The 56,051-nt window shown below is 59.8% G+C and carries 52 protein-coding genes and 2 tRNA genes (1 of these 54 running past the window's edge); 20 read left to right on the top strand and 34 right to left on the bottom strand.

Annotation, left to right across the window (positions count from 1 at the left end):
* Positions 1 to 527 carry the 3' portion of a squalene/phytoene synthase family protein gene (locus phaeop14_RS07700; RefSeq protein ID WP_096789194.1) on the top strand. Its footprint begins 253 nt before the window's first position, so the window shows 527 of its 780 coding nt (coding positions 254–780); its start codon lies beyond the left edge, outside the window; its stop codon occupies positions 525 to 527.
* 90 nt (positions 528 to 617) lie between these two features.
* On the opposite strand, the gene phaeop14_RS07695 is transcribed toward phaeop14_RS07700, so the two are convergent.
* Positions 618 to 1,844, bottom strand: a complete 1,227-nt coding sequence (locus tag phaeop14_RS07695; protein ID WP_096789193.1) for an MFS transporter — start codon at positions 1,842 to 1,844, stop codon at positions 618 to 620.
* 92 nt (positions 1,845 to 1,936) lie between these two features.
* Between phaeop14_RS07695 and phaeop14_RS07690 the strand changes: the two genes are divergently transcribed.
* Both phaeop14_RS07690 and phaeop14_RS07685 read left to right on the top strand, forming a co-directional pair.
* The gene (locus phaeop14_RS07690; RefSeq protein WP_096789192.1) at positions 1,937 to 2,605 is read left to right on the top strand and encodes a DNA-3-methyladenine glycosylase family protein; all 669 of its coding nucleotides are present in this window, start codon (positions 1,937 to 1,939) and stop codon (positions 2,603 to 2,605) included.
* Positions 2,602 to 3,267, top strand: coding sequence for an alpha/beta hydrolase (locus tag phaeop14_RS07685; RefSeq protein ID WP_040169209.1), 666 nt, complete (start codon positions 2,602 to 2,604; stop codon positions 3,265 to 3,267). Before phaeop14_RS07690 ends, phaeop14_RS07685 begins: the two co-directional genes overlap by 4 nt.
* 40 nt (positions 3,268 to 3,307) lie before the next feature.
* Here phaeop14_RS07685 and phaeop14_RS07680 read toward each other — a convergent pair whose 3' ends face one another.
* On the bottom strand, positions 3,308 to 4,006 hold the full coding sequence (locus phaeop14_RS07680; protein ID WP_040178562.1) for a pseudouridine synthase: 699 nt from the start codon (positions 4,004 to 4,006) through the stop codon (positions 3,308 to 3,310).
* A 601-nt stretch (positions 4,007 to 4,607) separates the two neighbouring features.
* Here phaeop14_RS07680 and phaeop14_RS07675 point away from each other — a divergent pair.
* On the top strand, positions 4,608 to 5,174 hold the full coding sequence (locus tag phaeop14_RS07675) for an HNH endonuclease (RefSeq protein ID WP_040169205.1): 567 nt from the start codon (positions 4,608 to 4,610) through the stop codon (positions 5,172 to 5,174).
* A gap of 78 nt (positions 5,175 to 5,252) precedes the next feature.
* Here the strand turns inward: phaeop14_RS07675 and phaeop14_RS07670 are convergent, their stop codons facing one another.
* The 3 genes from phaeop14_RS07670 to rocF are packed head-to-tail and all read right to left on the bottom strand — an operon-like array spanning position 5,253 to position 8,148.
* Complete coding sequence (locus phaeop14_RS07670; RefSeq protein ID WP_096789191.1) at positions 5,253 to 6,299, bottom strand: ornithine cyclodeaminase; 1,047 nt, start codon at positions 6,297 to 6,299, stop codon at positions 5,253 to 5,255.
* Positions 6,296 to 7,225, bottom strand: a complete 930-nt coding sequence (ctlX, locus tag phaeop14_RS07665) for a citrulline utilization hydrolase CtlX (protein WP_096789190.1) — start codon at positions 7,223 to 7,225, stop codon at positions 6,296 to 6,298. The genes phaeop14_RS07670 and ctlX overlap by 4 nt, the downstream gene beginning before the upstream one ends.
* Positions 7,222 to 8,148, bottom strand: a complete 927-nt coding sequence (gene rocF / locus phaeop14_RS07660; RefSeq protein WP_096789189.1) for an arginase — start codon at positions 8,146 to 8,148, stop codon at positions 7,222 to 7,224. Before rocF ends, ctlX begins: the two co-directional genes overlap by 4 nt.
* Before the next feature lie 112 nt (positions 8,149 to 8,260).
* On the opposite strand from rocF, the gene phaeop14_RS07655 reads away from it, so the two are divergent.
* Positions 8,261 to 8,686 carry an Lrp/AsnC family transcriptional regulator gene (locus phaeop14_RS07655; protein ID WP_040169608.1) on the top strand — a complete coding sequence of 142 codons (426 nt, stop codon included), beginning with the start codon at positions 8,261 to 8,263 and terminating at the stop codon, positions 8,684 to 8,686.
* Between the two features lie 34 nt (positions 8,687 to 8,720).
* Here phaeop14_RS07655 and phaeop14_RS07650 read toward each other — a convergent pair whose 3' ends face one another.
* Together phaeop14_RS07650 and phaeop14_RS07645 are read right to left on the bottom strand one after the other, a co-directional pair.
* A complete protein-coding gene (locus phaeop14_RS07650; RefSeq protein ID WP_096789188.1) occupies positions 8,721 to 9,191 on the bottom strand; it encodes a disulfide bond formation protein B in 471 nt (156 codons plus the stop codon).
* A gap of 2 nt (positions 9,192 to 9,193) precedes the next feature.
* Entirely contained in the window at positions 9,194 to 9,772 is a 579-nt protein-coding gene (locus phaeop14_RS07645) for a YqaA family protein (RefSeq protein ID WP_040169199.1), read from the bottom strand.
* 176 nt (positions 9,773 to 9,948) lie between these two features.
* On the opposite strand from phaeop14_RS07645, the gene phaeop14_RS07640 reads away from it, so the two are divergent.
* Positions 9,949 to 10,034 (top strand) — tRNA-Leu (locus phaeop14_RS07640).
* 171 nt (positions 10,035 to 10,205) lie between these two features.
* Here the strand turns inward: phaeop14_RS07640 and phaeop14_RS07635 are convergent.
* The 13 genes from phaeop14_RS07635 to phaeop14_RS07575 all read right to left on the bottom strand — a co-directional run bounded on the left by phaeop14_RS07635 (position 10,206) and on the right by phaeop14_RS07575 (position 24,184).
* Positions 10,206 to 11,684: an HD-GYP domain-containing protein gene (locus phaeop14_RS07635; RefSeq protein WP_096790256.1), complete on the bottom strand. Its 1,479-nt coding sequence runs from the start codon at positions 11,682 to 11,684 to the stop codon at positions 10,206 to 10,208.
* Between the two features lie 146 nt (positions 11,685 to 11,830).
* Positions 11,831 to 12,586 (bottom strand): ABC transporter ATP-binding protein, encoded by a 756-nt coding sequence (locus phaeop14_RS07630; protein ID WP_096790255.1) that lies wholly within the window; start codon positions 12,584 to 12,586, stop codon positions 11,831 to 11,833.
* Positions 12,586 to 13,440, bottom strand: coding sequence for an ABC transporter ATP-binding protein (locus phaeop14_RS07625; protein ID WP_040169198.1), 855 nt, complete (start codon positions 13,438 to 13,440; stop codon positions 12,586 to 12,588). Before phaeop14_RS07625 ends, phaeop14_RS07630 begins: the two co-directional genes overlap by 1 nt.
* Positions 13,437 to 14,372: a nickel transporter permease gene (gene nikC, locus phaeop14_RS07620; RefSeq protein WP_040169197.1), complete on the bottom strand. Its 936-nt coding sequence runs from the start codon at positions 14,370 to 14,372 to the stop codon at positions 13,437 to 13,439. Before nikC ends, phaeop14_RS07625 begins: the two co-directional genes overlap by 4 nt.
* Positions 14,369 to 15,427, bottom strand: coding sequence for an ABC transporter permease (locus phaeop14_RS07615; RefSeq protein ID WP_096789187.1), 1,059 nt, complete (start codon positions 15,425 to 15,427; stop codon positions 14,369 to 14,371). Before phaeop14_RS07615 ends, nikC begins: the two co-directional genes overlap by 4 nt.
* 1 nt (position 15,428) lies before the next feature.
* The gene (locus phaeop14_RS07610) at positions 15,429 to 17,024 is read right to left on the bottom strand and encodes an ABC transporter substrate-binding protein (RefSeq protein WP_040178546.1); all 1,596 of its coding nucleotides are present in this window, start codon (positions 17,022 to 17,024) and stop codon (positions 15,429 to 15,431) included.
* A gap of 84 nt (positions 17,025 to 17,108) precedes the next feature.
* Complete coding sequence (locus phaeop14_RS07605; protein ID WP_096789186.1) at positions 17,109 to 18,179, bottom strand: dipeptidase; 1,071 nt, start codon at positions 18,177 to 18,179, stop codon at positions 17,109 to 17,111.
* A gap of 204 nt (positions 18,180 to 18,383) precedes the next feature.
* Positions 18,384 to 19,055 carry a class II aldolase/adducin family protein gene (locus phaeop14_RS07600; protein WP_096789185.1) on the bottom strand — a complete coding sequence of 224 codons (672 nt, stop codon included), beginning with the start codon at positions 19,053 to 19,055 and terminating at the stop codon, positions 18,384 to 18,386.
* A 6-nt stretch (positions 19,056 to 19,061) separates the two neighbouring features.
* Positions 19,062 to 20,165: an S-methyl-5-thioribose-1-phosphate isomerase gene (gene mtnA, locus phaeop14_RS07595; protein WP_040169188.1), complete on the bottom strand. Its 1,104-nt coding sequence runs from the start codon at positions 20,163 to 20,165 to the stop codon at positions 19,062 to 19,064.
* A gap of 103 nt (positions 20,166 to 20,268) precedes the next feature.
* Positions 20,269 to 20,559: a MoaD/ThiS family protein gene (locus tag phaeop14_RS07590; RefSeq protein WP_096789184.1), complete on the bottom strand. Its 291-nt coding sequence runs from the start codon at positions 20,557 to 20,559 to the stop codon at positions 20,269 to 20,271.
* Between the two features lie 9 nt (positions 20,560 to 20,568).
* The gene (locus phaeop14_RS07585; RefSeq protein WP_040178537.1) at positions 20,569 to 22,839 is read right to left on the bottom strand and encodes a xanthine dehydrogenase family protein molybdopterin-binding subunit; all 2,271 of its coding nucleotides are present in this window, start codon (positions 22,837 to 22,839) and stop codon (positions 20,569 to 20,571) included.
* Positions 22,839 to 23,321: a (2Fe-2S)-binding protein gene (locus tag phaeop14_RS07580; protein ID WP_040169184.1), complete on the bottom strand. Its 483-nt coding sequence runs from the start codon at positions 23,319 to 23,321 to the stop codon at positions 22,839 to 22,841. Before phaeop14_RS07580 ends, phaeop14_RS07585 begins: the two co-directional genes overlap by 1 nt.
* Entirely contained in the window at positions 23,318 to 24,184 is an 867-nt protein-coding gene (locus tag phaeop14_RS07575; RefSeq protein ID WP_096789183.1) for an FAD binding domain-containing protein, read from the bottom strand. The genes phaeop14_RS07580 and phaeop14_RS07575 overlap by 4 nt, the downstream gene beginning before the upstream one ends.
* A gap of 719 nt (positions 24,185 to 24,903) precedes the next feature.
* Here phaeop14_RS07575 and phaeop14_RS07570 point away from each other — a divergent pair.
* The 3 genes from phaeop14_RS07570 (at position 24,904) to phaeop14_RS07560 (ending at position 29,083) form a co-directional block, all read left to right on the top strand.
* Positions 24,904 to 25,869: a TAXI family TRAP transporter solute-binding subunit gene (locus tag phaeop14_RS07570; RefSeq protein ID WP_096789182.1), complete on the top strand. Its 966-nt coding sequence runs from the start codon at positions 24,904 to 24,906 to the stop codon at positions 25,867 to 25,869.
* A 176-nt stretch (positions 25,870 to 26,045) separates the two neighbouring features.
* Entirely contained in the window at positions 26,046 to 28,655 is a 2,610-nt protein-coding gene (locus tag phaeop14_RS07565) for a TRAP transporter permease (protein WP_096789181.1), read from the top strand.
* On the top strand, positions 28,652 to 29,083 hold the full coding sequence (locus phaeop14_RS07560) for a universal stress protein (RefSeq protein WP_040169180.1): 432 nt from the start codon (positions 28,652 to 28,654) through the stop codon (positions 29,081 to 29,083). The genes phaeop14_RS07565 and phaeop14_RS07560 overlap by 4 nt, the downstream gene beginning before the upstream one ends.
* A gap of 93 nt (positions 29,084 to 29,176) precedes the next feature.
* Here the strand turns inward: phaeop14_RS07560 and phaeop14_RS07555 are convergent, their stop codons facing one another.
* From phaeop14_RS07555 to phaeop14_RS07545, 3 genes are read right to left on the bottom strand one after another with little or no spacing between them, the layout of a single operon-like run.
* A complete protein-coding gene (locus phaeop14_RS07555; protein WP_096789180.1) occupies positions 29,177 to 30,283 on the bottom strand; it encodes a lipocalin-like domain-containing protein in 1,107 nt (368 codons plus the stop codon).
* Positions 30,273 to 32,732 (bottom strand): FtsX-like permease family protein, encoded by a 2,460-nt coding sequence (locus phaeop14_RS07550; RefSeq protein WP_096790254.1) that lies wholly within the window; start codon positions 32,730 to 32,732, stop codon positions 30,273 to 30,275. The genes phaeop14_RS07555 and phaeop14_RS07550 overlap by 11 nt, the downstream gene beginning before the upstream one ends.
* Positions 32,729 to 33,427, bottom strand: coding sequence for an ABC transporter ATP-binding protein (locus tag phaeop14_RS07545; RefSeq protein ID WP_096789179.1), 699 nt, complete (start codon positions 33,425 to 33,427; stop codon positions 32,729 to 32,731). Before phaeop14_RS07545 ends, phaeop14_RS07550 begins: the two co-directional genes overlap by 4 nt.
* A gap of 187 nt (positions 33,428 to 33,614) precedes the next feature.
* On the opposite strand from phaeop14_RS07545, the gene phaeop14_RS07540 reads away from it, so the two are divergent.
* The gene (locus tag phaeop14_RS07540) at positions 33,615 to 33,995 is read left to right on the top strand and encodes a hypothetical protein (RefSeq protein ID WP_040178528.1); all 381 of its coding nucleotides are present in this window, start codon (positions 33,615 to 33,617) and stop codon (positions 33,993 to 33,995) included.
* A gap of 96 nt (positions 33,996 to 34,091) precedes the next feature.
* A complete protein-coding gene (locus tag phaeop14_RS07535; RefSeq protein WP_040169171.1) occupies positions 34,092 to 34,541 on the top strand; it encodes a potassium channel family protein in 450 nt (149 codons plus the stop codon).
* A 17-nt stretch (positions 34,542 to 34,558) separates the two neighbouring features.
* Here the strand turns inward: phaeop14_RS07535 and cls are convergent, their stop codons facing one another.
* Positions 34,559 to 35,977: a cardiolipin synthase gene (gene cls, locus phaeop14_RS07530; protein ID WP_096789178.1), complete on the bottom strand. Its 1,419-nt coding sequence runs from the start codon at positions 35,975 to 35,977 to the stop codon at positions 34,559 to 34,561.
* 113 nt (positions 35,978 to 36,090) lie between these two features.
* On the opposite strand from cls, the gene phaeop14_RS07525 reads away from it, so the two are divergent.
* Positions 36,091 to 36,942, top strand: coding sequence for a YihY/virulence factor BrkB family protein (locus tag phaeop14_RS07525; protein WP_040169166.1), 852 nt, complete (start codon positions 36,091 to 36,093; stop codon positions 36,940 to 36,942).
* A 420-nt stretch (positions 36,943 to 37,362) separates the two neighbouring features.
* Here phaeop14_RS07525 and phaeop14_RS07515 read toward each other — a convergent pair whose 3' ends face one another.
* Both phaeop14_RS07515 and phaeop14_RS07510 read right to left on the bottom strand, forming a co-directional pair.
* The gene (locus phaeop14_RS07515) at positions 37,363 to 38,118 is read right to left on the bottom strand and encodes an RlmE family RNA methyltransferase (protein WP_040169161.1); all 756 of its coding nucleotides are present in this window, start codon (positions 38,116 to 38,118) and stop codon (positions 37,363 to 37,365) included.
* A 68-nt stretch (positions 38,119 to 38,186) separates the two neighbouring features.
* Positions 38,187 to 39,299 (bottom strand): Ppx/GppA phosphatase family protein, encoded by a 1,113-nt coding sequence (locus phaeop14_RS07510; protein ID WP_014874712.1) that lies wholly within the window; start codon positions 39,297 to 39,299, stop codon positions 38,187 to 38,189.
* Between the two features lie 324 nt (positions 39,300 to 39,623).
* Here phaeop14_RS07510 and phaeop14_RS07505 point away from each other — a divergent pair, with 324 nt between their 5' ends.
* From phaeop14_RS07505 to phaeop14_RS07495, 3 genes are read left to right on the top strand one after another with little or no spacing between them, the layout of a single operon-like run.
* Positions 39,624 to 39,920: a virulence factor gene (locus phaeop14_RS07505; protein WP_096789176.1), complete on the top strand. Its 297-nt coding sequence runs from the start codon at positions 39,624 to 39,626 to the stop codon at positions 39,918 to 39,920.
* A gap of 26 nt (positions 39,921 to 39,946) precedes the next feature.
* A complete protein-coding gene (locus phaeop14_RS07500; RefSeq protein ID WP_096789175.1) occupies positions 39,947 to 40,879 on the top strand; it encodes a methylenetetrahydrofolate reductase in 933 nt (310 codons plus the stop codon).
* Between the two features lie 3 nt (positions 40,880 to 40,882).
* The gene (locus tag phaeop14_RS07495; protein ID WP_040169156.1) at positions 40,883 to 41,944 is read left to right on the top strand and encodes a methyltetrahydrofolate cobalamin methyltransferase; all 1,062 of its coding nucleotides are present in this window, start codon (positions 40,883 to 40,885) and stop codon (positions 41,942 to 41,944) included.
* A gap of 337 nt (positions 41,945 to 42,281) precedes the next feature.
* On the opposite strand, the gene phaeop14_RS07490 is transcribed toward phaeop14_RS07495, so the two are convergent.
* Together phaeop14_RS07490 and mepK are read right to left on the bottom strand one after the other, a co-directional pair.
* Positions 42,282 to 42,358 (bottom strand) — tRNA-Arg (locus phaeop14_RS07490).
* A gap of 241 nt (positions 42,359 to 42,599) precedes the next feature.
* Positions 42,600 to 43,175: a peptidoglycan L,D-endopeptidase MepK gene (mepK, locus tag phaeop14_RS07485; RefSeq protein ID WP_040169153.1), complete on the bottom strand. Its 576-nt coding sequence runs from the start codon at positions 43,173 to 43,175 to the stop codon at positions 42,600 to 42,602.
* Between the two features lie 368 nt (positions 43,176 to 43,543).
* Between mepK and phaeop14_RS07480 the strand changes: the two genes are divergently transcribed.
* From phaeop14_RS07480 to phaeop14_RS07465, 4 genes are read left to right on the top strand one after another with little or no spacing between them, the layout of a single operon-like run.
* Positions 43,544 to 45,178 carry a L,D-transpeptidase family protein gene (locus phaeop14_RS07480; protein WP_096789174.1) on the top strand — a complete coding sequence of 545 codons (1,635 nt, stop codon included), beginning with the start codon at positions 43,544 to 43,546 and terminating at the stop codon, positions 45,176 to 45,178.
* Positions 45,179 to 45,216: 38 nt separating this feature from the next.
* A complete protein-coding gene (lpxD, locus tag phaeop14_RS07475) occupies positions 45,217 to 46,290 on the top strand; it encodes a UDP-3-O-(3-hydroxymyristoyl)glucosamine N-acyltransferase (RefSeq protein WP_096789173.1) in 1,074 nt (357 codons plus the stop codon).
* Between the two features lie 48 nt (positions 46,291 to 46,338).
* Positions 46,339 to 46,593: an acyl carrier protein gene (locus phaeop14_RS07470; RefSeq protein ID WP_024097235.1), complete on the top strand. Its 255-nt coding sequence runs from the start codon at positions 46,339 to 46,341 to the stop codon at positions 46,591 to 46,593.
* A gap of 28 nt (positions 46,594 to 46,621) precedes the next feature.
* Positions 46,622 to 47,830: a beta-ketoacyl-[acyl-carrier-protein] synthase family protein gene (locus phaeop14_RS07465; RefSeq protein WP_040178524.1), complete on the top strand. Its 1,209-nt coding sequence runs from the start codon at positions 46,622 to 46,624 to the stop codon at positions 47,828 to 47,830.
* A 98-nt stretch (positions 47,831 to 47,928) separates the two neighbouring features.
* Here phaeop14_RS07465 and phaeop14_RS07460 read toward each other — a convergent pair whose 3' ends face one another.
* On the bottom strand, positions 47,929 to 48,570 hold the full coding sequence (locus phaeop14_RS07460) for an invasion associated locus B family protein (protein WP_040169150.1): 642 nt from the start codon (positions 48,568 to 48,570) through the stop codon (positions 47,929 to 47,931).
* Positions 48,571 to 49,113: 543 nt separating this feature from the next.
* Between phaeop14_RS07460 and phaeop14_RS07455 the strand changes: the two genes are divergently transcribed.
* Positions 49,114 to 50,658: a helicase HerA-like domain-containing protein gene (locus tag phaeop14_RS07455; protein ID WP_096790253.1), complete on the top strand. Its 1,545-nt coding sequence runs from the start codon at positions 49,114 to 49,116 to the stop codon at positions 50,656 to 50,658.
* Between the two features lie 95 nt (positions 50,659 to 50,753).
* On the opposite strand, the gene phaeop14_RS07450 is transcribed toward phaeop14_RS07455, so the two are convergent.
* The 5 genes from phaeop14_RS07450 to phaeop14_RS07430 all read right to left on the bottom strand — a co-directional run bounded on the left by phaeop14_RS07450 (position 50,754) and on the right by phaeop14_RS07430 (position 55,995).
* Positions 50,754 to 52,076, bottom strand: coding sequence for a branched-chain amino acid ABC transporter permease (locus tag phaeop14_RS07450; RefSeq protein ID WP_040169149.1), 1,323 nt, complete (start codon positions 52,074 to 52,076; stop codon positions 50,754 to 50,756).
* Positions 52,073 to 53,083 carry a branched-chain amino acid ABC transporter permease gene (locus tag phaeop14_RS07445; protein ID WP_040169148.1) on the bottom strand — a complete coding sequence of 337 codons (1,011 nt, stop codon included), beginning with the start codon at positions 53,081 to 53,083 and terminating at the stop codon, positions 52,073 to 52,075. Before phaeop14_RS07445 ends, phaeop14_RS07450 begins: the two co-directional genes overlap by 4 nt.
* Before the next feature lie 3 nt (positions 53,084 to 53,086).
* The gene (locus phaeop14_RS07440) at positions 53,087 to 53,917 is read right to left on the bottom strand and encodes an ABC transporter ATP-binding protein (protein WP_082035283.1); all 831 of its coding nucleotides are present in this window, start codon (positions 53,915 to 53,917) and stop codon (positions 53,087 to 53,089) included.
* A complete protein-coding gene (locus phaeop14_RS07435; RefSeq protein WP_040169146.1) occupies positions 53,914 to 54,702 on the bottom strand; it encodes an ABC transporter ATP-binding protein in 789 nt (262 codons plus the stop codon). Before phaeop14_RS07435 ends, phaeop14_RS07440 begins: the two co-directional genes overlap by 4 nt.
* Before the next feature lie 99 nt (positions 54,703 to 54,801).
* A complete protein-coding gene (locus phaeop14_RS07430) occupies positions 54,802 to 55,995 on the bottom strand; it encodes an ABC transporter substrate-binding protein (RefSeq protein WP_040169144.1) in 1,194 nt (397 codons plus the stop codon).
* Positions 55,996 to 56,051: the final 56 nt, after the last annotated feature.

Here is a 56,051-nt window from a genome sequence, read left to right as displayed (position 1 = left end):
TGGCAACACCGCTGGCCAAGGTCCTGACGCCGAAGCTGGCGAGGCATATTGATGCCATGGCAGAGGCGCGCCGCTGGGATATCTACCGTGATCCGTTTGAAGATGAGGCGGCGCTGGCCGATCACATCGACAAGACGACGGGGTCGCTCATGTGGATGGCGGCCGCAACACTGGGCGCATCGGACGAGGCGCTGGTGCGCCGGTTCGCCTATGGGGTTGGGGTTGCCAATTGGCTGCGCGCGATCCCGAAACTGGTCGCCGAAAAGCGTATTCCCCTGCTGGACGGCACGCCGTCAGGCATAAGTGCACTGGCAGAAACCGGGCTGGAGGCGATAGAGGAGGCGCGCGGGCAACGCGCCAAACTCACCAAATCCGCGCTGCCGGCACTGCTTCCCGGCTGGCAGGCCGCTGCGATCCTGCGGCAGGCCGTGGAGGAACCGCAGCGCGTGGCCGAGGGTACATTGGGCACCAGCGAGTTTCGCCGCCGCGCCAGCCTGATCTACCGGGTGTCAACCGGACGCTGGTAACGGGCTCGGGCCTTCAGATGAAAAAGACGCCTGCGGTTTTCCGTCAGGCGTCTTTTTTGTCGGTTTATCATCACGAGCAAGAGTGTGCGCTCAGGCCTTGCGCAGAGTCCGCGGCTTCAGCATCAGCCACAGCAAAGCTCCGCCCGCCAGCACCAGGAAGGGCGCCATGGCCATGTTCACAGCGGTCCAGCCTTCGACCGGACTGCCGCCGGAACAGTTCATCAGACCACCAGAGGCGAGCGAGGCGAAGGTCACGCCGCCAAACACCAAGAGGTCGTTCAACCCCTGCATCCGGCCGCGCTCATAGCTCTCATGTGCGCCCGCCAACATGGTTGTCGCCCCGATGAAGCCAAAGTTCCAGCCAATGCCCAGCAGGACCAGCGCGACAAAGAAATTCTCCAGATCAACGCCTTGCAGCGCGACAGCCCCGGCTGCGGCAAGGATCACAAGGCCAGCGCCGACAATCTTTTCCACGCCAAACCGCGCGATCAGATGACCGGTAAAGAAGGACGGCACATACATTGCCAACACGTGGGCGGTCACTACATCGGCGGCGCTGCCTTCACTAAAGCCACAGCCAACAACCGCCAGCGGGGTTGAGGTCATCACCAGGTTCATCAGCGCGTAGGACACCATGGCGCAGATCACCGCCACGGCGATGGTGGGCGTGCGCAGCAGCTCCAGACGGCTGCGCCCCTTGGGGGCGTCTTCGCTGGGGACAGGGGGTTTGGGGATTTTGAGGAACAAGAACAGGATTGCGCCCAGGACGTTCACTGCAACCACAGCCATATAAGTGCCGAGGAAGGGGATCACAAAGGCCTGGCTGGTCGCCTTGACGATTTGCGGGCCAATGATGGCCGAGAGCAACCCGCCCGCCATCACATAAGAAATCGCCTTGGGCCGAAACGCATCGGACGCCGTGTCCGTTGCGGCAAAGCGGTAAAAGCCCTGCGCGCTCATATAGATACCGGTGAGGAAGCTGCCCAGCAGGAAGATGGGGAAAGAGCCAAGGTAAAGCCCATATGCCCCAATGACACCGCCAAGTGTGCCGCCAGCGGCGCCCACAAAGAAGCCCGCCTTGCGCCCGTACCGCTGCATGATCGCAGAGATCGGCGTTGCTGCCAGCATGGAACCGGCGACGATCAGAGAAATCGGCAGCGTCGCGAAACAGGCATTGCTGGCAAGCGATTGACCTGCGAGACCACCAATGGTGAAAATCATCGGCATCTGCGCACCCAGAAAGGCCTGCGCAAGCACGAGAATGACAACATTGCGTTTGGCGATGCGGTCGTCGGGGAGGGGGAGGCTGTCAGTCATGACAGATGCGTATCCCTGAATATCCGACAGGGCAAGATTGATGCTGCATCAGTGCGCTATGCGCGCGAAAAAGACGCAAGGAGAGGTCACATATGACAGGATCGAAAAATCCGGATGCGGTGGGGGTGGCCAAAGTCGGGCGGATCATCACCAGTGACGCCTGCGTACGCGAAGGCGCCGCGTGGCTGGCCGATCAGGATCCACGGTTTGCTGCCGCAATCGACCTCTGCGGACCGTTGCCCCTGCGCCGCAAACCCGAGGGATTTGGTGAACTGCTGAGCGCGATTGTCAGCCAGCAGGTCAGCGTGGCTTCGGCCAATGCGATCTGGGGGCGGATGGTTGAGGCCGGGCTGGATACAGCACCGCAGGTAGCAGCGGCCAGCGAGGAGGAGTTGCGCAGTGTCGGTCTCAGCCGTCAGAAAATTCGTTACGCCCATGCGTTGGCCGCGGCCGGCATTGATTTTGACGCCCTGCGCCAGCTCCCGGATGCGGAGGTGATTGCGACCCTGACGCAAGTGTCGGGCATTGGCACCTGGACGGCGGAAATCTACGCGATGTTCTCGCTCGGGCGGGCCGATGTCTTTGCCCATGGCGATCTGGCGCTGCAAGAAGGGGCCCGGATCCTGCTGGATCTGCCGGAGCGGCCGAAACCCGCCGCGATGCGCCGCATCGCTGAGGCCTGGTCGCCATGGCGGTCGGTTGCGGCGCGCGTGCTCTGGGCCTATTACCGGGTGGCAAAGGACAGGGAAGGGATCCGATGACACGAGTTTTGAAAGCCGAGCGTAAGGCGCCTTTGTCGGGGCAGACCCGATCCGTGGTGGTGTTCCTGCATGGCTATGGGGCCAATGGGGCCGATCTGCTGGGGCTGGCTGACCCCTTGGCCGAACATCTGCCCGACACCTTGTTTGTGGCACCGGATGCCCCGGAAAGCTGTGCAGGTGCGCCTTTTGGTTTCCAGTGGTTTCCGATCCCCTGGATCGACGGCTCCTCGGAAGAGGAATCCATGCGCGGGATGATGGCCTCCATCGAGGATCTGAACGCCTTTCTGGATGCGCTGATGGTGGATGAGGACGTGCTGCCCGAGCAGGTGGTGCTGTTTGGATTCTCGCAAGGCACAATGATGAGCCTGCATGTGGCCCCCCGCCGCGAGGATGCGGTGGCCGGGATCGTTGCATTCTCCGGACGGCTGCTCTCGCCGGAGACGCTAAAGGATGAGGTCGTCTCAAAAATGCCGGTGCTGCTGGTGCATGGCGACGCTGACGATGTGGTGCCGCCACAATCGCTGCCCGAGGCTGCCGAGGCGTTGGGAGAGGCCGGGTTCCAGGATGTCTTTGCTCATATCATGAAGGGCACAGGCCACGGCATTGCTCCCGATGGGTTGAGCGTGGCGCTGGCCTTCATGCGGGACAAGCTGAGCCTCTGAGCGCTGAAAGCCGTAGATGAAGCGCAAAGCCGCGTAAGGATCAGCCCTTGCGCGGCTTTCTTGGTTTTCGCGGCTTTGCTCTCGCGTTCGGTTCCGGGCGAGCGGGCGTTGACGCGGCAGCCTTGCGCCGGGCGATGGCCTGTCGATTTGGCGCGGGTTTGGGCTTGGGCGGTCCGGGAATAGACGGCACCTCCAGATCCTCCCAATTGCCGGGGGACAAGCCATCAAGCGTCCAGATCCCAATCGCAGCACGGATCAGGCGCAATGTCGGGTGACCCACAGCAGCCGTCATCCGCCGCACCTGACGATTACGGCCCTCGCGGATGGTCAGCGCGATCCAGCTATCAGGGACGGATTTGCGCACCCTGATTGGCGGATTGCGTGCCCAGATCCCGTCGGGTTCATCCATCAATGCTGCTTTCGCCGGGCGGGTCAGCCCGTCCTTTAGTTCCACGCCGTCGGCCAGCGCCTGAATAGCCGCAGCGTCCGGCGTGCCCTCAACCTGCACCCAATAGGTTTTCGGCATTTTATGCTGCGGATCGGAAATCCACGCCTGCAAGCGCCCGTGATCGGTCAGCAGCATCAGCCCCTCGCTGTCACGATCCAGCCGTCCCGCAGGGTAAACTCCCGGCAGATCAATCCAGTCGCTCAGCGTTGCGCGCGGACTGCTTTCGCTGCCACGGTCTGTGAACTGCGGCAAGACGTCATAGGGTTTGTTGAAGCGGATCAATCGGGTCATATGCCTGCAATAGGCAGCACTCCGCTGAGTGGCAAGGGGCAGGCGCGCCTCCAGCGTGGTTTGTCCCGACGCCTTTCAGCGACTGGTCGTCATGCGGCTGTCACGGAAACATCCTAGAGGTTGATCTGAGAGCTGGTCTGAGACCTTGTCATTATCATTGATAATGGGGGCTTGCCAGTTGCAGGCCACGATATATAGTTAATTCAAAGCAGGGGCGGGTTCCCCGCTCTGGTGTCGGAACACAGGCAGACAGGGCGGTAGAGCCGTTGCAGAACATGCAGATCCAACAGCAACAGATTTCAGCAGATAGTGGGTATCGCCGTGCAGCCGTTGCCCATGGCCAGCCTGCGATCAGCGGCAGCAAGGGAATGCGCCCGCTGATTGGTCTGCGAATACCTGTCTGGCCGCATCGAAGCCCGCTGTCGGTTCGCCCGCAGACTGCTGACATTTATATGACTGATCTAAACAAAAGCGCGTGCACTCCACGCGCTTTTGTTTTGTCTGAAACCACTGCTGTGTCGGCCCGTGCGCGGGGGCAGGACAGTGGTCAGTGGCCGGGACCTTGGCGCAGGTCCGGGCCATTGAAACGAGGAGGTGCAGTATGACCGTCGCCGTTGGTAATCTCAGAACTTTGATTCTGAACGCAGATATGCAGCCGCTCAGCTGGGCGCCGCTGTCTGTCTGCAATTGGCAGGATGCGTTTGTTGCCGTCCATCAGGAACGGGTCATACAGGTCAAGACCTATGACGATGTCGCGGTGCATTCGGCCTCGGACACCTTCGAAGTGCCCGCTGTTGTTGCGCTCAAACGCTATCGCAAGCGCAAGAAGGTGGCCTTCACCCGGTACAATGTGTTTCTGCGTGATGAGTTCTGCTGCCAGTATTGCGGCAAGCGGTTTGCCGCCAAGGATCTGACATTTGATCATGTGATCCCCCGCAGCAAAGGTGGTGCATCCTCCTGGACCAATATCGTCGCCTGTTGCAGTGCTGATAATCTGCGTAAGGGCAATCTGAAACCACAGCAGGTGGGGTTGAAGCTCCGTCGTCAACCCTTCGCCCCAAGCCCACATGAACTGGACGCGATTGCCCGGCGCCTGCCACGCCCCAAACCGGAACTGCACCAGACTTGGATGGATTTCCTCTATTGGGATAGCGAATTGGACAGCTGATCGCACCCTGAAAGAGCTATGAAAAAGGCCCCGATCAGCAGCGCTGTCGGGGCCTTTTGGTATCTACCTTCGGGGGGATCAGCCTTTGGCGCGTTGCACCATGCCAAAGAGATCGCGCGGATCGTCAGGGTCGGCCAACATATCCAGTTCGAGGAAGAAATCGGTGTCCTTGATCCGATCACGGATGTAGCGCAGAGCCGAGAAATCCTCGATCGCGAAACCGACGCTGTCGAACAGGGTGATCTGCTTGTCATCGCGGCGACCGGGTTTCTGACCCAAGATCACCTGCCACAGTTCGGTGACTTCAAAGTCCTCAGGCATCTGCTGGATTTCCCCTTCGACCCGGGTCTGGGGCGGGAATTCCACAAATACGTCAGAGCGGGACAGGATACCTGGTGCAAGCTCCGTCTTGCCTGGGCAGTCGCCGCCGATGGCGTTGATGTGCACGCCGCTGCCGACCATGTTGTCGGTCAGGATCGTGGCATATTGCTTGTCTGCGGTGCAGGTGGTCAGGATCTGCGCGCCCTCAATCGCCTCTTCCGGCGTCTCGCAAGCCACAACCTCAAGCCCGCTGTTTTTCAGGTTTGCCGCGCATTTCGCGGTGGCGGCCGGATCAACATCATAGAGACGCACGGATTTTAGCCCGCAGATCGCCTGCATGGCGAGCGATTGAAACTCCGACTGGGCGCCGTTACCGATCATGGCCATGGTCGTCGCGCCTTTGGGCGCAAGGTGTTTTGCCACCATGGCGGAGGTCGCGGCCGTGCGCAGCGCGGTCAGAATGGTCATTTCGGTCAACAGTACGGGATAGCCAGTATAAACATCCGCAAGCAGGCCAAAGGCAGTGACAGTTTGCAGCCCCTCAGAGGTGTTCTTCGGATGGCCGTTCACATATTTGAAGCCGTAAGCCTCACCGTCGGAGGTGGGCATCAGTTCGATCACACCGACGTCGGAATGGCTGGCCACGCGCGGTGTCTTGTCAAACAGCTCCCAGCGTTTGAAATCCTCTTCGATATAGGCGGCGAGATCCTTCATCACCGTGTCGATCCCGACATGATGAATGAGGCGCATCATATTGTCGACGCTGACAAAAGGCACAAGCGCCTTGTCCGAGGGTTGGGTCATGACTGGGTCCTTTCACGGGGGCTGAGGTGGATGGCTGCCAGCATGCAGCGCACCGACCCGCCAGCGGTTTCGATAGTGGGAATGGAGAGCGGCAGCAGGGTCGCGCTGCGCTCAATTACAGCGATTTGGTCGGGGCGCAGCACATCGACGGCACGCGACGACAGCGCCAGCAAGCGGCTGTGCCCGGTCAGCTCCAGCGCGTTGCCGGCAAATCCGGCAATCTGCTCGGGCGTAAGATCAATCACCCGGCGTCCGGTTTCCTCCAGCCGCGCGGCAACCTCGGCGCGACGCGTTGGATTGGTGATCATATCAAGACAGATCAGCGCATAGTCCGTGCCAATACCCATCAGCACGTTGGTGTGATAGACATCGCGCCCCTGCGCATCCCGTGCTTCAAACACCATAGGTTCAAAGTTGAAATGGGTGCAGAAACGTTCCAGCAGCACCGGATCGGCACGGTTGGATTTCACGGTGTAGGCAATGCGCCCGATATGATCGAGCACCATGGCACCGGTACCTTCCAGCGCCAGCCCGTCCTGTTCCAACCCGGAATAGTCGATCACATCCTGAACGCGGTAATCCCGCTTTAGCAGTTCAATCACATCCCAGCGGCGTTCCTTGCGCCGGTTCGCCGCATACATGGGGTAGACCGCGACATGGCCGCCGGCATGGGTCGAGAACCAGTTGTTCGGAAACACGCTGTCCGGGGTTTCCGTGCCAGTGTCGTCAAACACATGGACGTTTACACCCGCACCGCGCAGCGCCGAAACTGCTCCGTCGAATTCGGCCAGCGCCTGCGCAGAGGTCACATCCGCCGTGTCATCCGCAAGGGTTTGAAACGCATTGTCGTCGCGCGTCTCCGGGTTGGAGCAAAAATGGTGCGGACGGATCATCACCACCGCACCGGGGGCCTGAAGCTGGCTCATTGATAGCTCCGTGTCGGGCGGTCAAAGACACGACGCCCAAGGGCCGAGGCGCAGAGATCCACCATCAGATGGGCCGTGCGGCCGCGCTCATCCAGAAACGGGTTCAGCTCTACCAGATCCAAAGAGGTCATCAGCCCGGAATCATGCAGCATTTCGCACACCAGATGCCCCTCGCGCACTGTGGCGCCGCCGGGCACGGTGGTGCCGACCGCAGGGGCCACAGACGGGTCCAGAAAATCAACATCCAGCGAAACATGCAGCATTCCATTGGCGTCCTTGACCCGCTGAAGGAAGGCAGAAAGCGGGCCGGCAATGCCATTTTCGTCGATATCACGCATGTCGTGACGGTGAATATCGCTGGCCTCAAGCGCGAGGCGTTCCGGGGTATCAACCGAGCGCAGGCCGATCATGCAGACATTTTCCTGCGGGACCGGATTGGCCACCTCGGGAAAGCCTGCAAAATCCGGACGCCCGGTGAAATAGCCCACTGGTGTGCCGTGCAGGTTGCCGCTGTCGGAGGTTGCCGGGGTGTGAAAATCGGTATGCGCATCGAGCCACAGCACAAATTGCGGGCGGCCTTCTTTGGCGGCGTGGTTGGCCACGCCAACAACCGAGCCCAGGGACAGTGAATGGTCGCCACCAAGAAAGATCGGCAGCCCCTCTGTCATCGCTTCTTCGGCGGCGCGGATCAGGCGATTGGTCCAGCCGATGGTTTCATTGCGGGCAAAGACCAGACCGTCGTTGGTATCGCGTTCATGGGTCGCAGGCCGCAGATTGCCCTGATCGATCACCTTGTGACCCAGACTTTCGATTGCGCGCCCCAGACCGGCGGTGCGATAGGCATCCGGCCCCATCAGGCATCCGGCGCGCCGCTTGCCGCTGTCCACCGGGGCGCCGATCAGAATACAGGTCTTGGATGTCACGCGTATATCTCCTCTGCGAACTGTGCTTACCCTTAGAAACCTCCGATTTGAGGTGGATTCCAGCGATCAAATCGCCCATATAGTAGGGCAAATCATCAAGACGGAGGTAAAATTGGACAAAACGGATGAGCGCCTGATTGCTGCGCTACGTCATAATGCACGCGCCTCCCTGTCGGATCTGGCGTTGCAGCTGAACCTGTCGCGGACCACGGTGCGGGCCCGGATCGAACGCTTGCAGAGCAAGGGGGATATCCTTGGGTTTTCAGTTGTTCTGAAGGAGGATGTGCTGCGCGATCCGGTCCGCGGTCTGATGATGATCGGCATTGAGGGACGGGGCACCAGCCGCATCACGCGGCAGCTTCAGGGCCTGCCGGAAGTGCGGGCGATCCACACCACGAACGGGCGCTGGGATCTGATTGTGGAACTGGGCACCGAAACGCTGGAGACGCTGGATGCCGCTCTTGCCAAAATCCGCACATTCGAAGGGGTGGTGAGCAGCGAAACCAACCTCCTTCTTGCCACGAAAAAGGACAGCTGAGCCGAGCGGTGACAGGCCCGGCCCGATGCAGGCGTCAGATCCGGTTCTTGCGCATGTGATTGGCCGCAGCAACCCAGAGCACGGCCAGAAAGAGCGATGCAATCGCATTCCAGCTGGCCATTGAGAGGCTGAACAACTCCCACGGGACGTCGTCACAGCGCACCAGCGGTGCAGACATGATCTGCTGCATCAGATCTTCGGAGCTGAGGTTGCCAATCGGGCCGGAGGTGCAGGAATTCGGGCCTTCCCACCAGCCACGCTCAACCCCGGTGTGATAAGCGCCGATCGCCGCCGTGGTCAGCGCAGCCAGCGCACCGAGATAGGGCAGCATCACCATTGGCACCATCAGCGCTAACATGCCGATCACCACAGCTGCGCCATGCGGATACCGTTGCCAGATGCACAGCTTACACGGTGCCATCTCACCAAGGTACTGAAACCCAAAGGCCCCAAGCAGCAGCGCAGCTGAACCGGCGGTGGCAATAAGGATGAGAAATCGGCTCATGTTTACAAGACCTTCAGTGCGAAAAATCCGCCAAACAACAACACGACAAACACCGTAAAGACAAGCCCCAGACGCCGCTCGATGAAGTTGCGGATGGGCGCGCCGAATTGCCACAAAAGCCCCGCAACCACGAAAAACCGCAGCGCACGGGCCAGAATGGAGGTCGCAACAAAGGTTGCAAGCGGCATGCCGGTCCAGCCTGACATTATCGTGATGACCTTATAGGGGAAGGGGGTGATGCCTGCGATCAGCACCGCCCAGAACCCAAAGTCGTTGAACCGTGTGTTGAAGTCCGCCATCGCGTCGGCTTTGCCCATGGCTGCGAGCACCGGCTGGCCGATACTGTCGTAGAAAAACGCGCCAATGGCGTAGCCTAGCAGGCCACCGGCGACTGAAGCGACCAGCGCGACCAACGCAATCAGCCAAGCCCGCGATGGGCGTGCGAGGATCATCGGGATCATCAGAACATCGGGCGGGATCGGAAAAACCGAGCTTTCGACGAAGGCGACGCCAGCCAGCCACCACAGGGCCTTAGGATGATCGGCCAGAGCCATGGTTCGGTCATACAGCGCGCGCAACATCCTCGGGGTTCTCCTTGGCAATCCGATGAGAGCGGTGCCACGTGGGAGCGGGCGGGTCAACCGCCATGGCCCCTCGGGCCCCAAACCCCGCTCAGACCACGGGTGCATTTTTCACCCCTGTGAAGGCGATTTGCCTATGGACCTCCGCGACCGCCTTGGGTAGGAACAAGCCAGAGGCCCAAGTGGCGGAATGGTAGACGCAGGGGATTCAAAATCCCCCGCCTTTGCGGGCGTGCCGGTTCGAGTCCGGCCTTGGGTACCAAGGGTTTCAAGGGGCTGTGCGATGGTATCGCACGGCCCCATATTTTTGGACATCCGCGTGCGAAGAACCGAAGCGGCGACATTGCCTGCTTGCCAGCCAACGTCATTGAATTTCGGGCAAGATGTCATCGTTCGCCCGGGGGGAACACCTTTTTGCACAATCGCGCGGCCGTCAGTAGTTGGGCGAGAAGGGCCGCGCTTCGCGGGCGGGCCATGGGCTGGCGGCTATGGCCTCTTTCAGGGCGCGGTGGATCTCAGGGTCGATGGCCGTACCCTGCATCTCGTCCATAGTGGCGAATGCCTTCTCCAGCGGCAAGGCCGACTGATAGGGGCGATCCGCAGTCATCGCGTCGAAAATATCGGCAACGGTTAGGATACGCATTTCGACTGTCAGATCCGCAGCCCCAAGACCGTAGGGATAGCCCTTTCCATCCAACCGTTCATGGTGCGCTACCACCACGTCAGCAATGTCTTGGAAGACAGAAATGCGCCTTAATACCTCATACCCAAATTCAGGATGCAGTTTCATCTGTTTCATTTCCTGATCGCTGAGACGGCCAGGTTTGTCCAGGATCGCGTTGGAGACACCGAGCTTGCCCAGATCATGCAGAAGCCCTGCGCGAACCATCCATCGCCGATGAGGGAGCTCAAATCCGAGCGTCTCACAGATCATATCAGTGTAATGCGCCACCCTTTCAGAGTGACCATACGTAAAGGGACTCTTGGCGTCGATCACCTTGGAGAAAGCATAGGAAATATCGTCCATATAGGTGTCATCGACGCCCAAGGTTGCTCGTGCCGCAGGATCAGAGAAAACGCTGGTCTCTAGTCTGTCGCTGGTCAAGGTATCATAGAAACCAGGGGTGCGAATCACTCGGGTAAAGACGGGCACAAGCTCAGGATCAAACCAGCTGCCTGCGCGACTTTCCAACTCGTCCGCTGCGGCGCCAGAGCCATACTGAAGTGCGAAGACATCTGTCACCTGCGCCATAAGCGCAATACGGGAAAACAGCGGAATATCCTTCCTGCTGATCCCCGCCGGATGGCCACCGCCATTCCAATGTTCATCCAGTGCGGCAATCCCACCGGCAATCCGTTCAGAAAAACGCATCAGCCGTGCAATCTTTGCCCCGCGATCACAACGGGTCTGGATCAGCTCGGTGGCAATACTGTCGCTGCGGGCGATCACGCCAGTTACGGTTTTCAGCCGCTTGAACCCGCTATCACCCTGACCTGTGTGCTGCAGCAAGAAATCAAGTTTTTTCCGGGTCGTATCGTCGACAAATTTGAAGTTGCGTTTGAAGGAGAGATCATCTGTGCGGTAGAGCGTGCTAATTCGCGCAGCGTTTGAGCTGCATCCCAAATCTTTGAGCAACAGCGTAAAGTACAGGTCCGATCGATCCTGCCGCGATAGGTGCAGATAATCGGCTACTTGCATACCAATCCAACAGCAGCGGACACAATGCCCTCTTGGCTGGCCTTCGGTGAGATCGAGCGCATGGCTGAGCGCGCCCAGGAGTTCGCCCAGCTGAATGGTCTGGCCGCCCACCCGAGGGTAGGTCACATCGTGCAGCACGCCCGTGGAGGCGGCCGCAAAACCGGGGCCCGGATCCGGTCCGGGCAGCGAATAGGGGGTCGGAGTGGCCACCATGGCGCGCATCCTTCTTCAAACGCGCACTCAGCCTACTATCACGGCCTTAATCTCAGGTTACTGCGGCGCCCGGCCGTCCAGCGGACATCGGCCTCGGCCTCGGTATCGGCCCAGGCGCCGACACCGGCACCGGCACCGGCACCGAGTCAGGTGACACGGTTTGCCGAGGCCTCAAGCAGCGTCTGGGTATAGGGATGCTGTGTTTCACCGCTGCGCATCGCGTCGATGCTGAGAACCTCGACGATCTCGCCATGCTGCATCACGGCTGCCTGATCGCACATATGCGCCACCACCGCGAGATCATGAGAAACCATCACAAAGGTCAGCCCATGCTCGGAACGCAAATCGCTGAGAAGGTTCAGGATTTCCGCCTGAACTGACACATCCAGCGCCGAGGTCGGCTCATCCAGCAGCAAGATATCCGGCTGTGGCGCCAAGGCGCGGGCAATGGCGACGCGCTGGCGTTGGCCGCCCGACAGCTGATGCGGATAACGAAAGCGGAAGGCGGGGCCAAGTCCGACGTCTTTCAACAGTTGATCGACCCGATCGTCGATATCGCGAAACCCGTGCAGGTGCAGCGTTTCTGACAGCACCTGATCCACCGACTGGCGCGGATGGAGCGAGGCATAGGGATCCTGAAACACCATCTGCACGGTTTTGTAGAACTCCCGGTCGCGGGTGGGGCCAAGCCGTGCGCCCTCGACGGAAATCTCGCCGTTCCATTGCGGCGCCAATCCGGTGATGGCTTTTAAGATAGTGGATTTTCCTGATCCACTCTCCCCGACAAGCCCAAAACTGGCGCCGGTTTCAACGCTGAGAGAGGCTGCTTTGACGGCATGAACCAGCGCGTGGCGTTCGCCGAAATAGACGTTGAGATTGTTGATGTCCAACGCGGTTGTCATCATCGTCCCTCCACACTGGGGGCGTCACGCCAGGCGGGATCGCGTTGCAGCACCTCCAGCCGGGGGCGCGGCGCGTCAAACCGGGGCAGGCTGCCCAATAGCCCCTTGGTATAGGGGTGTTGCGCCTCATGCAGGCGATTGGCGTCACAGACCTCGACGATGCGGCCCGCGTACATGATCAGCACCCGGTCGCAGAACTGGGACACAAGATTGAGATCATGGCTGATGAAGATCAGCCCCATGCCGCGTTCCTTCACTAACCGGTCCATGATCGACAACACCTGACCCTGCACCGAGACATCCAGCGCAGAAGTGGGTTCATCCGCAATCAGGATCTCTGGGTTCGGGATCAGCATCATGGCAATCATGATGCGCTGGCCCATGCCGCCCGACATCTCGTGCGGATAGGCGCCCATCACCCGTTCGGGATCCCGGATCGAGACCGCCTCCAGCATCTCAAGCGCTTTCTGGCGGGACTCGGCCTTGCTGGCCTTGGCGTGCAGGCGATGTGCCTCGATCAGCTGATCACCGATTGTCATCACCGGGTTGAGCGAGAATTTCGGATCCTGCATCACCATGGAGATCTGCTCGCCGCGCACTTTGCGCATCTCGCGTTCAGATTTGGCCAGAAGGTTCTCTCCGTGGAGGGTGATGTGATCGGCCTCAACCATCCCCGGTTTGCGGATCAGTTGCAGGATGGCGCGGCCAGTCATGGATTTACCCGAGCCGCTTTCGCCAACAATCCCAAGCCGTTCCCGTCCGAGCGAGAAGGACACACCGCGCACCGCATCAAAGATGCCATTGCGCGTGGGGAACCGCACCCAGAGGTTTTCGACATCCAGAAGCATACTCATGACGCGCTATCCTTCGGGTCCAGAACATCGCGCAAACCATCACCCAGCAGGTTGAAAGCCAGCGAAACAGCAAAGATTGCGAGACCCGGCATGGTGGCAACCCACCAGTGATCCAGAATAAACCGGCGCCCCTCTGAGATCATCGCGCCCCATTCCGGGCTGGGGGGTTGCGCGCCAAGGCCAAGGAAGCCTAGCCCAGCGGCGGCCAGAATGATCCCGGCCATATCCAGTGTCACCCGCACGATCAGCGAGGACACACAGAGCGGCCAGATATGTTTGATAATGATCCGCAGCGGACCTGCGCCTTGCAGTCGGATCGCGCTGATATAGTCAGAGGACCGGATGGTCAGTGTCTCTGCCCGCGCCATCCGCGCATAAGGTGGCCATGCGGTGAGCGAGATCGCCAGCACCGCGTTTTCTATCCCGGCGCCAAGGGCGGCAACAAAGGCCAGCGCCAGAACCAGCCTTGGAAAGGCGAGGAAGATATCGGTGATGCGCATCAGGATGATATCGGCCCAGCCCCCCACATAGCCAGAAACCGTGCCCACCAGCAGCCCGGCAACGGGCGCAATCAGCGCCACCAGGGCAACGATATAAAGCGTGATGCGGGCGCCATAGATCAGGCGGCTGAGGATGTCGCGGCCAAGGGAGTCGGTGCCCAGAATATGCCCTTCGCTGCCTAGGGGCTGCAGGCGGTTGGCAAGGTTCTGCACAAACGGGTCATGGGGGGCCAACAGCGGTGCCAGCAGTGCAATGGAGATCAGCAGGATCAAGATGGCAAGCCCCACCATCGCCATATGGTTCTGACGCAGCGACAGCCAACCCTGATAAAGGGCGGCCAGCCGCGCCTGACGCCGCGATGTGGGGGTATCGGTCAACAGCCAGGCCCGCAGGCCCTGCTTTGGGGCCGGGGTTTGCGACGACATGCTCATTTCGACCTCGGATCAAAAACTTTGTAGAGAAGGTCGGAGAAGATGTTGAGGCAGATGAACACCAGACCAACAACAACTGTGCCGCCCAGCACCGCATTCATATCCGCCGACAGCAGAGCGGTGGTGATATAGCTGCCAATTCCCGGCCAGGAAAAGATAATCTCGGTCAGGACCGATCCCTCAAGCAGGTTGGCATAGCTCAGCGCGATCACAGTGATCAACTGGACGCGGATGTTGCGGAACGCATGGGTCCAGATCACCGCCCACTCGCTCATGCCTTTCACGCGGGCCGTGGTGACATATTCTGCGGAGAGTTGTTCCAGCATGAACGACCGTGTCATGCGGCTGATATAGGCAAGACTGTAGTATCCAAGCAGAGAGGCGGGCAGCACGATATGTGAAAACGCATCGCGAAAGGCCCCCCAATCCCCGGCAATCAGCGAGTCGATCAGGATCATCCCTGTGACAGAGGGGATCATGTCCTCGTAGAAGATCCCCTGCCGGCCTGGTCCGCCAACCCAACCCAGAATTCCGTAAAACAGCAACAACCCCATCAGGCCCAGCCAGAAGATGGGCATGGAATAGCCAACCAGCGCGATGACGCGGGCAATCTGGTCAATCCAGCTGCCGCGACGCACCGCAGCGATGACCCCCAGTGGCACGCCAAGTATGCAGCCAAAGAGGATGCCGATAGTGGCCAGTTCAAACGTCGCCGGAAACACGCGCGCAATATCGGTCGAGACATCCCGCGCCGTCAGCAGCGAGGTTCCGAAATCGCCCCGCAGGACATCGGTGACATAGTAGAAAAACTGCACCGCAAGCGAGCGATCAAGACCCAGCTCACGGTAGACGGCATTATACTGCTCCTCGGTGGCGCGCTCGCCGACGATGGCCAGCACCGGATCGATGGGCATCACCCGACCGATCAGGAAGGTCACAAACAAGAGGCCCAGCATCGTGACCGCGATGGACGACAGCGTCACCAGCGTGCCGCGCGCCCAAGGGGGGAGGGGCAGCCAAGGCCGCCGCTCCGTTTCTGTTGCGAAATTCGCCATCTTACTTGGTCACATCCCAGTAGGCGACCGAGGTGATGGCGCCGCCAAGGCTCAGCCCTTCGACGTTATCGGCCATGCCCGCCTGCTCGATCAGCTGGAACATTACGGCAAAGGGGGCGGTGTCACGGAATTGCGCCTGGATCTCATGATACATCTCCGCGCGCTTCTCTGTGTCGCCTTCGACAACAGCCGCCGACACCTTCTCGGTCAGACCACCTGTGTCCCAGCCGTTGCGCCAGGCCAGAAGACCGGTGGCATTCGCGGCGTCCGAGTTGTCGGGGTTATAGGCAAAGGTGCCCGCATTGGTGTGGGGATCAGGATAGTCCGGCCCCCAAGCGCCGAGATAGATATCCAGCTCACGCGCTCGGTACTTACCCAGCACCTGCTTGCCGGTGCCAACCTCAAGGTTCAGCGTGATCCCGGCCTGGGCGAATGTGTTCTGCAGCGACTGGGCAATTTCCAGACGCTCCTGCGCCTCACGCACGCCGACAGTCAGCTCCAGATTTTCGACGCCTGCCTCAGCCAGCAACGCCTTGGCCTTTTCCACATCGAGCGAGAAGGGATTCTCGTCCACCGCACCAAGATAGGTTTTCGGCAGGAAGTTCTGATGGCCGACATACCAGTTCTTGAGGAAGCTGTTTTCCATGCCGTCATAGTCGATCAGGTACTTCAACGCCTGACGGACTTGCGGTTTGGACAGTTCCGGGTGCTTCTGGTTGAAGGAGACATACATCAGGCGACCGCGCATTTCGCGCAGCACCTCAACGCCGTCAACACCTGCAAGACCATCAACATCAGACGGGGTGAGATCGCGGGCCACATCAATATCGCCACGCTCCAGCATCAGGCGCTGGGTCGCGCTCTCTTGTACGTGTCGCACAATGACGCGCTTCATTTCTGGTTCGCCGCCGTAATAGGCCGGGTTGGCGCTCAGGGTGACGCTTTCCTTCGGCTTCCAGCTGGCAAGGCTGTAGGGGCCGGACCCAGCGGAATTGGTGGTCAGCCAAGTGTTGCCCATATCGCCATCGACTTCATTGGCCATGACCAGTTCTTTGTCGACAATCGCGCCAATCGTGGCGGTGAGGCAGTTAAGGACAAAGGATGTCGCATAACGCTTGTCCGTTGTGATCGATAGCGTGTTGCCATCAACCTTGATCGTTTCATCGACGTTCTCGGGCGTGAACCCAAATTGGGTGATGATGAAGGATGGCGTTTTGTTCAGCAGAACCGCGCGTTTCAGCGAAAACGCCGCATCCTCGGCGCGGACCGGGTTGCCGGACTGAAATTTGACACCTTCGCGCATGGTGAAGGTGATGGTGCGGCCATCCTCAGAAACAGTCCAGCTTTCGGCCAGATCCGGTTGGTAGCCGGCGTCCAGATCCGCAGGGTCGAAATTCACCAGTTTGCCGTAGATGTTGCGGATCACGTCTGCGCCTGCAAATTCAAAGCTCTGTGCCGGGTCCAGCGTGGTGATGTCGTCAATGCGGTTGGCAATGACCAGCATATTATCCGGTGTTTCGGCCATCGTGGCCATCGGGGTGAGGCCAATTGCCAACCCCAGCGCGGCGGTGCCAAGAAGGGTTTGAATGGTTTTCATCTGTAACTCCCTATCGTGTTTTAATCTTTGAATATCGCGCTGTTGTCAGCGTCTTGTTGTTGTGTGGGTCTAAAACGGGCGCGTTTACTTGCCTGCGTTCTTGGCTGGGTTTTGCCAGGTCGCATCCAGAACCCGGAGCCAATTGTCGTGGCATAGTTTCTTCATAAGAGCATCGTTGAAACCGTGCCGACGCAGGGCGGTACGAAGGGTAGGAAGACCCGCCACAGTCTCGATGTCCTTTGGCACCGTGGCGCCATCAAAATCCGAGCCGAAACCGACCCGATCCTCCCCGAGTTGGGTGATCAGGTGGTCAATATGGTGCAGCATGCAATCAATCGGGGTGTCCGCGTCCATGCGACCATCTTCGCGCAGGAAGGCCACGGCAAAGTTGAGACCAACCATGCCATCGCTGTCACGGATCGCGTGCAGCTGGCGGTCAGTCAGGTTACGGCTGTGGGGAGTGAGGGCGTGGGCATTTGAATGTGTGGCCACCAGTGGCGCGTCACTCAGCTCTGCCACATCCCAGAATCCGGCCTCATTCAGATGTGAAAGATCAATCATCACGCCCAGCTGATTGCAGCGCTGCACCAGCCTTTTGCCATCCGCAGTTAGCCCCGGCCCGGTATCGGGCAAGCCGGGAAAGCGGAACGGTACACCGTGGCCAAATCGAGTCGGGCGGCTCCAGACCGGGCCGAGCGAGCGCAAGCCCGCCTGATAAAGAACGTCGAGCATATGGAATTCCGGATCAATTGCCTCCGCCCCTTCCATATGCATCACGGCTGCGATCAACCCCGTGGCAAGACAGCTCCGAATATCATTGGTGCTGCGGCAGATCTTCAGCGCACCGTCGCGTTCCAATTGGAGCAGGATCGCCGCCTGAGAGAGCGAGACGGGGGCCGCATCCGGCCAGCTGACCTCCTCGGGCAAAGGTAAATCGTAGGCCGTGGCCATCATCTCATCATGGCTGTCGATATCGACCGCGTCAGGTACGTAGATGGCAAAAAAGCCACCGCCAAAACCGCCTTTGCGCGCTTTCACAAGGTCAATATGGCGTCCGCCGCCACCTTGGAACCCGTCAACACCGGGTGAAATGTCGCGATTATGCAAGCGCAGCAATAGATCGTTGTGGCCGTCGAAAATCAGAGGGTCAGTCATTTTGCTTCCTAATTCCCTGATATGAGGTCGTATCTTTTGCGCTAACGCAAGGGAATTTACGCTGGTTTTCACGATAAGCCTGGTCAACGCTCAAAAAGTGGCGCCTGACCAGCGGGATGCAGGAGGCTACCGGTCACCCTGACTGCCAATAGGTCGACCAGGCCGGGAATATGTTCGATTATCGCGCAAATGCGACTCAGGATTTTAGTCCTGCTTCAAGCCATAGCCTGCAAATGCCGCCAGCGCGTCGTCGATCTGCGCCGGGCTGAGCAGCTTGGGCGTACCGATGCTGCGGGCGCGAATGTAGGTTGCTGCCAAATGTTCCAGCTCAGCCATCCGCCACATGGCGCGCGCCAAGGTGTCACCGGTGCAGACGGCGCCATGGTTCGCCATAAGGCACCCCTCGCGGTCTGCCATTGCAGTAACAACATGGGCTGAGAGCTCTGCGCTTCCGAAGAGAGCGTAGTCAGCAAGCGGGACGTCATGCCCGCCAAACGCTGCGACCATATAATGACAGGCCGGGATTGCCATGTGGTTCACCGCGAGAGCGCAGCAATTGACAGGGTGGGCATGAACAACGGCCATCGTCTCCGGCTTGGCTGCGAGCAGCGCCTGATGAAATTGCCACTCGGAAGAAGGGGCAAACTGGCGTCCCAGCGGAGCCGGATCGCCGACCACCGGCATCCGGACGATCATTTCTGGGCTCATTGCCTCATAGGGAACCCCGGATGGGGTGATCAGCATGTCCCCACCGGCGATCCGCAGAGATATATTACCGGATGTGCCCTGATTGATCCCACTCCGGTTCATCTCCAGACAGGCATCAATGATCGACTGGCGCAGCTCCAGGTTATCCTCTCGGGCGGATCTGGACATGGCAGATTACCCCGCCTTTCGGATAAGGTCAGGAAACAGCGCCGCCAGCCCCTCGGCAGAGGCGTCGCAGATACCGCGCTCGGTAATAAGCCCGGTCACCAGCCGGTTTGGCGTCACGTCAAAGGCGGGATTGCCGCAGGCGGTGCCCTCTGGCGTAACCTGTGCCAGCCCGATATCGCCACCCTCCAGCACGCCCTGAACATGGCTCACCTCGCGGCTATCACGGTCTTCTATCGGGATCTCTGCGACACCGTCCGTGACCGTCCAGTCAATGGTGGGCGAGGGCAGGGCGACATAGAACGGCACCCCGTTGTCACGGGCCGCCAGCGCCTTCAGATAGGTGCCGATCTTGTTGCAGACATCGCCCTGACGGGTGGTGCGATCAGTGCCGGTGATGACCAGATCAACCTGTCCGTGCTGCATCAGATGACCGCCTGCATTGTCCGTAATGTAGCTGTGGCTGATGCCGTGGCTGCCCAGTTCCCAGGCAGTCAGCGCGCCCTGATTGCGGGGCCGGGTTTCATCGACCCAGACATGGATCGGAATTCCGGCATCATGGGCCTGATACATCGGGCTGGTCGCCGTGCCCCAGTCAACGGTGGCGATCCAGCCGGCGTTGCAATGGGTGAGCAGGCGTACGGGTTCACCTGCCGGTTTCTTAGCGGCGATATCGCGGATCAATGTCAGACCATAAGCGCCAATGCGGCGGTTGATCTCGACGTCCTCATCGGCGATGGCATGGGCAAGCTTCAGCGCCGCTTTTGCACGGTCTTCCTCCGGCAGGGGGCGCAGCGTCTCCAAGCAACGGTTCAGCGCCCAGCGCAGGTTGATTGCTGTCGGGCGGGTCGCATTGAGTTGCTCCCAGGCGGCCTGTAGCGCGCTGTCGGACGGATCCAGCTCCGCAGCCAACGCCATACCATAGGCCGCGGTCGCTCCGATCAGCGGTGCGCCACGCACCCGCATTTCCACGATGGCCGTAGCGAACTCCTCAAGCGTGGCAACGGGCTGGATGCGAAACTCATGCGGCAACCAACGCTGATCAATGATCATCAAGACCGATTGATCCTCATCCCACCAAAGCGAACGATAATGCGTGCCATTGATTTTCACTGCGGGATCCTCCGTTGATGATGGCAGCCACTGGTGTGTGGGCAGCTGAAACCTTGCCGACCGTCCTAACTGATCGACGGCAAAGTGCAATCACCTTGCGGTCTTAGCCACCGCGCAGCCGCTGCATCAGGTAGATTTCATTCTCAGGGTCGAGGGGTTCATCCAGACTGGCCGCAATGATGCGCCCGTCTACCGCCACCGAAACGCCTGCGTCCAGCGCCGGGATCAGCGCGGGGTAGGCGGCTTTCAGCGCGGCGATCATGGTGCCAGTGGTGCTGGCGGAAACTTCCACCGCGTCTTGCCCCTCGGCAAAGCGGCGCAACCCGGACCAAAGATGCACGGTCAGGCGCGGCAACCCCGCGTCCTGACCCAGATCTTGCGTCTCACTCGTCATCGCGCTGCATCAATCTGCCGTTCCGCGCTGCTGTTCCAATGCTGCCAGAATACGCGGCGGTGACATCGGCAGCGCATGCAGCCGCACGCCTGCCGCCGCAGAGACCGCATTGGCAATCGCAGCCAGAGGTGGGCAGATGGATGTCTCCCCCACACCGCGCACGCCAAAAGGATGACCGGGGTTGGGCACTTCGACGATCACCGTGTCGATCATCGGCAGATCAGAGGCCACCGGGATCCGGTAATCGAGGAACACCGCATTCTGCAACCGGCCATCCTCGCCGTAAATGTATTCCTCATTGAGCGCCCAGCCGATACCCTGTGCGGCTCCACCCTGAAACTGCCCCTCCACATAGGTGGGGTGGATCGCCTTTCCCGCGTCCTGAATGACGGTGTAGCGGGTGACAGCGGTTTTGCCGGTTTCCGGGTCCACTTCGGCATCGACGATATGGGTGGCAAAGGAGACACCGGCGCCTTCGGGCGTGGCCTCGAAATGGCCCGAGATGGGACCGCCGGTCTGGCCCATGTCGCGGGTGATCTCAGCTAGCGGGATCGGGTCAAAATTGCCCGCATTCGGACCAGAGGGCACGGCGTGGCCGTCCTCCCATTTGACCGCATCCTCCGGGATGCCCCATTTCGCGGCAGCACGTTTGCTGAGTTTGACTACAGCGTCCTCTGCCGCCTTGATTGTCGCGAGGCCACTGGCATAGGTCACCCGGCTGCCGTGGGAGACGTCATTGTATCCCAATGTGGCGGTATCTGCGATGGTGACACGGATGCTTTCATAGGGAATGCCCAGAACCTCTGCCGCCATCAGCGCCATGGAGGCACGAGAGCCGCCGATATCCGGTGTCCCGACCGAGATCTGACAGGTGCCGTCCTCAGACAGGGACAACGACACCGAGGTCTCGCCCCCATGGTTGAACCAGAACCCGCAGGAGACCCCGCGCCCCTGACCGGGTTTGAGTGGGGCGCTGTAATGCGGGTGGGCTTTGGCGGCTTCCAGCGTTTCGACCAGACCGATGCGTTCGAATTTTGGTCCGTAGGAGGCTTTGGTGCCCTCGCGCGCCGCGTTTTTCAGCCGAACTTCGATTGGGTCCAGATCCAGCTTCCGGCACAGCTCATCAATTACGGATTCCACCGCATAGGCCGCCATGGGCGATCCCGGTGCGCGATAGGCGGCCTGTTTGGGGCGGTTGCTGATGACGTCATAACCGATCTGCTGGACATTCTGCAGATCATAGGGCGCAAAGGCACACATGGCGGTCATATCCGCAGGCGCCCCCGGAAAGGCACCACCCTGCAGGCGGAAGGTGCCCTGCGCTGCGGTGATGATGCCATCCGCGGTCATGCCGATCTTGATATCCATGGAGGTTGACGCCGTGGGGCCTGTGGCGCGAAACACCTCCGGGCGGCTCATCACCAGTTTGACCGGGCGATTGGCCTTGCGCGACAGGGCCAGGGCCACGGGTTCGATGAACACAGTGGTCTTGCCACCAAATCCACCGCCAATTTCCGAGGCGGTGACGCGCAGCTGTGATGTCTCAATGCCCAACAACGCCGCGCAGTTCTTCTGCACATACCAGTGGCCTTGAGTACAGCACCACAGTTCCCCCTTGCCGTCCTGCCCCAGCTGGGCCAGACAGGCATGTGGCTCGATATAGCCCTGATGCGTCGCCTCGGTGACGAAATGCTCCTCCACCACAAGGTCAGCCCTGGCAAAACCCGCCTCCACATCGCCATGACCGCTTTCGTGATAACGCACCACATTGGGGTGCATCCCCTCTGGCACGGAGTAATCGGCTGCCCCTTCACGGATCACCGGCGCATCCTTGGCCATGGCCTTGTCGACATCGGTTACATGAGGCAGCACCTCATACTCAACCTCGATCAGCTTCAGCGCATCGCGCGCGGCGAGGGCAGAGGTGGCGGCAACCGCGGCAATGGCATGACCATCATAAAGCGCGGTGTCGCCTGCCATCACGTTTTCCAGCACATTCCATTGTTCACCTTCGAGCCCTGGAGCGGGCTGGATCGCGTCGGAAAAATCGGCGCGGGTGACAATCGCCTTCACATCACCCAGCGCCTCAGCCTTGCTGGTGTCGATATGTTTGATCCGAGCATGGGCATGGGGGCTGCGCAGAATGGCGCCAAACAACATCCCCGGCGCCGTCACATCGGCGCCAAAGCGCGCCTTGCCGGTGACCTTGTCCAGACCATCGGGACGATTGGGACGGGTGCCCACTTGGGTGAAGTCGGTTTTTCGTTGATCCAGAGCCATTATGATGCCTCCCGCATCTCTGCTGCCGCGTCCATCACGGCGCGAATGATCTTGTCATAGCCGGTGCAGCGGCAGAGGTTGCCCGCCAGCCAATAGCGCACTTCGGTTTCTGTTGGATCCGGGTTTTTCTCCAGCAGAGATTTGGCTGCCACCAGAATACCCGGCGTGCAGATCCCGCATTGCAGCGCGGCGTGGTCAATGAATTTCTGTTGCAGTGGATGCAGTGTTTCGCCGGGCGCGATGCCTTCGACCGTGGCAATCTCCTGACCCTCTGCCTCAACCCCGAGGACGAGGCAGGAACAAACCAGCCGCCCATTCAGCGTGACCGAACAGGCCCCGCAGTCACCCGTGCCGCAGCCTTCCTTGGCGCCCGTGAGGTTCAACCGGTCACGCAGAACATCCAGCAGGGTTTCGCGCGGGTCGCAGAGATAGTCGACCGCATCGCCGTTGATGGTGGCAGAGACGTGGATTTTCGAACTCATGCTGTGTCTCCCTTGGCACGGGTATAGGCGATCTCGGCAGCGCGGCGTGCCATCACGCCCGCCACTTGGGTGCGAAAGGCAACGGTGCCGCGTTTGTCGGTGATCGGAGTGCAGGCATCGGAGGCGGCGGTGGCCAGTCGCTCAAGCGCAGCATCGTCCAGCGTGGAGCCAACCAGCGCATCGGCACAGGCCTCAACCAGCAGCACCGTCGGGGCAACAGCGCCCAGTGCAACACGCGCCTCCGCAATGGTGTCGCCTTCCAATCGCAGCCAGACGCCGCAACCAACAACTGCAATATCCATTTCGGTGCGCGGAATGAACCGCAGATAGGCATCGCCCTGACGCGGTTGAGTGGCGGGCAGATGCACGGCGGTGATCAGCTCGCCGGGGGCAAGCGTGGTTTTGCCTGGGGCTGAGGGAATATCCACAGCAGCTGCGCGGCGATCTCCCTTTGGGCCGGTGATGCTGACGGTCGCCTGCGCGGCAACCAAGGCCGGCACGCTATCCGCCGCTGGCGAGGCATTGCACAGATTGCCAGCCAACGTGGCGCGGCCCTGCACTTGGGTTGAGCCGATCAGATCCATCGCCTCCACGACACCGGGCCAGGCGGCACATAGGGCAGGGTGCTCGCTCATCTCAGCGCCAGCTACGGCGGCGCCGATCGTCCAGCTGCCATCGTCGTCCTGCCGGATGTCCCGTGCCCCCTCAATTGACTTGATATCAATCAGCGTATCTGGCGTGACGATATCGGCCCGCATCTGCACCAGCACATCGGTGCCGCCGGCCAGCACACGGGTCACACCCTTGGCTGAGGCCGCCAGCTCTGCCGCCTCGGCAAAGCTGCTGGGTCGGTGATATTCCATTGGAGTTGTCCTTCTGCTGGCCTTGCTGCTGGCGACTGTGGTTAGGTCCGGAGGCCCGGCGGTCCGGCGTCGGGACCAAATGTTGGTGTGTCACTGACCCTATGATCCCTCACAGAGTCCTGAACGCGGCATATGCCCGTCGCACCATCTTGCGACCAGATGTCTGCTTGGGCAAGCCGCCATCAGTGCTTCGCCGGGTGATCGGCGAGAAAATCACGCTGTCAGGCGACTGTGTTCACAATGCGCGCAACTGACCGCTGTCCGCAGATGGAGCGGTGCCCACAATAGGAATGGGGAGGCTTTTACGTTTTTGCCCCTTGCGGTGTCGGATCCACTCTTTTATGGCGTCGACGTTTCCAAGGTTGTCGCAAAAAAATATCGCCATGTAAGGGGCTTGAATGGCAGAGGCGGCTTGCACATTGGTGTGACAATCTGCCACACTACGCCGAATCCAACGGATGTGGGTACGGGGGAAATTTCCGGGATCAGTGTCAGATACGCAGAAACCCCGTGCGCTTTGGCAATGGGGCGGGCTGCAAGCCTTGACTCGGCCGGATGCGCCTGAAACGCTTAAGCCTCTGGACCTGCCGGAAATTGTTGCCAGAATGCGCGACAAATCACACCTGGCGTCTACATGTCCCCAAGGGTTCAACAACCCCCAGCCGCGATTTTGGCGGCTCTACGGTTTCGACGACAAAAAACGTGGGAGAACAACACATATGACCAACACCAAGCTGGCCGTTAGCGCCCTTGTCGCATCTGCTTTCATGGCACCTGCTGCCTTGGCAGAGGAATTCATCACAATCGGTACCGGCGGTGTAACCGGCGTGTACTACCCGACCGGTGGCGCGATTTGCCGTCTGGTCAACAAAACCCGCAAAGAGCATGGTATTCGCTGCTCCGTGGAATCCACTGGCGGCTCCGTCTACAACATCAACACCATCCGCGAAGGCGAGCTGGAGTTTGGCGTGGCGCAGTCTGACTGGCAGTATCACGCCTATAACGGCACCTCCAAATTCGAAGATCAGGGCGCCTTTGAAGGTCTGCGCGCGGTATTCTCCGTGCATCCCGAACCCTTCACCGTTGTGGCTCGCGCCGATGCCGGTGTGACCAACTTTGACGACCTGCAGGGCAAGCGCGTCAACATCGGCAACCCCGGTTCTGGTCAGCGCGGCACCATGGAAGTGCTGCTGGAAGCCAAAGGCTGGGGCATGGACAGCTTTGCGCTGGCAACCGAGCTGAAGGCGGCAGAACAGTCGGCTGCGCTCTGCGACAACCAGATCGACGCGATGGTCTACACCGTGGGTCACCCGTCCGGCTCCATTCAGGAAGCCACCACCGCCTGTGACTCCGTTCTGGTGACCGTTGATGGCGAAGCTGTTGAAAAGCTGATCGCAGACAACTCCTTCTACCGGACCGCAACCATCCCCGGTGGCATGTACCGTGGCTCCGACGCCGATGTCAGCACATTTGGTGTGGGTGCAACGTTCGTCACCTCCGATCAGGTCTCCGACGAGGCGGTCTATACCGTGGTGAAAGCGGTCTTTGAAAACTTCGATGACTTCAAAAAGCTGCACCCAGCATTTGCCAACCTCAAGCCTGAGGAAATGGCAACCGCAGGCCTGTCCGCGCCGCTGCATCCCGGTGCTGCGAAATACTACAAAGAGCAGGGCTGGGTAGAGTAACCCATCTTTGATGATTGCAGCGGGGCGCCAATGGCGCCCCGTTTTGCCCTTGCCGTGATGGCTTTGCCCTTTGCCATGAAGCGCTGAAACTCCAAAAGGGAGAGGGCGCGTCGGGACCAAGGGCAACACCCAAGAATAACCGGCCGCAGAGACAGACGGCCTCAGGGGGATACTCCATGACATCCGATGTTCAAGGAAATCGACCGCTTACTGAAGAAGAGCTACAGGACCTCGTCGCATCCTCAGATGCCGGCGCGCGCAACCCGGTTGGGTCGGTTGGGCTTTTCTTGGCGATTGTCGCTGTAATATGGTCGGTCTTTCAGGTGGTGCTGGCCTCGCCAGTTTCTAACCTGTTGCTGCCCGGCAGCGTGGTGAATAACTCACGCCAGATTCATTTGGCCTTTGCGATTTTCCTCGCCTTTGCGGCCTATCCGGCCCTGAAATCCAGCCCACGTCACTACATTCCGATTCAAGATTGGGTCATGTCCATTGTCGGGGCGCTGATCGCGCTTTACGGCTATATCTTCTACCAGAAAATCGTGAATTCAGGTGGGCTTGCCGATGATACGGACAAATGGGTGGCCCTGATTGGGCTGCTGTTGCTGTTCGAAGCCGCACGGCGTGCGCTGGGGCCGGCCATGGCGATTATCGCCTGTGTGTTTCTTGCCTATGTTTTCTTCGGCTCCTCCGACTGGGTGCCGGAAGTCATCCGTTGGAAGGGCGCGAGCCTGAAAAAAGCGATGAGCCATATGTGGATCACCTCGGAAGGTGTGTTTGGCATTGCCTTGGGTGTTTCCACCAAATTCGTGTTCCTATTCGTGCTGTTCGGTGCGCTTCTGGATAAGGCCGGGGCTGGCAACTACTTCATCAAAATGGCCTTTGGTGCCCTTGGTCACCTGCGGGGTGGTCCGGCCAAGGCTGCGGTGGTCGGTTCTGCCGCTACCGGTCTGATTTCCGGCTCCTCCATCGCCAATGTTGTGACCACCGGCACCTTCACCATTCCGCTGATGAAGCGGGTGGGGTTCAGTTCAGAGCAGGCCGGTTCGGTCGAGGTTGCCTCCTCGGTGAATGGCCAGATCATGCCCCCCGTCATGGGCGCTGCGGCCTTCCTGATGGTGGAATACGTCGGCATTTCCTACGTCGAGGTGATCACCCATGCCTTCCTGCCGGCGGCAATTTCGTACATCGCGCTGGTCTATATCGTCCATCTTGAGGCGGTGAAGCGCAACATGCCCACGCTGGGCAACCGTGTTGTGTCTATGGGACGGACGATCGGCGGCATGGCTGCGTTTTTCGCAGGGTTTGCGGCACTTTGCTACGGCATCCAATACCCGATCAAAGCAATCACCGCAGCCATCCCCGGCGCCTCCGGCCTTGTCCTGTCGCTCTTGGTGGTTGCAGCCTATCTGGGGCTATTGTGGCTGGCCGCTGGAACTGACGATCTGGTGCCAGATGATCCCAACGCGGCGGAGGTCGAACTGCCGGTTGTCGGCGAGATCTACAAGGCGGGTCTGCACTATCTGCTGCCGATCATCGTCTTGGTCTACTTCCTGATGATTGAGCAGAAGTCGCCGGGTCTGTCGGCCTTTTGGGCGACGGCACTGCTGTTTGTGATCCTGTTGACCCAAAAACCGCTGAAAGCGCTGTTCCGGGGGCAAAGCACCTTGGCACACAGCTTCCTGGATGGGGTGCATGATCTGTGGAACGGGCTAATTGACGGCGCGCGCAATATGATCGGCATTGCCTTGGCCACAGCCACAGCAGGCGTCATCGTCGGCACTGTAACGCTGACCGGCGTTGGTCAGGTGATGTCGGAACTGGTGGAACTGATGTCCGGCGGCAACCTGATCCTGATGCTGATCATGGTCGGCCTTCTCTCGCTGGTTCTGGGCATGGGGCTGCCGACCACGGCGAACTACATCGTGGTGTCCTCTCTGATGGCGGGCGTTGTGGTTGAACTTGGTGCACAATCCGGGCTGGTGGTGCCGCTGATCGCGGTGCATCTCTTTGTGTTCTATTTCGGGATCATGGCGGATGTGACACCGCCTGTGGGTCTGGCCAGCTTTGCCGCCGCTGCGGTGTCGGGGGGGGATGCCATTCGCACCGGCTTTGTCGCGTTCTTCTACAGTCTGCGCACGGTGGCGCTACCCTTTGTCTTCATCTTCAACACGGATCTTCTGCTGATTGATGTAGGCTGGGTGCAGGGCATTCTGGTGGCCATTTCTGCGACCATCGCCATTCTTGCCTTCACCGCGGGCACGATGAACTATTTCATCACCCGCAACCGCATCTACGAAAGTGTCCTGCTGGTTCTGGTCGCCTTTGCCCTGTTCCGCCCGGACTTCTTCATGAACCGGCTGATGCCTCCGTTTGCCAACACCGATCCGGCGGCGTTGGTGGAGACCGTTGCCACGGCCCCTGCGGGCAGTGAGTTGCGGATCACCGTGGAGGGTCCCGACTTCGACACCGGTGAGCAGAAGAGTACCACGCTGATCCTGCCTGTCGCTGATGGTGGCGACGGTCAGGCGCAGGTTGATGCCTTTGGCCTGATGCTGCTGCCCGAAGACGGGGTTGTGAAGCTGGATGAGCCGATGTTTGGCACGCCTGCGCAATCCGGCATGGACAGCTTCGATTTCTACGGTGATGAACCTGTCCGCCTGCTGAGTGTGCAGGCCCCGGCAGACCAGCTGCCCAAGGAGTTGATCTTCATCCCGGCGCTGCTGCTACTGGCGATGATCGCCTTCTTGCAGCGCGCACGGGCCAGTAAGGAAGGAGTCCCGGCATGAGCAAATCCGTTCTCTGCGCATTGGAACTGAGCGACAAGACAATTGATGCCAAGGTGCTACGCGAAGCGGCGCGGCTGGCGGATCTGGATCAGGCACAGCTGGATGTGGTCAATGTCCTGCCCGATTTCGGCGAAAGCTGGGTCTCGGGGTTCTTTGAGGACCATCACCATGACCGCGCCGTGAAGGAAACCGCCGACCACCTGGGCAAGCTTTGTGAGGAGATCCTGGGCGCTGAGCGCAACGCCAAGGTGCGCCATGTGGTTGCCACCGGCAAAGCCTATCAGGAAATCCTGAAGGTCGCCGACAAGGCCGGTGCCGATCTGATCGTGATCGGCGCGCATAAGCCGGAGCTGTCGGATTACCTGCTGGGCCCCAATGCGGCACGGGTGATCCGGCATTCGACCTGTTCGGTCTATGTGGTGCGCTGACCAGCCGATCCGAAACCACTGCTAACCCACGTGAAAGGGGCGCCCGTTGATGGCGCCCCTTTTTTACTTCTGTGTGAGATGACCCGTCGCCCGCTAGTCCGCCGGAGTGCCGTAGCCGGTCATCTCAAGATACCCCTTGCCGACGTGACTGCCGCTGAGGCGCACCGGACCCTCCCAATAGGGAAAGGACATCTCCATCCAAGACTGCGGGTTCATCGCTGAGACACGAACGTCCAACCCGCGCGCAGGCAGGCGCAGCTGCCATTCTGTCGGCACCTTGCGCCCGGCCACCTCAGTGAACGTGACGGGCGTTGCCTGCAGGCTGCCCGGCTCAAGCGGAGTTGGGGTGCCGTCGACCGCAATCCATGTCCCGGAGGTGAACGGGCTGGCACCGCGCAACTGGAAACCCATCAGTTTTTCACCGCTGTTGAACCGCAGCGAAAACCAGTCCCAGCCACTCTGATCTTCTGACAGCGGCTGGCTGGACCATTCACGATCAAGCCAGCCTTCCCCCGTCACCGCCACAGGTCCGTCCGGCAGGTCCAGCGTCCCGGTTACCTGGTAATGCGGCTGGGAATAATAGTAACTTGCCTGCCCATCCGCCGATTTCACCGAATAGCCGGCATCACCCTGCATCACCGGCGGCCCCTCTGCGCTAAGCGACAGGTCATAGCGGAAGCTCTCGCCCGTTGCGCGCAAGGTCAGATCTCGCAGGTATTGGTCGCGGCTGCGCATGTGCCAATCGTCGATATAGGCCTCAAACGGCGCTGCCATAACACCGGCCTGACCGATGCCACCGCGGGCCAGCCGCTCGGCGGAGTGATGGGCGTCAGGCGTCGTCAACCCTGCGTGCCCCATCCAGATCTGTGGATTGGTCCACACCGATCCTGCGTCATCCTGCCTGTCGTCGCCGGGTCGCAGCGCTGAGCGAAACAGCGTCCATTGCACGCCGTAATCACGCCCGTCGTCCCCGGTCAGGTTGGCCGTCAGATACCACCATTCAATCCGGTAGTCGGGATGGGGGGCGTGATCGCGTGGAAATACCAGCGGGCGACCGGGGACCGGCACGGCAAAGCCCTCCGCCTCGGTTCCCAATCCGGCATAGCCCTGCGCGGCAGCGGGCGGTGCGGACAGCGCCAGCAATGTCGCCGCCAGGGTGAATTTGCTGACAACTGCCGCAAGGGCGCCTTTAACGTTCATTGGCAAAGACCCTCAACAGATCGGCGGGTTTCAGCTTCGACAGCCGGCGGGCGGGCAGGGCGGCGGCCAGCGTTGCCGCCGCAAGCGCCATCAGCAGCAATTGCAGCCAGTCCAATGGAAACAGCGACATCGGCAAGCGCCAGCCAAAGGCCTCAACGTTGACGACGGCCAGAAGCGCCCAACCCAGCAGCAACCCCAAAGGCAGCGCCAACAGTGCAGTCAGCGCCGCAAGGATCACGCTGCGCAGGATTTCATACCGGGCCAACTGTTGCCGCGTCAGCCCCATGGCCCAGATCGGCGCCAATTGCGGCAAGCGCTGGCTCCAGAGTGTCAACAGGCTGGTAAGCATGGCAAACCCCGCCACGCCAAAGGTCAGAAGGTTCAGCGCCCCCGTCACCACAAAGGTCCGGTCAAAAATCGCCAACGACTGCGCCTTGAGCGCGCTTTGGTCGATGAAGGCGCTGCGCGGCAGACCAAACTCACGTTGCAGCGCTGCGCGGATCTCTGCGACCTCAGCAGGGGGCAACCGCAGACCAAACCGGCGGTTTTCAATCAGTGGACGATGCCGCAACAGCGTTTCAAGCCCTACGATGGCCTGTGGGTTGGGATTTCCGTAATCGGAATAGACCCCGGCAATCCGCATCCGCCAGTCCGGCGCGATCACCAGCGTATCTCCGGGACCCAGATCCGCGCGCCGCGCCAGCTGTTCATTGATCAGCGCGCCACGCCCCTCGGCGAGTTGCGACCAGACCGTCGGTTCGGCCTGCAACAGCGGCCAGTTGTCGCGATAGGTGGCATCATCCACCACCCCGTAGACCTCCATCGGTGCGCCGATACCGTCTGGTCCCACATAACGCTCGTCACTGTGGCGGATCGGCAGGGTGCGAATTCCCCTGTCGGCAAGCCACGGCAGCACGTTTTTGGCCATCTCCTCCTGCGGCAGCGTCATATACAGCTCAGACGCCAATCGCTGATCCAGCCAGCCCAAGAACGTGAGGCGGAAGCTGGACACCATTGTTCCGACACCAATATTTGTCGCCAGCGCCAGCAGTAGCGCCATCAGCGCCAGCGACAGACCGGGCAGTTGCGCCCGCATATCCGCCCAGAGCCATAGCGTTACCGGCTTGCGTGCCAGCTGCACGCCAACCGATGCCAACCGGGACAGGGCCAGGGGCAGCAGAAGCGCGGCCCCCAGCATCAGCCCCGCAAGAAAGGCAAACCCCGCAAGCAGCCCGTCGAACAGCGCAGGGATCGAGGCCGCGCCCAAAACAAGGAGCGCGCCGGACAGTGCCGAGAGGCGATGCCCGCGCAGGGCCTGCTGACCCCGCGCCGCCGCAGCCGGAGCCGCCAGAATGGGCAGGCGCGACAGGCCGACCCAGCTTTGCGCCCCAGCAAGCGCCATCCCTGCCAGTGCCATTGCCAGACCGGAAAACACCCAGCCGGGGCGCAGCTGCAGGCTGCCGTCCAGCGACGCGCCATAAAGCCCGGACAATGTCGCCCCAACGCCGGGGAGCAAGGCCGCGGCAATCAGGTAGCCAAGGATCAGACCCAGCAGCGCCGCCAGCAGTGTTGTCACCAGAAGTTCGGCAAAAATAAGCGCAACCAGCGTATTAAGCGGTACACCTAAACTGCGCAGCGTGCGGAACAGGCCTCGCCTCTGCTCAATCCCCAGCGCGATGGTGCCCTGCACGATGAACAACCCCACCGCAAAGGACAACAGCCCAAAAGCGGTGAGGTTAAGGTGGAAACTCCGCGTCAGCTGCGCGGTATCCGCGCCGGTGGAGGCCGTTTTCAGGCGCAGCTGAGGGGCCAGTTCTGCCAGTGGGCGCAGGCCGATGGGTTGCTCATCAAGGATCACCAACCGGCTGATAAAAAACGGCTTTCCCAGAAGGCGCGCGACTGTTGAGATATCGCCGACCACCACCCCACGCGGCACCGCTGTGGTGCGTGTCACAGGTGGCAGGCTGCGCAACAGCGGACCTAGATCACTGTCAGGATGCGCAAACAGATGACCGGGGGCCAGCAGCAGGTCCGCAGGGGTCAACGTCGCCTGCGCGCTTTCGTCAGGGGAGCTGTCCGTCGCAGCCAGCCGGGCCATCATCGGATGCGACAGGATATCTATCCCAATCACTTCCAGATCTGTCGCGCCCGCTTCGGCGGTATCCTCTGTAAGTGTTCCGATTAACACCGGTGACAGTTGCCAACCTTCACGTCGTAGCGCAACATATTGATCCAGTTCGATATATCCATCTTGAGGTGTCAGATATGTCTGCCCCGACGGGGATATACGCGCCGCAGCCTCGGCATAGCTGGCGCGGGCTTCTGCGTTGATGGCCTGCACCGCAGACCAGAGCGCCGTGGCAAGCGCGAGGCCGGTCACCAGCATCGCCAGCTGCAGCGGATGCAGACGCCAATGCGACAGGATCGCCGTGAATGTGGCCCTGATCACGCCTTGCCCTCGCGCAGGCGGTTGCCGTCGCATGAGCCATCGCCCCGCAGGCGCCCTTTGCTAAGATGACGCCGCTGATCTAGCAGTTCAGCAATGGCTTGCGAATGTGTCACCAGCAACAGGGCCGCACCGGTTTCGCGCACCAGATCCAGCATAAGATCCATCACCGAAGCACTTGAACCTTCGTCCAGATTTCCCGTTGGCTCATCCGCGAGAAGCAGCTTTGGCCGCATGGCCAGCGCACGCGCAATGGCAACACGCTGTTGTTGTCCGCCGGAGAGCTGCTCCGGGTAGCGCCCTTGATACTCCGCCAGTCCAAGTCGCTCCGTCAGTGCCTCTATCCAACCCGGATCAACGCGCCCGGCCAGCCGGGCATGAAGGCTGATGTTCTGCGCCACGGTCAGAGCCGGAACCAGATTGAACTGCTGAAACACCAATGAGACCTGCTGACGCCTGAGGGCGGCACGTCCTGCATCATCCAACCCTTCAAGGGAGATGCCATCCACCATAATCCGTCCGCTGTCGGCCTGATCCAAAGCGGCCGCCAGATGGAGCAGTGTGCTTTTGCCTGACCCGCTGTCCCCGGTCAGGGCCAGGCTGCGCCCGGCTGCCAGATGCAGTGATACCCCATTCAGAACCGGAATATCACCGGAGGGACCTTGATAGGACTTGTTGACGTCCTCAATGATGAGCATCACTTCGCAACCTTTTGACAACACATATTTTTTATCTGCTTCATGTTTTGTTCAGCCCCGAGCCGCAGAAGCCTGCCGCCGACATAGACTGCGCCCGCACACTGCACAGCATTGACCCGAAGGGATCTAGCCCCCATTTGAGCAATGCCCATGTCATTTTAGCGGGCTGCTTAAATCAGGTTTTGCCATGTCGCTGCTCCCACTGCCATCCCGTCACCGCTGTGAAATTGTCGCACTGGCCATGCTGGCATTCTGTCTGGGCCAGCCCGCTCTGGCGGAAACAGGAAACACCAGTCGCGAGGCGCAGTGCCGCAGCCGGGCCGAGGCCTATGCAGGGGCACCCCGCAGTGATGCCACCGATCACCTGCGGCTGGGCAATGATCGCGTCGGGATCACGTTCTCCGGCACCGCCCGTATTGGTATCAGCGTGCAGGATGGCAAGGTCCGCAGCGCCGGATCCCGTCGTGGGTCGGAGGCCGAGGATCGTGACGATTATTTCAATACACCAGAGGCGCGCCGCAAACGACTGGTCAAGCAGCATTATCGCGATTGCATGTCCCAACGCTGAGTGAATAGACTGCACAAAGCCGCGATCTAGGCCGGCTCGGTCGCAAGATATGCGGATGCCAACCGCGTGAAACTCGGCGTATGAGGGGCAGGGCTCATGACACTCATCCAACAGCTGCTGCTAGGCAGCCTGTACCTTGGTATTTGTCTGGTGGTCGAAGCCGGATTGCTGGTCCTCTGTATTCATGTCTTGCGCAAACGACTTGGTGTTCTGCAGCGCGGGCGGCACTTTGTGCAGATTAGTGCTATACTTGCGGTGGCAATTGGCCTGATTGTCTTTGCCCATACCCTGCAGGTCTGGATCTGGGCCACGGCGCTGATCTTTTCCGGCGCCATAGGTGATTGGAATACCGCGATTTATTTTTCGCTCGCGACTTATACAACGCTGGGCTACGGCGATATCGTTCTGGGCGAGGGAATGCGAATATTCGCGGCCTTTGGTGCGGTAACGGGTCTTTTTGCCTTTGGCATCAGTACGGCGTTTCTGGTCGCTGCCCTGCGTGAAGTCTTCCTCTTGGAAGATACGGCGCCTGTCAGCGAGCGCTAAGAGTTCGCGGTCTGAGTTTAAAGGACAGGGGCCAGCAGACGGGCAACCGGCGCGCCAAAACGGATTGTCGGCGGTTGCGCCTCCAGAGCTTTCGTTAAAAGGCGCGCAGACGCCATGTCTTGCTCCAGCATGTCGGCTACCTGATCTGCGGTCTCGCTATCAAAACACAGCGCCATGCTCTCGAAATTCAACCGGAATGACCGGTTGTCGAGGTTCATCGTACCCACCGCCGCAATGCTGTCATCCACCACAAACGCCTTCTGGTGAAGAAACCCGGCTTGATACCGATATATTTTGATGCCGACGTCGCGCAGGTCGTCGAAATAGGCGTAAGCAGCTAGCCATGGGGCGTAGTGATCCACAGTATCCGTCAACAAGATGCGCACATCAACGCCGCGCAGGGCGGCGTTTTTCAACGCAGCCACAACATCCTGATCTGGCACAAAATATGGCGATGACAGCCAGACCCGCGACTGCGCAGCGGTAATTGCAGAGAAATACAACATCGAGCCGTTTACGGTGTTGTCGCCAGGGCCTGTTTCGACCACCAGTGCAGGTTTCCCCCCCTCAGCCACTGGCGCACACTCCCAAGTCAGCAGGTCAAGGATCGGATCCTCCGTCAACCAGAACCAATCTTCGGCATAGCCAAGCTGCAATTGCTGGACCACAGGCCCTTTGAGCCGCACCTGTGTATCGCGCCAGTCGCCAAATTTGGGATCGCGACCCATATACTCATCACCAATATTCATCCCACCGGTAAAACCAACCCGACCATCGACAATCACTGTCTTGCGGTGGTTTCGAAAGTTGAGGTGAAAGCGATGTTTGGGGCCGGGCCGCGTGCTGGGGTCAACCTGGTTGACACCTGCCGCGTCCAGATCCGCACGGTATTGATGTGAAAGCCCGTGACTGCCAACCGCGTCTGTCATGAACCAGACGGCCACACCCCTAGAAGACGCCCGGATAAGCGCCGATTTGAACCGCTGGCCAATCTGATCGTCCCGCACGATGTAGAAGTGAACCAGCACGTAGTCTTCAGCTACATCAATGGCTTCGATGATGGCATCGCTGATATCGGTGCCGTCGATCAGCAGCTCGAAGCTGTTGCCCCGACAGACCGGATATCCGGCAAGCTGTTCGAAGGGCGCCTGATTCACTGCAAGTTGATCTCGGTCCTGAGTATAACGGGTGGAATAGACGCGCAGCGCATTAAGCACCCGTTCCGCCTCCCGCCGTGTCGCACGGTAGCTGGAGAATTTGCGCTGCCCGAAAAAGAAAAACAGTGGCAGCGCCAGCAGCGGCGCTGACAGTAGAAACACCACCCAGCCAATAGCGCCCTGAGGTGTGCGGGCCGTGCGCGCCGCCTTGAGAGAGGCAAGCCCTGCAAGCCCCCACATCAACAGCAGCCCAGATGTGCTTAAAACGACCTCAAACATCTCAATGCTATCCTATGGCTCATCTTGAGCTCGACCCTACATCTGGTGGATTGGTTTGGCCATATCTCTCTGAAAGGGCTGGTTTTTCGATCCAAGCTATGAGACCGTTTCCCATGAACATCCGTCCCTATGTCAAGCCCGGCGCCTATGCCTTGTATCTGGCCGCAAAGCGGTTCAACGACAAGAACGGCTGGGTGCTGAGCAGTCATATCGCCATGTCACTCATGCTGGCCCTGTTTCCGTTCATTCTGTTCACGGTGGCGCTGACTGGTGCGGTGGCAGGGTCGTTCTCCGAGGCGATTGACCTGAAGAACTTGGTCGAACTGGTTTTCGGCTCATGGCCTGAAAGCGTCTCTGATCCGATTGTGCGCGAGGTTTATTCCGTCCTGGCGACCTCCTCGACGGGGGTGGTGACATTGGGGGGTGTGATTGCGATCTACTTTGCCTCAAACGGGGTCGATGCGGTGCGGTTGGCGATGGTTCAGGCCTATCATGAACGGGACCACAGGCCATTCTGGAAAACCCGTGGCCTGTGCATCGGCCTGGTGATCCTCGGCGGCGCGGGCATTATGGCGGCGGCGGTGTTTGAACTTATTCTACCGCTCTATGCACGCCATCTGGCCAGTTTCTTTCCGCAGGTTCCACTCGCCCGCAACTGGGAAAGCGGGCTTAATGGCATATTGGTGGCCGCTGTGCCGCTAATTGCGGTATTTGCATTTCACATGCTGCTCCCGGCAAAGCGCCACCGGTTTACACAGGTATTGCCCGGAGTGATATTGACAGTGGTACTGTGGTGGGCGGCGGGACTGGCTTTCGCCATCTACATCAGCAGTTTTGCGGCCTATTCGGCCACCTATGCCGGCCTTGCCGGAGCTATGGCGGCGCTGATCTTTCTCTATCTCAATTCTGCCATTTTGATCCTCGGAGCGGAGCTGAACGGCGTGCTACTGCATCCGACATCCTGAAGATAAAGTGCGGGTCACTAGGCGAGTCGCAAGCATGCCGCGTTGGCCATAATTGTTTCGCAAATTGCAACAATAAGGCAGTCTTGCCATAATTGGGTCACGATCACGACCCAGTGATCTATCTATCCTCAGATCATACAAGCCACGACAGCTCATATGGTATGAGGATCAGATGCGTTTTTTGCAAAACAAATTTCCAGCCCGCCCATTGGTCCAGCGCTTGCTTGCGCGCCGCATGGGGGGCACGCCGTCCAGGCGTGTGGACATGCCTCGTGTGACCCTGCGTGCTGAAGGCACTTCGCTGGAAACGCTCGCCCTGCAGACGATGGCGCTTCGCTCCTTTGGCAGTGTGGCGCCGCGCTGATCTGACTACCACCGGGGCAGGGGTCATTACCCCACCCGAAACACGTCTAACTGGCGTTAGTCTTCCGCAGCTTCTGATGCATCGCCGCGAAAACCGGTGGCAACCACGAATTTTTCGGAGCTATCGGACCGCGAAGACGGCGGTTTGACATGGTAGACTTTGGTGAATTTCTGCTTCAGCAGTTTCTGCAACTCGCCCTCCGCGCCACCGGCAAGCACCTTCGCAACAAACGTCCCGCCATCCTCAAGCACATCGAAGGCAAAGTAAGCTGCCGTCTCGCAGAGGGAGATGATCCGCAGGTGATCGGTCTGTTTGTGACCGGAGCTGGCCGCGGCCATATCTGACATCACCACATCTGCCTTACCGCCCAGCCACTCTTTGACTTTGTCGTCGGCACCGTCATCCATGAAATCCAGTTGATGGAATTCGGCACCGGGCAGCGGTTCCACCTCTTGCAGATCGACGCCAATGATACGGCCTACCGCCTTACCCGGTTTTTCACCCAAGGCGTTGATCCGCTTGACCGCGACCTGTGCCCAGCCACCCGGCGCACAACCGAGGTCAACCACCCGCGCGCCGTTGATGAGAAACCGAAATTTATCGTCGACTTCCATGATCTTGTAAGCCGCGCGCCCACGATAGCCTTCGGCCTGCGCACGCTTCACATAAGGGTCGTTTAACTGCCGCTGTAACCAGCGGGTTGAGCTGAGCTTGCGCCCACGGGCGGTCTTCACCTTGACCTTCAGATCACGCTGCCCGCGCCCGGAGGTGTTTTTGCCAGTGGGTGTTTTTCCCGTGGGTGTTTTTGCCATATCCGCTGTTCCTTGTCGCCCGAGGTCCCAAGTGGACCTGTTGTCGAACGCATCATTTCTGTGGGCCCTTAGAACGGCCCGTCTTCCAACACGCCATCGGCGCTCATCTGTGCATAAAGCAGACCTTCGCGCAGGCCCCGGTCCGCCACCGACAGGCGATCTGTCGGCCAGCACCGCAACAAGGCCTGCAGAATTGCCGCACCGGACATGATCAGCGCCTGACGGTCCTCGCCAATGCGCGGGTCACTGCGGCGCCCTTGAGGGCCGAGTTCTAGATAAGAGCGGATCACCTTGTCAATCTGATCGCTGGTCATCCGCAGCCCGTCCACCTTGGTCCGGTCGTACCGCTTCAGCCCCAGATGGGAGGCGGCAACGGTTGTCACCGTGCCGGAGGTTCCGACGATCTGAAACCCCTGCCGGGTCTGCTCATCCTTATAGGGGGCAAAATCCGCAAGGTTTTCCTCAAAAAACCAGCTCATCAGCGCAAACCGTGCGGCGTCGTCTTCGACATCGTGGAACTGATCGCGCAGCGTCGCCACCCCCAGAGGGACGGAGATCCAGTCCACCACCTTGGCGGCGGGGAAGGGGCTCTCTGCCGGGTGAAACCCCGCATGGAGCCGCATAATCGCCGAAGGGCGATCACGTCGCGGGATCGAAGAAATGTCAATCCAGACCAATTCGGTAGAGCCACCACCGATATCGACCACCAGCAACTGATCCGTCTTGGTCGACACCAATGGCGCACAGGAGATCACCGCCAGACGCGCTTCTTCCTCTGGTTGGATAATCTCCAGCGTCAGGCCGGTCTCGCGGCGCACCTGGCGAATGAACTCACGCGCATTCTTGGCACGGCGACAGGCCTCGGTCGCTACCAGCCGCATCCGTTTGACGCGGTTGCGCTTCAGTTTCTGCTGACAAATCCGAAGCGCCTGAATGGTGCGCGCCATGGACGCGCGCGATAAACGCCCGGTCCGCTCCAAACCGGCGCCCAGTTGCACCGACTTTGAGAAGCTGTCCACCACATGAAAGCCGCTGCCCTTGGGTTGGGCAATCAGCATCCGGCAGCTATTTGTTCCCAGATCGAGCGCCGCATAGAGCGCATCAGGATCTGGGCGGGCCGGTGCAGGGCTCTCTACCGCTCGGGGAAATGCGCCCGCACCTTTGGAACGCCTGGGCGCCATGATTCACGCCCTCCGATAATCGTGTTGATCCAAGCATATGTGGGCACATCGCTGCGTGCAAGATGGGCCGAGCGCCCCAATGACGATTTGCAGTCACGCGAATTGACGTTTTTTGAACGGTTTTGAACGCTTTGCCGGTCAAATTCATAAAGCTGTTGAATATTATGAGGGAGCCACGCAGTAGCCAGCGCCGGGCCGCGTTGTTATCCAGAAGCGACCCGGAAAAAGGTCGCTCAGAACCAATGTCAGGTCGAAATCCGACGAACGCGCCCGGCGATGCCACACTAGAAACGCATTTACACAGACGCAAAGGAAGCCAAGGCAATGCCCGACGTCACCATCGTATACTGGCGCGACATCCCCGCTCAGATCATCGTCGGCAAAGGCCGCCGCGGGGCAAAACGCCAACTGGAAGAGCGGTTTGAACAAGCCATCGACCGCGCCGCCATGAAGGTGAATGCAAAGGACGCCGATGCCTATCTCGCAGAGTGGCGCAAGGCAGCACCCTATGCGGTGGACGGTGAGCCTGAAGACATCGCAGAGGCCGAGGCCAAGCGTCTGGAAGCGGATTATGATCAGGACCGTCTGAAGACACTGATCGCCAACGACGGATGGGCATAAGCCTGACATCTTTATGGGAGGCCACGATGGCTTTGTTGAACTTCAAGAAACGCGATGCAGGCGCAGTCCAGCCCAGCAGCCCCGAGGTCGAGGCCTTTCTGGAAAACTACTCGATAGAGGTGATGCCGCGCACCGCCGCCAAAGTCGAGAATTTCCGCGATCTGCTGCCCGCAGGCACCCGCGTCTACATCGCCCATATCGAAGGCACCCCAATTGAGGAGATGGTGGAGACCGCCAAGCGCATCAACGCCGAGGGTTTCCCGGTGATGCCGCATTTCCCCGCCCGCATCATCCAGGATGAGGCGACACTGGCCGATTGGATCGCACGCTATCAGGGCGAAGCTGATGTCAAACAGGCGCTGCTGCTGGCCGGCGGCGTGGCCAAGCCGCATGGGGCCTTCGACAGCTCCATGCAGCTTTTGGAAACCGGGCTATTTGACAAGGCCGGTTTCAGCAATCTGCACGTGGCGGGCCACCCCGAGGGCAACAAGGATATCGACCCCGACGGCGGCATGAAGAACGTCTCTGATGCGCTTCTGTGGAAACAGAAATTCTCTGAGCGGACGGACGCAAAAATGGCGCTGGCCACGCAGTTCGCTTTTGAGGCTAAGCCAATTATCGAATGGGCAGACAGCATCAAGGCTGCTGGCGTTGACCTGCCGATCCACATCGGTATCGCCGGTCCGGCCAAGCTGCAGACGCTGATCAAATTCGCCATCGCTTGTGGTGTTGGCCCCTCGTTGAAGGTTCTGCAGAAGCGCGCGATGGATGTCTCCAAACTGCTGCTGCCCTATGAGCCGACCGATGTGATCGCCGAGCTGGCCGCCCACAAGGCTGCCAACCCCGATTTCAACATCACCAATGTGCATTTCTTCCCGCTGGGTGGCATCAAGACCAACGCCACCTGGGCCATCAACAACGGCGGCGCAGCCGCGCAGCCAGTCAATTCCCAAGGATAAACAATGACCCGTACTGTCGTAGAATCTAAGACAAAAACCGCAATCCTGGGATTTGATGAGCCGTTCTGCGTGATCGGTGAGCGGATCAACCCCACCGGCCGCAAGAAACTGGCGGCCGAGCTGGAAGCGGGTGATTTCTCCACGGTTGAGAAAGACGCGCTCGCGCAGGTGATGGCGGGAGCCAATATCCTCGATATCAATGCGGGCGTTGTCTACAACTCAAACCCGAACCCGAATGAAACCGAACCGCCGCTGATGACCAAGATCGTGGAGCTGGTGCAGGGCCTCACCGATACGCCGCTCTGCATCGACTCCTCGGTGCCCGGCGCGCTTGAGGCCGGCCTGCAAGCCGCTGAAGGCCGCCCGCTGCTGAACTCCGTCACCGGCGAGGAAGAGCGTCTCGAGCATGTTCTGCCGCTGGTTAAGAAATACAACGTGCCTGTGGTGGCGATTTCCAACGATGACACAGGAATTTCCGAAGATCCCGATGTGCGTTTCGCTGTCGCAAAGAAGATTGTCGAGCGTGCCGCAGATTTCGGCATTCCGGCGCATGATATCGTGGTGGATCCACTTGTGATGCCGATTGGCGCGATGGCGACTGCCGGCCAGCAGGTCTTTGCTCTGGTCCGTCGTCTGCGCGAAGAGCTGGGCGTCAACACCACCTGTGGTGCCTCCAACGTCTCCTTCGGTCTGCCAAACCGTCACGGCATCAACAACGCCTTCCTGCCGATGGCCATGGGCGCGGGCATGACGTCCGCAATCATGAACCCGGTTGCTCTGCCGATCACTCAGAAAAAGATCGCAGAGAAGAAAGCTGAAGTTGAGGCCGCGGGCATCATCCTCCCCGATGGCATGGAAGATGAAGCTTTTGTTCAGATGTTCGGTCTGGGCTCCACTAAGCCGCGCGCCGGCAAGGAAATGGAGGCCATCCGCGCCGCAAACCTGCTGACCAACAACGACCCGCATGGTGGGGAGTGGATCAAGGCGAACAAAGAGCCTGCAAAAGAAGGCGAAGAGGGCCGGGGCCGGGGAGGCCGCGCCGGTGGTCGCCGCCGCCGCGCCTGATCCGGGATCAGCGACAAGAATAAGAAAGGTCAGGCTTCGGTCTGACCTTTTTTGTGAACGCCCGCACCGCGTTTCGCGTGGCCAACAGCAGGCACAGACGCAAACCGCGTAGTCAAAGCGACCAGATCGGTCAGAGCAAAAACGAGCGACCCACGGGTAAAACCATTCCATCATGGACGCAGGCCGCTCTCTCCCGCCCCGGATTTGTCGGGATTAACCAATAATAGTGCGTGAGCGGAGCAGCGTCCACTTCCGCCGCTCAGACCGGCAAGCCCTCGCCGTTCAGCTGCACGCGAACAGCGCACATGCTCAGCAATCAGTTCTGACTTGGGAGATCTGGCGCACCTGAGAGGATTCGAACCTCTGGCCTCTGCCTTCGGAGGGCAGCGCTCTATCCAGCTGAGCTACAGGTGCCTATATGCGTCGTATAGCCGTCACAGGGTGGGTCTGCAATGGCAAAAAACACCGGAACCATAATTCAATTCAGGCGTTTGTACATCTGTATGCAGTTGCTTTGGACCACCCATGACACACCGCGAACTCCGCAGAAAAATCGCCTTTCGGGCACCGTGTTCTCGCGCAGCAAAAAACCCATGTTGCGTCACAACATGGGTTTGCAGAGCCTCGGGACAGGCGGTCAGAAATGGTCGCGGTATCAGCCGTTCCAGCTGCGAACGACACCGCAGTCCATGTGTACAAAGTTCGACCCGCGGTATTTACCGACACCACCCGCACGGCATGCTTTTGCCGCGTTGGCCATTTGCGTCACCGAGCGAGAGGACAGGCGCAAATCTGCCGCCTGACCGCGCATGTGAAGGGAATTTTTCGCTACCCCACGCGACCGGCTGCGCAACATGGCGTTGGTTTTCGGGCTGCGATACCCCGACAGCATCATATAGGGTTCGTTCACATCAAGGAGGTTATGCGATGCAGCCATGATATCAATGGTGCGCAGATCGATCTCCTTGACCTGATCGTTTCGCCAATCGCGCATGAAGTGGTTCACTTCCTTCACTGCGTCCTTGATGTATTTTCCGTCAATCCAATACACCATATCGATCCGCTCACCGGTGCGGCCTGAGAACATTCGGATCCGCCGGATGTCGCCCGCGCCGCGCAAGAAGCCGGCTGCATTGGAGAAGGTTGGAGCGGCGACCAATGTTGTTGCCGCAAACGCACCCAATAGGGCACGACGGGAGAAACCCGATTTTTCAGTAGTAGCTGTTGTCACTGCGCTGTCCCGTACGCCTGAAGTCTCTGCCTGTGCCCGATGTTACGGACACCGTGTGGTCCTGTTTCCACGCGAGAACTGTATTGCACATACAGAATCGCGCGCCAAGTTTTGAATGTTGCAGCTCGACATGAACTGTGAATTTCGGCAATTTTTTGCGCAAAAGGGAAATAAATGGTTAATTTCCCCTCAATGTGTCGTGGCCGCCACGGGCCGTATGCGTCTTATTGCGACCCATAAGACGCAGGTGCCTGTTGCCTGTTTGCGCTGATCAAAATGTGAATGGACAGCGAGGGCTGGCGTTTACCAGGATTTCATGTAGGCAACCACAGACTGTGAAAAGCAAATCATTTGAGGACCGTACCCATATGTCGCCTGTCATTGTGACCCGTGCCATTTCGACTGTTGGCCCGACGCTGAAGGCGGGGCTGTTTGCGCTTGCGCTTGGCGGCTTTGCACTCGGTGCACCGGATGGTGCGACCGCACAGGTGACCGCGTTTAAGCAAGCGGTTGCCGAGGCGGCCTCGGCCAGCGATCCGGTGGCACAGTTCTACCGTGAGGCGGGGTACACCGCGATCTGGACCGGGCGTGATGATGCCGCCCGTTCCCGTCGCGCCGCATTGTTCCGTGCCTTGGGAGAGGCGCCGATGCACGGGCTTCCGGATCGGACATCGGAAATCAACGCATTGATGGACGTATTGAAGTCGGTCCAGACCACGCGTGATCTGGGTCGGGCGGAGGTAGCGATGAGCCGCGCCTTGGTTGGTTATGCCAGTGATTTGCAAACCGGGCTCCTGCAGCCGCGCCAAATTGATGATGGCATCGTCCGCAAGAAACATCAGCCTGATTTTGCCGCCTACCTGGCTGGCATGCGTGATCAGGCGCCGGTTGCCTATCTGCGCAGCCTCGCCCCGCAAAGCGCCCAATATCAGGCCTTGCTGCGTGAGAAGATGCGCCTGGAGGCGCTGCAGCAGGCAGGTGGTTGGGGGCCGCAGGTCGCGGCCAAGAAACTGGAGAGCGGAGACAGCGGCCCCGCAGTCATCGCGCTGCGCAACCGCCTTACCGCCATGGGCTACCTTCCGCGCAGTGCCGCGCGCAGCTATGACGGTGCGCTGGAACGCGCGGTTCAGGCGTTCCAATCGGACCATGGCCTTAACGCTGATGGTGTTGCCGGTGGCGGCACCCTCGCGGAAATCAACAAACCGGTCTCGGCGCGGCTGAAGTCGGTTCTTGTCGCAATGGAGCGTGAGCGCTGGCTGACGCCGGAGCGCGGAACCCGCCATGTTCTGGTGAACCAAACCGACTTTACTGCCAAGATTATCGACAACGGCGAAGTGACCTTTGTGACGCGCTCCGTCATTGGCAAAGACAATGCAGACCGACGCTCGCCGGAGTTCTCCGACGAGATGGAGCATATGGTCATCAACCCCAGCTGGTATGTTCCACGCTCCATCGTGACCAAGGAATATCTGCCCAAGCTGCGCAACAACCCAAATGCGGTCGGCCACATCGAAATCACCGACAGCCGCGGCCGCAAGGTGAATCGCGCCACCGCTGATTTTTCCAAATATACCGCGCGAACGTTCCCTTTTGCGATGCGCCAGCCACCCAGCCGTAAGAACGCGCTTGGCCTGGTCAAGTTCATGTTCCCGAACAAATACAATATCTACCTGCATGACACGCCGCAGAAGAGCCTCTTTCAACGGGAGGTCCGCGCCTTCTCGCATGGCTGTATCCGCCTCGCGCAACCCTTTGAATTTGCGTATGCTCTGCTGGCGCGCCAGACTGAAAACCCCAAGGACTTCTTTCACCGCATCCTGAACAGCGGAAAAGAGACCAAGGTCGTTCTGGATCAGAAGGTGCCGGTACACATTATCTATCGCACCGCCTTTGTAACGCCGAAGGGGCAGCCAGAGTACCGTCGCGATATCTATGGCCGTGACGCCAAGGTATGGGCCGCGCTGGAACGGGCAGGGGTGGTGTTGCCGGGCGTACAAGGGTAATCCTCGGGCCTAAAGGCAACAGACCGGAAGGGCCCGACATGTTTACAGTCCGCGAAATCGCCGCCTCGCTTCAGGCAGAGGCTGAGGGAGATCTGGATCTGACGGTGCTGCGGGCCGCTGAACCTCAGGACGCCGGGCCGGATGATCTGGCGATGGCGATGGCCCCCAAATACGCCGAGAGCCTGGACGAGGGCAGCGCCCGTGTGGCGCTGGTCTGGGAAGGCGCCGACTGGCAGACTATGGGCCTACAGGCGGCCATCTTTGCGCCACGCCCCCGCTTGGCCATGGGCGGCATCACCCGGCTGCTGGATCCCGGACAGGGATTTGGCACAGGCATTCACCCCAGTGCCGTTGTCGACCCTACCGCCGAACTGGGTGAGGGCGTCTGTGTTGGCCCGCTGGCGGTGATCGCCGCAGGCGCGCGCATTGGTGCAGGCTCGGTGATCGGCCCACAATGCCACATCGGAGCGGATGTGACCCTGGGCCAGAACGCCCAGCTGCGCGAATCCGTCAGCATTGGCGCGCGCGCCACAATCGGCGACCGGTTTCGTGCCCAACCCGGCGCGCGGGTTGGTGGTGATGGGTTTTCCTATGTCACCCCTGAGGTGTCAGGCGTGGAAACTGCCCGCAAAACAATGGGCGATCAGGGCGAAAGCAAAGCGCAAAGCTGGCTGCGCATCCATTCGCTCGGGGCCGTGGAGATAGGCGATGATGTCGAACTTGGCAGCAACTGTACCATCGACAACGGCACCATCCGCAACACGGTGATCGGCAACGGCAGCAAGCTGGATAACCTTGTGCATGTCGGCCACAACACCCGTGTGGGCCGGGATTGCCTGCTCTGCGGACAGACCGGGATTTCCGGTTCGGTTGATATCGGCAACAACGTGGTTCTGGGCGGGCAGACCGGCGTTGCAGACAATCTCTTCATCGGTGATGGCGTGATCGCAGGCGGCGGCACCAAGATCCTGTCCAATGTTCCGGCAGGCCGCGTGGTGATGGGATATCCGGCTGTCAAAATGGAGACACATACCGAAATGTATAAGGGGCAGCGGCGCCTGGGCCGTCTGATGCGCGACATTGAAGCGCTGAAGAAGGCGGTTTTCAAATAACGGCGCAGCCACTACATGACGCAAAATACCATTGATCAGGGGTCCCCTATGAGCACGCAGGACAAGGTCATCGCCATCATTGCCGAACAGGCCGTGCTGGAGCCGTCGGATGTGACACTCGACAGCACACTGGAGGATCTGGGGATCGACAGCCTCGGCCTCGTTGAGAGCATCTTCGCCATCGAGGAAGAGTTTGATATCACCATTCCGTTCAATGCCAATGAACCGGAAAAAAGCGATTTCGACATCTCCAACGTGGCGGCGATCATCGCAGGTATCGACACGCTGATTTCAGAAAAATGACTATGCGGGATCGGGTTGGAGACGACGGATGAACCGGGTTGTCATCACCGGGATGGGCACGATCAACGCGCTTGGCCACACCGTGTCCGAGACCATGGCCTCCATGGCCGAAGGGCGCTGCGGCATTGGCGAACTTGAGTTTCAGGATGTTGATCGCCTGTCCATCCGCATTGGGGGCCAGGTGCGCGGCTTTGAGGCGGAGGGACGTTTTAATCGCCAACAGATGAGCCTTTATGACCGGTTTACCCAATTCACATTGACTGCCGCCAAAGAGGCGATAGACCAATCGGGTCTGGAATTTCATGGCGAGCTGTCGCAGAAATCCGGCGTGGTACTGGGCACGGCAGGCGGTGGTGTCTCGACCTGGGACGATAACTATCGGTCTGTCTATGAGGCGGGGAAAAATCGGGTCCATCCCTTCGTCGTTCCAAAGTTGATGAACAACGCCGCAGCCAGCCATGTGTCCATGGAGCACAATCTGAAGGGGCCGAGTTTCACGGTCTCCACCGCCTGCGCCTCCTCCAATCATGCGATGGCACAGGCGTTTCAAATGGTCCGCTCCGGTATGGCGCCGGTGATGATTACAGGCGGATCTGAATCGATGCTGTGCTTTGGCGGGGTGAAGGCCTGGGAGGGGCTTCGGGTGATGTCACGCGATGCCTGCCGCCCCTTCAGCGCCAATCGCAATGGGATGGTGCAGGGCGAAGGGGCCGGTGTCTTTGTTTTCGAAGACTACGAACACGCCCGTTCCCGCGGCGCCGATATCATCTGTGAGGTCATCGGCTTTGCCATGTCATCAGATGCCGCCGATATCGTGATGCCCAGCAAACAAGGCGCGGCGCGGGCCATTGCAGGCGCCTTGCAGGATGCGAGGCTGAACCCCGAAGATGTCGGCTATGTCAACGCCCATGGCACCGGAACTGCCGCCAACGACAAGACAGAGTGCGCGGCCGTGGCCGATGTCTTTGGTCCGCATGCTGATAATTTGATGATCTCCTCCACCAAGTCCATGCACGGCCATCTGATCGGCGGCACAGGCGCGGTGGAACTGCTGGCCTGCATCATGGCGCTGCGCGACGGTATCGTGGCGCCCACCATCGGCTATGAGGAACCCGATCCCGAATGCGCGCTTGATGTGGTGCCGAATGAGGCACGGCAGGCTGATGTGACTGTCGCCCTCAGCAATGCCTTTGCCTTTGGCGGGTTGAACGCGGTGCTGGCCCTGCGAAAGATCTGAACGGCCAGCGCCATATCCACCAGCATAACATAAAAAAACCGCCGCGATCCTAGCCCGGATGCGGCGGTTTTCTGTTTCGGGCGTCTGTGCCGGACGGTTTACTGTTTCACCACATCCACAACGTTATAGCCGGCGGTAAAGCCGCTTAGCGACAAATCCATATTGATCACCTGATCAGGGGCAGGTGCCGGGCGCAGGCTCAATGTGGCTTTCTTGCCTTTCTTGAAGGCTGCGATATCGGTCTCGGTAAGGCCAATCTGCGCCACACAGCCCATCGGGTTGCAGAACGAGTAGTTATACCGTTTGCCCGGTGCGCCATCGATGGAGATGGTCAGCGCCGCTGGCAGCAGCGTTTCCAGCGGAACGATGACCGTGGCGCCGGCGACGGCCTGGCTGCCTTCCTGATTGATCCGGAACATCGAAAACTCCGCCATCGGGTTCCCGGACGCATCGGTCATGATCTGCAGCAGTGAGCAGGGGTCGTTGTCTTCTTCGGTCTTGACGCAGGCCAGATCCCAATCACCGTGGGTTTCTTTGGAATAGCGCTGGCCCAGTTGCGGGCCGTCCTGTACGGGCTGGCCAAGATCCAAGACGTCATCGGCCTTGGGGGCCTCCGTCGTGGCCTCTGCGGCGGGCTGGCTCTCTTCTGTCTCGGCCGCCCCAGCGGTGTCCTGCGCCATCACGGGCAGCGGCAGCGCCATCAGCGCGGCCAGGGTCATCGGGGTCAGGGACTTGATCATGATTGCCTCATCTATCCTGTGTTATCGGCCCGATGTAGCATGCCCGAAACCCGGTGTCAGTCCCATAACCATCCGACGCCCCAGCACTGGCGGGGAATTGATCGGATTATACGTCAGAGATGGAAGCGGCTGGATTAAAACAAAAAAGGGAGCAAAAATGCCCCCTTTTTCGTATTTTTTCTCCCCGTCGGACTGGCCGACTTAGTTATTGGGAGGACGTTACGAAAGGGTCGGCCATCGGTCAACATGCAAAGAGAAAAAAATGTCGCAGTTGAGGGATTAATTGACGCCTTCGCGTGACGCGCGCGCAATGGGCACGAAACACGCCTGACGTGCAGGCGCAATGTCCCGGACTGCCCGGAAACACGGCACAAAAAAAGGCCGTGCCCGAAGCACGGCCCAGTCTGACAGGGAGGAAATGTCCGCCGAACCAACCGCATGATGGTCGACGGGCAATTATCACTCTCGCATTCAAAGGTTAATTTTGTATTTTCATTTCACAGAAACCGCAGCGTGCGGGATGACAACAGCCGGGGGCAGATCATGCAGGACAAGTTATTTATCGGGGGTGGGGCTGAAAACTATGCGGATCCACAGGCGCTGACGCTCAAATACGCCAATCGTCACGGGCTGATTGCAGGGGCCACCGGCACCGGCAAAACCGTCACCCTGCAGATCCTCGCAGAGAGTTTTTCCAATGCCGGAGTTCCGGTTATCCTGTCGGATGTAAAAGGGGACCTCTCCGGCCTTGCGAAACCCGGCAGCGCTACCCACAAACTGCACGACGCCTTTACCAGCCGGGCGGAAAAAATCGGCTTCGATGATTACCGCTACCACGCCTGTCCGGTCACCTTCTGGGATCTCTACGGCCAGCAGGGACATCCGGTGCGCACCACCGTAGCGGAGATGGGGCCGCTGCTTCTGGCGCGATTGCTGGAGCTGAGCGAGGCACAGGAAGGCATTCTGAACATTGCCTTCCGTCTGGCCGATGAGGAAGGGCTTGCGCTGCTGGATCTGAAGGATCTGCAGGCGCTGCTGGTCTGGGTCGGGGAAAACCGCGCTGATCTCTCGCTGCGCTACGGCAATGTCTCCACCGCCTCCATCGGGGCGATCCAGCGTCGGTTGCTGGTGCTGGAAAACCAGGGCGGTGCGCAGCTCTTTGGCGAGCCTGCGCTAGACCTCGCTGATCTGATGCGCTGCACGGCGGAGGGGCACGGCATGGTCAATATCCTCGCCGCAGACAAGCTGATGGCCGCACCGGGACTATATGCAACATTTCTGCTGTGGCTCCTCAGTGAACTGTTCGAGGAACTGCCGGAGGTTGGGGATCCTGACAAACCGAAGTTGGTCTTCTTCTTTGACGAGGCGCATCTGTTGTTTGATGACGCCCCCAAGGCGCTGATCGACAAGGTGGAGCAGGTGGCCCGTCTGATCCGCTCCAAAGGGGTCGGGATCTATTTCATCACGCAAAACCCGGCTGATGTGCCGGAAGACATCCTTGGTCAGCTTGGCAACCGCATCCAGCACGCCTTGCGTGCCTTCACCGCGCGCGATCGCAGAAACCTGCGAATGGCGGCGGAAACCTATCGCGAGAACCCCCGGTTTTCGACTGAGGAGGCCATTCGCGAGGTTGGTGTCGGCGAGGCGGTCACCTCCATGCTGCAGAAAAAGGGCATTCCCGGTGTGGTCGAGCGGACGCTGATCCGTCCGCCCAGTTCTCAGCTGGGGCCAATCACTGCAGCGGAGCGGGCGGCGTTCCTGCAGACCTCGGATATGGCTGGGAAGTACGACCAGACCAGCGACCGGCGCTCCGCCTATGAAATCCTCGCCGAACGCGCAGCCAAGGCCGCAGCCGAGGCTGAGGCCGCAGAGGTGGCAGCCGAAGCCGCACCGGAGCCGATGGCGCGTGAGTATAACGCCGGGCGGCGCTACTCGGGAAGTCGCGTCAGCCGGTCGTCGTCGCGGCGGATGAAACCGCGCGACAGCTTTGCCTCAGCCATGTCCGAAGCGGTAATCAAGGAGCTGAAAGGCACCACTGGGCGGCGCCTTGTGCGTGGCATCCTTGGTGGGTTGTTCAAGGGACGCTGAGCGCCACCAGAACAAAAGAAAACGCCGCCCGAGATATCCACGGGCGGCGTTTTTTTTTCAGGGTCCGTAATTGAACCCGCTACGCACCTTCGACTTTACCGTTCCGGGATCAGACCACGGGGGCTGAACCGCAAGACCAGCAACAGGATCAGACCCATGGTCAGCAAACGCATATGCGACGCACTTTCCAACAGATGCAGCTTCAGCGCATTGGTGTCGGACATGCCTGCCGTCACGGTTTCAATCAGCAGGATGCCCATCGGCTCCACCTTGATCCAGAGGAACCAGATCAGCAGGCCACCCAGCACTGCGCCAAAGTTGTTGCCGGACCCGCCGACAATCACCATCACCCAGATCAGGAAGGTGAAGCGCAAGGGATTATAGGTGCCCGGTGTCAGCTGGCTGTCCAGCGTTGTCATCATCGCCCCGGCAATACCGCAAATCGCAGAGCCAAGAATGAAGATCTGCAGATGGCGGCGGGTCACATCCTTGCCCATCGCCTCGGCGGCCACCTCATTGTCGCGAATGGCGCGCATCATCCGGCCCCAGGGGCTCTTCAGTGCCATCTGCGCCATCCATAGCAGCGCCAGCAACACAACAGTGAACAACAGCGAATAGCCCAGCTTCACATAGAGCGTGGAGGCCAGAACCGGATCCAGACCATAGTCCGCAGCCTTGGCGACAAACGCGGCATCGTTCTGCAGATCGACCTCATAGGGCAGGGGCCGGGGCAGGCCGACAACATTCTTCACGCCGCGCGACAGCCAGTCCTCGTTCTTCAGAACCGAGATGATGATCTCTGCGATCCCCAGCGTCGCAATCGCCAGATAATCCGAGCGCAGACCCAGCGCCGTCTTGCCGATCAGCCAGGCAACACCGGCGGCCAGCAGGCCACCTGCGGGCCAGGCCAGCAGCACCGGCAGGCCAAGGCCGCCAAGATTGCCTTCAAGCGCGGGGTTGATCGCCTCAACGCCCGCCACCGCCGGATCAAAGATCGCCCGGTAGATCACGAAGCCCAGGATCAGCACCGCCAGCAGCACCGCAATACGCAGCTTGCCAGCGGGCACCATCCGCATGGTGGCGACCGCCGCAACCAGCGTCATCGCCCCCATGGCCAGCGCCATGATGATCCCAACGCCGCCTTGGCTCCAGGCGCCTGGTGTTGGCGCGGTGGACACCAGCACAACTGCCAGACCGCCAAGCGCTACGAACCCCATGATGCCAACGTTGAACAGGCCTGCAAAACCCCACTGAAGGTTGACGCCAATCGCCATGATGGCCGACACCAACCCCATATTGAGGATCACCAGAGCCGAGTTCCAAGACCCGGAGAAGAAGAGGAAATTGGTGCTGCCTTCGAGCAGGATCAGCACACCAACAAACAGAAACAGCAGGGATGTTTTGACTGTCTCGCTCATACCACTTTTCCTTTAAAAAGGCCCGTGGGCTTGAACAGAAGCACGACCACAAGGATCGCAAAGGACACGGCGAATTTGTAATCCGTGCTCAGAAGCTGGACGAGGCCATCCGGCTTCATCGTTTCCGGCACAACATAGGTCAGCACCTTCTTCCAGGCGTAGGTGATCGTCACTTCGGAAAAGGCGATGATGAACCCACCCGCGATGGCACCAACGGGGCTGCCCAGACCGCCAACGATGGCGGCGGCAAAGATCGGCAGCAGCAGCTGGAAATAAGTGAAGGGTTTGAAGGATTTGTCCAAACCATACAGTACACCGGCAATGGTCGCGAGGGTCGCAACGATCAACCACGTGTACATCACCACGCGTTCCGGGTTGATGCCCGAGAGCAGCGCCAGATCCTCATTATCGGAATAGGCGCGCATGGATTTACCGGTACGGGTTTTGTTCAGGAACCAGAACAACAGCGCCACAACCACAACCGCAGTGATCACGGTGATGCCTTGGGTCGTCTTGATTGCCAGACCTTCGCGCAGTCCAGTCAGCGCCTTGAAGTCCCGCGCAGAGATAATGAACCGCTCGCCATCGGAAAACCGCTGATCCCCCGGCCCGATGATGAATCGCACTAGGCCGTTCATCATGAACATCACGCCAAGCGAGACCATGACAAAAATCACCGGCTTGGCCTTTTGCGCGCGATAGAACCGATATACGGTGCGATCGGTGATCAGCATCAAGAGCATACAACCCGCGATACCAATAGGCAGCGCAAGCAGCGCGGTTGGCAGGGGACCAAAACTGATGCCCATAGACTGGAACCACCAGGTCACCAGAATGGTGATCATGGTGCCAAAGGCCATGGTATCGCCATGGGCGAAGTTCGAAAACCGCAGCACCGAATAGATCAGTGTCACGCCAAGCGCACCAAGCGCAAGCTGGCTGCCATAGGCGATTGCCGGAACCCCGACAAAATTGGTAAGCGCCACAAGGGCGTTGAGGAAGTCCATCTCTTAGCCCCCCAAGAAGGATTTGCGTACTTCGGGATCGGCGAGCAGCTCTTGACCGGTGCCGGTATAGGCATTGCGCCCCTGCACCAGCACATAGCCTTTGTCCGCGATCTCAAGCGCTTGTTTGGCGTTTTGTTCAACCATCAGGATCGGCAGCCCGGTACGAGCGACCTCAATGATACGGTCAAACAGTTCATCCATGACGATGGGCGAGACCCCCGCTGTGGGCTCATCCAGCATCAGCACCTTCGGCTTGGTCATCAGCGCGCGGCCCACGGCCACCTGTTGGCGCTGCCCGCCGGACAGCTCACCAGCCGGCTGGTTGCGTTTCTCACGCAGGATCGGAAACAGCTCATAGACCTGCTCCATCGTGTCGGAGAAATCATCCGTACGGATAAACGCGCCCATTTCCAGGTTCTCTTCCACCGTCATCGAGGTGAAAATATTGCTGGTCTGGGGGACAAATCCCATGCCCTTGATCACCCGGTCCTGTGGGGTAAGCTGGGTGATATCCTCACCGTCCAGACGCACAGCACCAGACCGCACATCCAGCATGCCAAACACGGCTTTCATCGCGGTCGATTTGCCGGCGCCGTTGGGACCGACGATCACCGCGATCTCGCCCTTGTCGACCGCAATCGTGCAGTCGTGCAGAATGTCCGGACCCTTGCCGTAGCCGCCGGTCATGGTGTCGCCAATCAGGAACGGTCCGCCATCAACCTTCGTTGTTGGCCCGCTTTTGCTATGCGCCGGTTGCATTGTCCCGGCGCCATGCGGGTTGGTGATCGAGGCGTCACGATTGCCATGATCGTTCTGGTAGGGATTGTCGCTCATGCGCCCGCCTCCAGTTTATCTTTGTTTTTCAGCCCGGTGCCGAGGTAGGCTTCAATCACCTGCTCATTGGCCTTGATCTCGTTCAATGTGCCTTGTGCCAACTTCTTGCCCTCAGCCATGCAGATCACCGGATCGCAGAGGCGGCCGATGAACTCCATGTCGTGTTCGATCACAACAAAGGTGTATCCGCGCTCCTCGTTGAGGCGCTTGATGGCGTCGGCAATCGTATACAACAGCGTGCGGTTCACACCGGCGCCGACCTCATCCAGAAAGACGATCTTGGCATCGACCATCATGGTACGGCCCAGCTCCAGCAGCTTCTTCTGGCCGCCAGAAACCTGTCCGGCCTTCAGGTCTGCGATATGGCTGATGGTCAGAAACTCCAGCACCTCATCGGCCTTGGCCCGCAACGCGCGTTCCTCATCAGCGATGCGTTTGCGCCCGAACCAGGTGTTCCACAGGCTTTCACCCGATTGGGTGCCCGGAACCATCATCAGGTTTTCGCGGCACGTCATCGACGCAAATTCATGCGCGATCTGGAAGGTGCGCAGCAATCCCTTGTGGAACAGCTCATGCGGCGGCAGTCCGGTGATATCCTCACCATCCATCGTTACCCGCCCGGAGGTGGGCGGAAGGACGCCAGCGATTACATTGAAAAGAGTGGTTTTTCCGGCGCCGTTTGGCCCGATCAAACCGGTTATGGAGCCCTTAGCGATTTCTAGCGATGCGCCATCAACCGCGTGGAACCCGCCGAAGTGCTTGTGCAAGTCCTCGACGACGATCATGTCATTTCATCCCCCACCGTCTTTTTGACGGCTTTTGAATTTGGAACAGCCCGGGCAGAACCCGGGCTGATCATCTTGGTTTGATCCGGTGTTAAGGGATCAGCGGAATTTCACGGTGGCGTTGGCGCCGTCCTTGACTTCGATTTCACGGTAGGAGCCTGCGCTCTCACCGGGGCCGATCAGCTCCACGCCAGTGGCACCTTCATAGTCGATGTCGCCGCCATTCGCGAGAATCTCAAGCGCTTTGCCCAACTCACCAGGGTTGATTTTCTCACCCGGTGCGTTCGCCACTTCGAGGATCTTGGAGCCATAATCGGCCGGATCCTTGGAGTTCGCGGCCTGCATCGCCAGCATGAACAGCGCTGCCGCATCATAGCTTTCCGGCGAATAGGCGGAGGTGCCGTCAAAACCGGCGGCTTTGGCCAGCTCAGCATAGATGGCAGCGCCTTCGCTGTCGGAGCCTGCGATCTGGCCGAAGGAGCCGTCAAGATCCGAACCGATGTTCTTGGGCAGGGAGTCACCGATCATACCGCCGGGCAGACCGAAGGTGTCATATGCACCGGAGTCAAGCGAGGCTTGGATGATGCCCAGACCACCCTGGTCCAGATAGCCGGCCACAACCAGAATATCGCCACCAGCGGAAGCCAGCGCCGCAACTTCTGCGGAGTAGTCGCCTTTGCCATCCTCATGCGCGGTCACGATGGTGACTTCGCCGCCCACCTCCTCGAAGGAGGATTTGATCGCGTCGGCCAGACCCTTGCCGTAGTCGTTGTTGGTGTAGGTCAGCGCGATGGAGTTGATGCCACGCTCTTTCAGCACTTCTGCCATGACCTGGCCTTCGCGGGCGTCAGACGGCGATGTGCGGAAGAACAGGTCATTGTCTTCCATCGAGGACAGGCCCGGCGAGGTGGCGGAGGGCGAGATCATCACCATGCCGTTCGGAATGGCAACGTTCTGCAGGATCGCGCCGGTCACACCGGAGCAGTCACCGCCAATGATGCCGTTCACACCGTCAGCAACCAGTTTTTCGCCGTTCGCGGTGGACAGGCCATTGTCGATGCAGCCGGTGTCCGCGCGCACAGGCGTGACCGTGGCGGAGTCCAGCAGTTTGCCGGATTTGGTGACCTCTTCCATCGCCAGTTCCGCACCCGCACCCATGGCAGGGGCCAGCGATTCAATCGGGCCGGTAAAGCCGAGAAGGACACCCAGTTTCACTTCCTTGGCGTGACCACCTGCAAATGCGGTGCCAGCAGTCAGGGCAGCGGCCGCTGTGGCCATCATCAGTTTTTTCATTTTTGAAACTCCCATTTGTTGGAACTTATTTGTTCAAATCGGACCCTAGGCAAGCA

Source organism: Phaeobacter piscinae (assembly GCF_002407245.1).
Classification (GTDB): Bacteria; Pseudomonadota; Alphaproteobacteria; order Rhodobacterales; family Rhodobacteraceae; genus Phaeobacter; species Phaeobacter piscinae.
Note: the sequence above shows the minus strand (reverse complement) of the source record. Positions and strands in the feature narration are given on the sequence as shown.

What these genes read in the sequence shown, in the direction of transcription:
- phaeop14_RS07505 (WP_096789176.1), top strand. Translation starts at nt 39,624, where the DNA reads ATGCCCGACGTCACCATCGTATACTGGCGCGACATCCCCGCTCAGATC.
- phaeop14_RS07435 (WP_040169146.1), bottom strand. Translation starts at nt 54,702, where the DNA reads ATGATCGTCGTCGAGGACTTGCACAAGCACTTCGGCGGGTTCCACGCG.
- phaeop14_RS07575 (WP_096789183.1), bottom strand. Translation starts at nt 24,184, where the DNA reads ATGGAATATCACCGACCCAGCAGCTTTGCCGAGGCGGCAGAGCTGGCG.
- phaeop14_RS07645 (WP_040169199.1), bottom strand. Translation starts at nt 9,772, where the DNA reads ATGTTGCGCGCGCTGTATGACCGAACCATGGCTCTGGCCGATCATCCT.
- phaeop14_RS07590 (WP_096789184.1), bottom strand. Translation starts at nt 20,559, where the DNA reads ATGACGAGTGAGACGCAAGATCTGGGTCAGGACGCGGGGTTGCCGCGC.
- phaeop14_RS07680 (WP_040178562.1), bottom strand. Translation starts at nt 4,006, where the DNA reads ATGACCCGATTGATCCGCTTCAACAAACCCTATGACGTCTTGCCGCAG.
- phaeop14_RS07565 (WP_096789181.1), top strand. Translation starts at nt 26,046, where the DNA reads ATGACATCCGATGTTCAAGGAAATCGACCGCTTACTGAAGAAGAGCTA.
- phaeop14_RS07545 (WP_096789179.1), bottom strand. Translation starts at nt 33,427, where the DNA reads ATGCTCATCATTGAGGACGTCAACAAGTCCTATCAAGGTCCCTCCGGT.
- phaeop14_RS07470 (WP_024097235.1), top strand. Translation starts at nt 46,339, where the DNA reads ATGAGCACGCAGGACAAGGTCATCGCCATCATTGCCGAACAGGCCGTG.
- phaeop14_RS07605 (WP_096789186.1), bottom strand. Translation starts at nt 18,179, where the DNA reads ATGACTGACCCTCTGATTTTCGACGGCCACAACGATCTATTGCTGCGC.
- phaeop14_RS07560 (WP_040169180.1), top strand. Translation starts at nt 28,652, where the DNA reads ATGAGCAAATCCGTTCTCTGCGCATTGGAACTGAGCGACAAGACAATT.
- phaeop14_RS07615 (WP_096789187.1), bottom strand. Translation starts at nt 15,427, where the DNA reads ATGGCGAATTTCGCAACAGAAACGGAGCGGCGGCCTTGGCTGCCCCTC.
- phaeop14_RS07445 (WP_040169148.1), bottom strand. Translation starts at nt 53,083, where the DNA reads ATGGACTTCCTCAACGCCCTTGTGGCGCTTACCAATTTTGTCGGGGTT.
- phaeop14_RS07600 (WP_096789185.1), bottom strand. Translation starts at nt 19,055, where the DNA reads ATGTCCAGATCCGCCCGAGAGGATAACCTGGAGCTGCGCCAGTCGATC.
- phaeop14_RS07585 (WP_040178537.1), bottom strand. Translation starts at nt 22,839, where the DNA reads ATGGCTCTGGATCAACGAAAAACCGACTTCACCCAAGTGGGCACCCGT.
- ctlX (WP_096789190.1), bottom strand. Translation starts at nt 7,225, where the DNA reads ATGAGCCAGCTTCAGGCCCCCGGTGCGGTGGTGATGATCCGTCCGCAC.
- phaeop14_RS07670 (WP_096789191.1), bottom strand. Translation starts at nt 6,299, where the DNA reads ATGACCCAACCCTCGGACAAGGCGCTTGTGCCTTTTGTCAGCGTCGAC.
- phaeop14_RS07695 (WP_096789193.1), bottom strand. Translation starts at nt 1,844, where the DNA reads ATGACTGACAGCCTCCCCCTCCCCGACGACCGCATCGCCAAACGCAAT.
- phaeop14_RS07570 (WP_096789182.1), top strand. Translation starts at nt 24,904, where the DNA reads ATGACCAACACCAAGCTGGCCGTTAGCGCCCTTGTCGCATCTGCTTTC.
- phaeop14_RS07685 (WP_040169209.1), top strand. Translation starts at nt 2,602, where the DNA reads ATGACACGAGTTTTGAAAGCCGAGCGTAAGGCGCCTTTGTCGGGGCAG.
- phaeop14_RS07430 (WP_040169144.1), bottom strand. Translation starts at nt 55,995, where the DNA reads ATGAAAAAACTGATGATGGCCACAGCGGCCGCTGCCCTGACTGCTGGC.
- phaeop14_RS07625 (WP_040169198.1), bottom strand. Translation starts at nt 13,440, where the DNA reads ATGAGTATGCTTCTGGATGTCGAAAACCTCTGGGTGCGGTTCCCCACG.
- phaeop14_RS07580 (WP_040169184.1), bottom strand. Translation starts at nt 23,321, where the DNA reads ATGAGTTCGAAAATCCACGTCTCTGCCACCATCAACGGCGATGCGGTC.
- lpxD (WP_096789173.1), top strand. Translation starts at nt 45,217, where the DNA reads ATGTTTACAGTCCGCGAAATCGCCGCCTCGCTTCAGGCAGAGGCTGAG.
- phaeop14_RS07455 (WP_096790253.1), top strand. Translation starts at nt 49,114, where the DNA reads ATGCAGGACAAGTTATTTATCGGGGGTGGGGCTGAAAACTATGCGGAT.
- phaeop14_RS07675 (WP_040169205.1), top strand. Translation starts at nt 4,608, where the DNA reads ATGACCGTCGCCGTTGGTAATCTCAGAACTTTGATTCTGAACGCAGAT.
- phaeop14_RS07630 (WP_096790255.1), bottom strand. Translation starts at nt 12,586, where the DNA reads ATGACAACCGCGTTGGACATCAACAATCTCAACGTCTATTTCGGCGAA.
- phaeop14_RS07535 (WP_040169171.1), top strand. Translation starts at nt 34,092, where the DNA reads ATGACACTCATCCAACAGCTGCTGCTAGGCAGCCTGTACCTTGGTATT.
- phaeop14_RS07635 (WP_096790256.1), bottom strand. Translation starts at nt 11,684, where the DNA reads ATGGTGGCCACTCCGACCCCCTATTCGCTGCCCGGACCGGATCCGGGC.
- phaeop14_RS07540 (WP_040178528.1), top strand. Translation starts at nt 33,615, where the DNA reads ATGTCGCTGCTCCCACTGCCATCCCGTCACCGCTGTGAAATTGTCGCA.
- phaeop14_RS07460 (WP_040169150.1), bottom strand. Translation starts at nt 48,570, where the DNA reads ATGATCAAGTCCCTGACCCCGATGACCCTGGCCGCGCTGATGGCGCTG.
- phaeop14_RS07480 (WP_096789174.1), top strand. Translation starts at nt 43,544, where the DNA reads ATGTCGCCTGTCATTGTGACCCGTGCCATTTCGACTGTTGGCCCGACG.
- nikC (WP_040169197.1), bottom strand. Translation starts at nt 14,372, where the DNA reads ATGAGCATGTCGTCGCAAACCCCGGCCCCAAAGCAGGGCCTGCGGGCC.
- cls (WP_096789178.1), bottom strand. Translation starts at nt 35,977, where the DNA reads ATGTTTGAGGTCGTTTTAAGCACATCTGGGCTGCTGTTGATGTGGGGG.
- phaeop14_RS07610 (WP_040178546.1), bottom strand. Translation starts at nt 17,024, where the DNA reads ATGAAAACCATTCAAACCCTTCTTGGCACCGCCGCGCTGGGGTTGGCA.
- phaeop14_RS07500 (WP_096789175.1), top strand. Translation starts at nt 39,947, where the DNA reads ATGGCTTTGTTGAACTTCAAGAAACGCGATGCAGGCGCAGTCCAGCCC.
- phaeop14_RS07510 (WP_014874712.1), bottom strand. Translation starts at nt 39,299, where the DNA reads ATGGCGCCCAGGCGTTCCAAAGGTGCGGGCGCATTTCCCCGAGCGGTA.
- phaeop14_RS07440 (WP_082035283.1), bottom strand. Translation starts at nt 53,917, where the DNA reads ATGAGCGACAATCCCTACCAGAACGATCATGGCAATCGTGACGCCTCG.
- phaeop14_RS07555 (WP_096789180.1), bottom strand. Translation starts at nt 30,283, where the DNA reads ATGAACGTTAAAGGCGCCCTTGCGGCAGTTGTCAGCAAATTCACCCTG.
- phaeop14_RS07450 (WP_040169149.1), bottom strand. Translation starts at nt 52,076, where the DNA reads ATGAGCGAGACAGTCAAAACATCCCTGCTGTTTCTGTTTGTTGGTGTG.
- phaeop14_RS07525 (WP_040169166.1), top strand. Translation starts at nt 36,091, where the DNA reads ATGAACATCCGTCCCTATGTCAAGCCCGGCGCCTATGCCTTGTATCTG.
- phaeop14_RS07515 (WP_040169161.1), bottom strand. Translation starts at nt 38,118, where the DNA reads ATGGCAAAAACACCCACGGGAAAAACACCCACTGGCAAAAACACCTCC.
- phaeop14_RS07495 (WP_040169156.1), top strand. Translation starts at nt 40,883, where the DNA reads ATGACCCGTACTGTCGTAGAATCTAAGACAAAAACCGCAATCCTGGGA.
- phaeop14_RS07650 (WP_096789188.1), bottom strand. Translation starts at nt 9,191, where the DNA reads ATGAGCCGATTTCTCATCCTTATTGCCACCGCCGGTTCAGCTGCGCTG.
- phaeop14_RS07465 (WP_040178524.1), top strand. Translation starts at nt 46,622, where the DNA reads ATGAACCGGGTTGTCATCACCGGGATGGGCACGATCAACGCGCTTGGC.
- phaeop14_RS07690 (WP_096789192.1), top strand. Translation starts at nt 1,937, where the DNA reads ATGACAGGATCGAAAAATCCGGATGCGGTGGGGGTGGCCAAAGTCGGG.